The sequence below is a fragment of the Acidimicrobiia bacterium genome (assembly GCA_036271555.1).
GTDB lineage: Bacteria > Actinomycetota > Acidimicrobiia > IMCC26256 > PALSA-610 > DATBAK01.
Window position 1 is genome coordinate 1 of the sequence record DATBAK010000030.1, and the last position, 49,931, is coordinate 49,931.

The following is a 49,931-nucleotide window of genomic DNA, read 5'->3' on the forward strand; positions in this document are numbered from 1 at the left end:
AGGCCCGCGTCGCCGGCCGCCGCCGCGACGAACTCGCGCACCTGCTTCGTCTCCTCGGGCGAGCTCGTGATCATCAAGGACGCGAGCCGCGTCTTGCCGATCTCCGAGTAGTCGCGGCCAACTGCATCGCAGTGCGAACGCAACACGTCGAGCTTGTGCGCGATGCCGGCCGCGTCGCCCGTGATGTTGCAGAGATCCGCGTACTGCGCGACGAGCTTCAGTGTGCGCTTCTCGCCACTCCCGCCGATCATGATCTTCGGCCCGCCGGGCTGAATCGGTCGGGGCACGTTTCGCACGTCATGCACGCGGTAGTAGCGACCGTCGAACGACGGCGTCTCCTCGGTGAACATCAAGCGGCAGATCTGCACGGCTTCTTCGAGTCGATCCATCCGCTCGCGCACCGGCGGGAAGGCGAAGCCCATCGCCTCGTGCTCGATGTCGTGCCACGCGGCGCCGATGCCGAGGATCGCGCGCCCACCGCTGATCACGTCGAGCGTCGTCACCTGTTTCGCGAGCATCGCGGGATTGCGGTACGTGACGCCGGTGACGAGCGTGCCGAGCTTGATCGTCGAGGTGACCGCCGCGAGCGCGCCGAGCAGCGTGTAGCTCTCGAGCATCGGCTGCTCACCGCCGCCGAGCGCGGGCAGTTGGTAGAAGTGGTCCATCACCCACAGCGACTCGAAGCCGACGTCCTCGGCGGTGTCGACGAGATCGACCACGTTGGCGAACAGCTGATCGTCGCCGTCGCCGTCGCCGTCGCCGTCGCCGTCGCCGAAGGTGAAGTTGGGGAGCTGGAAGCCGAATGTGGTCATGCGCCCACTCTCGCACGCGCCGCCGATTCCTTCAGCGAGCGCGCGGCCTGCCGATCGGTTCCCCCATACGGGGAACACGGCCGAGGGCGCCGTGTCCACGCTCGGGGGAGGCAACGGTGCTGCACGCGTTCCTGAACTATCTCGAGGAGTTCCCGGCGACCCGGCGGTGGGCCGATGTGCTCACGCAGGCCCTGGTCGAGCAGGGCGACCTGAAGGCCGCCGAGGAAGCCGTCGCCTGAGAGGCCGCGCGGTCAGGCCGCTCTTGATCTATCGAACATACGTTCGATACCGTGGCATCCCCGAGCGGAGCCAGGGGCTGCCATGGTCGGCGGCGCGTATGCCGAGCTGCACTGTCACACGAACTTCTCCTTCCTCGACGGAGCGAGTCATCCGGAGGAGCTGGTCGAAGAAGCGGCCCGACTGGGCCTGAGCGCGCTCGCGGTCACCGACCACGACGGCTTCTACGGCGTCGTCCGCTTCGCGGAGGCGGCGCGCCCATTGCAACTGCCGACGGTGTTCGGCACCGAGCTCACGCTCGGTCTCGGCGCGCAGCCGCGCACGCCGCCCGGCCGCGCCGATCCGCCGGGGGAGCACCTGCTCGTCCTCGCGGCAGGGCCGACGGGCTACGCGCACCTCGCCCGTGCGATCAGCGAAGCCCAGATGCGCGGCGCGAAGGGCGCGCCCCGGCTGAACCTCGAGCAGCTGAGTGAAGCCGCGGGTGACTGGTTCGTGCTCACCGGCTGTCGCAAGGGAACGGTGCCGGCCGCGCTCACCCGCGACGGTCCGAGAGCAGGGAGAAAAGCGCTCGACCGGTTGATCGACGCCTTCGGACGCGACCGCGTGCTCGTCGAGCTGTGGGATCACGGCGATCCACTCGACCGGCATCGCAACGACGCGCTCGCGGAGCTCGCGCTCACGACCGGAGTCGAAGTCGTCGCGACGAACAACGTCCACTACGCGACGACCGCGCAGCGACCGCTCGCGACTGCGCTCGCCGCGGTGCGCGCACGACGTTCGCTCGACGAGCTCGACGGTTGGCTCCCCGCGTCACCGCACGCGCAGTTGCGCGCGCCCGCGGAGCAAGCGCGCCGCTTCGCGCGCTGGCCCGGCGCGGTGGAACGGACCGTCGAGATCGCACATGCGTGCGCGTTCGACCTGCGGCTCGCGGCACCGAACCTTCCCGACGCCGAAGTGCCCGAGGGTCACACCGAGATGACATGGCTGCGCGAGCTCGTCCGCAAGGGCGCGGCGATCGCGTACCCGCCGTCGCACAAGTTCTACGAACAGGCGCAGCGACAACTCGAGTACGAGCTCGGCGTGATCGAGCAACTCGGCTTCCCCGGCTACTTCTTGTTGCTGCACGACATCGTCGACTTCTGCAAACGCTCCGACATCTTCTGCCAGGGCCGCGGCAGCTCCGCGAACAGCGCGGTCTGCTACGCGCTCGGTGTCACGAAGGCCGACGCCGTCGACCTCGGTCTGCTGTTCGAGCGCTTCCTCTCTCCTGAACGCGACGGTCCGCCCGACATCGACCTCGACATCGAGCACCAACGACGCGAAGAAGTGATCCAGTACGTGTACGACAAGTACGGGCGCGACCGCTGCGCGCAGGTTGCGAACGTCATCACCTACCGCCCGAAGTCGGCGTTGCGCGAGATGGCGAAGGCGACGGGCATCGCGCCCGGGCAGGCCGACGCACTCTCGAAGTGGGTCGACCGCTGGAGCGCGGGAACCGAAGCGTTCTCGGATCTCGTCGAGACGAGCGCCGATGTGAACACCGAAGAGCACGAGCTCGCGGCGGGGATCCACCGCGCCGATCCCGCGTTTCGGCGCTCGACCGCGCGGCGCGTGCGCGAGTTCCAACGAAACCGTCGCGAAGGAGTGCCGATCGACACGCTGCCCGCGTCGGCGTCGACCCGTCCGCCCGCGATCCCGCCGCTCGCGCTCGAGCTCGCGGGGCAGGTGCTCGACTTCCCGCGCCATCTCGGCATCCACTCGGGTGGGATGGTGATGGCCGACCGTCCGTTGGTCGAGTTCTGCCCCGTCGAATGGGCGCGCATGGAAGGCCGGTCGGTGCTCCAGTGGGACAAGGACGACTGCGCGGCCGCGGGCCTCGTGAAGTTCGACCTACTCGGCCTCGGGATGCTCACGATGCTGCACCTCGCGGTCGACCTCGTGCGCGAGTCGGAAGGCGTGATCATCGATCTCGCGACGATCCCGCAGGAACCCGCGGTGTACGACCTGCTGTGCGCGGCCGACACCGTCGGCGTGTTCCAGGTCGAGAGTCGCGCGCAGATGGCGACGTTGCCGCGCCTGCGACCGCGTGAGTTCTACGACCTCGTCGTCGAGGTCGCGCTCATCCGACCGGGCCCGATCCAGGGCGGATCGGTGCACCCGTATCTGCGCCGGCGCAACGGCGAAGAGGAGGTGACGTATCCGCATCCGCTGCTCGAACGGTGTCTGAAGAAGACGCTCGGCGTGCCGCTGTTCCAGGAGCAGCTCATGCAGATGGCGATCGACGTCGCCGGCTTCTCACCCGCCGAGTCGGATCAACTGCGGCAGGCGATGAGCTCGAAGCGCTCGCACGCGCGCATGGCGCGCCTCCGCGCGCGGCTCATGGAGGGCATGGCCGAGCGGGGGATCACCGGCGCGGTCGCCGACGACATCGCGCACAAGCTCGAGGCCTTCGCCGACTTCGGCTTCCCCGAGAGCCACTCGGTGAGCTTCGCCTACCTCGTGTATTCGAGCTCGTGGATCAAGTACCACTACCCGGCCGAGTTCGCGGCCGCGCTGCTGAACGCGCAGCCGATGGGCTTCTACTCGCCCCACACGATCGTGCGCGACGCGCGCCGGCACGGTGTGGAGGTGCTCGGCCCCGACGTGAACGAGTCGCGGCGCGACGCGACGATCGAAGCGCGCCCTGCCGGTGTCGAGCCGATCGGGCGGCCGAAGCCCGGTTACCACGCGGACCCGTCGCACTCCGCGGTGCGGCTCGGACTGCGGTCGGTGCGCGGGCTGCACGACGCGTTCTGCGATCACGTCGACGACGAGCGCGCGCTCGCTGCGTTCCGCGACATGGAGGACTTCGTGCGCCGGACCGGCGCGACCGTCGACGCGGTCGAAGCGCTCGCGGCGGCGGGTGCTTTCGAGCAGTCGTTCGGGTTGTCGCGGCGCGCCGCGATGTGGGCCGCAGGCGCGCTGCGCGACGCGCGGCCCCACGTGACGTCGACCGGCGCGGTCGTCGAGACGTTGCCGGGACTGTTGACCGGCCTCGACGCGCCGCCGCTGCCGGGGATGACCGATTCCGAGGCCGTCGCGTCGGACCTCTGGTCGATGGGACTGTCGCCGGGCCGGCACCCGACCGAGTTCGTGCGCGACGAGCTCGTGCGGCAGGGCGTGGTGACCGCGGCCGATCTGCGGGTGCTGCCCGACCGGTCGGTCGTCGAGGTCGCGGGCGTCGTCACGCACCGCCAGCAACCCGCGACCGCGAAGGGCACGGTGTTCCTGAACCTCGAGGACGAGACCGGGCTCGTGAACGTGATCTGCACGCGCGGGATCTGGAAGCGATTCCGCTTGGTCGCGCGCGGTGCGCCCGCGTTGCGCGTCCGCGGCGTGCTCGAACGACATCAGGGCGTGACGAACCTCGTCGCCGGACGCATCACGCGCCTGCCGATCCGCCTCGCGGACTCGATGCACTCACGCGACTTCCGGTAGCGGTTGAAACCCGCGCCCGATGGGGTAGCGCGAGGCCCATGGTCGAACCCACCGACGAACACACCACCACGATCGACGAGCGGCCGAGCGGAGGGTTCGGACACGACGTGCGCGTGGTGCTCGGGACCGCCCTCCTCGTGTTGCTCGTCGTGTTCGCGATCGACAACCGCCGGCAGATCCACGTCAGCTACATCGTCGGCAGCACGGACGCGCCGCTCTGGTTGGTGCTCGCCGCGACCGCCGTTGTCGGCGCGCTGATCGGCTGGCTCATCCTCCATCGCCCGCACCGGAATCGCAGCCACGTCGGCTCCGCGCGCAAGACCGCGTGACCCGACCGGCTACGGAGCGCCGAGGCGCGCGGCGCGCGGCGCGATCTCGAGCAGCAGCGCGCGCAGCCTCGCCACATTCGCCTCGAAGAGCGCGAAGACGGCTTCCTGGCTGACCGGGTCGTGGTCGTGGCCCTCGATCCCCGCGTCGTAGTCGGTGACGAGTGCGATCCCGGCGACCGGGATGCCGGCCTCGCACGCGAGCGCGACCTCCGGATACTGGGTCATGTTCACGAGCTGCCAGCCCGCGGCGCGGAACCACTGCGACTCCGCCCGCGTGGAGAACCGCGGGCCGTTCACGACCACGACGGTGCCGCCGTCGTGCACGGTCTGCCCCAGCTCGCGCGCGACGCCGACCACGAGGGCACGGAGCCGCAGGTCGTACGGGTCGGCGAGGGACGCGTGCTTGGGGCCGTCGTCGAACGAGTCGTGGAAGGTGTCGGCGCGCCCGGACGTCCGGTCGACGAACTGGTCGACGACGACGAGGTCGCCGGGACGGATCTCCGGCTGCAGCGAACCGGCTGCGAAGGGCGAGAGGATCGCGCGCACCCCGAGCCGGCGCATCACGTCGACATTGGCGCGGTAGTTCACGCGATGCGGCGGGAGCCGGTGCTCCGGGCCGTGCCGGGGGAGGAACGCGACGCGAGTTGTGCCGACCGTCGCGATCGTGACGCGCGCGGAAGCCTCGCCCCACGGGGAGTCGACCTCCACCTCCTCGGATCCGGCGAGCAGCTCGTACAGCCCCGAGCCGCCGAAGATGCCGACGTCGGCGGCGGGCCGGGTCACGGCCGGAGCGCCTGGCGCGCGAAGTCGGCGAGACCGTCGCGGCGTTCGACCGCGGCCGTGTAGCCGAGGAGCCGGCGCGCCCGCTCGGTGCCGCCGAACACGTGACGCACGTCGCCCAGCCGGTAGCCCCCGACGACCGCGGGCGCGGGCGCGGCCGAACCGAACGCGCCCGCGAGATCGCACGCCATCTCGTACAGCGTGCAGGGAGCGCCGGTCGCGACGTTGAACGGGCCGCACACGTCCGCGTCCGCCGAGAGCGCGAGCAGGTTGGCCGCCGCGACGTCGGACACGTGCACGAAGTCGCGTCGCTGGCGACCATCCTCGAACACCGCGGGTGCGTCGCCGCGCTGGAGCGCGCTGCGGAAGATGCTCGCCACACCGGCGTACGGCGTGTCGCGCGGCATTCGCGGCCCGTACACGTTGTGGTACCGGAGCGCGACGAACGGCGACGCGTGCTCGCGTGCGTACGCGGCCGTGAGGTGCTCCTGATGGAGCTTCGTCGCGGCGTACACGTTGCGAGGCGAGGTGGGAGCGTCCTCGGTGACGGTTTCGGGGGCGAGCGCAGCCCCGCACTCGGGGCAACGGGGGTCCCAGAAGCCGCGCTCGAGGTCGTCGAGACGCCGCGCGTCCGGTGCGACGGCGCCGTGCCGCGCGCACCGATAGCGGCCGTCGCCGTACACGACCATGCTGCTCGCGAGGACGAAGCGGCCGGTGAAGTCGCGGTCGTGCAGCGCGTGCAGCAGCTCGGCCGTCGCCCCGTCGTTGTGGGCGACGTAACCGGTCACGTCGGCGAAGTCGACGCCGAGCCCGACCATCGATGCTTGGTGGCAGACCGCGGCGACCCCCGCGGTGGCACGGCACGCGACCTCGGGGTCGCGGAGGTCGCCCCAGAGGTACTCGGCTCCGGGATTGAGATAGTCCGGACGCTGCCGGTGCGCGGCCGGATGCAGGCAGTCGACGACGCGCACGTCGTCACCGCGGGCGACCAGCGCGTCGACGACGAACGATCCGACGAAACCGGCGCCGCCGGTGACGAGGACGTGGCTCACGGACGCGATGGCACCGGGAGCAGAACCGTGAAACGACACCCGCCGTTCTCGTTGCGCACGGTGATGTCGCCGCGATGTGCCTCGACGAGCGCACGCGCGATCGCGAGACCGAGGCCTGCACCGTCGCCGGTTCGCGCGGGATCGCCGCGGAACGCGACGTCGAAGACGCGGTCGAGATCGTGCTCGGCGATGCCGCCGCCGTCGTCGAGCACGGACACGAACGCGCGGTCGGCTTCGAGGCCGGCTTCCACGACCACCGTGCCGTCGCTCGGTGTGTGACGGATCGCGTTCTCGATGATGTTGCGGAGAGCACGCAGCAACTCGGGTGCCGCCGCGTCGAGCTCGGGCGCGTGACCGCGCATCACGCCCCGGAGCTCGACCCGCTTCGCCGCCGCGATCGGCGCGGAGCCGGCGAGCACGTCGGAGACGAGGTCGGAGAGCGACACCCGCTCGAGGTGGAGGTTCAGGACGCCCGCCTGCGTACGGCTGAGCTCGAAGAGGTCGTCGATGAGATGCGCGAGCCGGTCGGCTTCCTCGCGCAGCGTGCGGTGGTAGCGAGCGACGGTCGCGTCGTCGGTGACGACGCCGTCCTCGAGCGCCTCGACCATCGCGCGGATCCCTGCGAGAGGGGTGCGGAGGTCGTGCGAGACCCACGCGATCAGCTCGCGGCGGGAGTGCTCGAGGGCGCGCTCGCGCGTGCGCGCCGCGTCGAGGCGTGCCGAGGTCGCTTCGAGCTCCGCCGCGATCCGAGTGAGCTCTGCGGGCCCGGTGCGCGATGCTCCGTTACGGCCGATCGGACCGTCGCCGAGCGCGCGCGTCGCCGCGACGACTTCGGTGCTCGCCTGTACCACGTGCCCCGCGAAGATCGAGGCCGCGGTGACTCCGACTGTGCCCGCCGCGATCAGCACGACCACGAGCGCGGCGAGCCCGTGGCCGGTGAGCAACATCGCGCGTGCCGCGGCCCAGACCCCGAGCGCGACCGCGGTGACGGTCGTGAGCGCGACCGTCACCAACTGCGCGCCGACGGAGCGGCGCCGCGGCACGAAGAGCGCAAGGCCGCCGACGAGTGATCCCGCGATCGCCGTGCCCGCCGCGAGCGCGACGAGCTCGATCGCGTCGTGTGCCGTCATCGCCTCCAGAACGCTGGTCACGGCGACGAGCACGGCGCCGGTGACGACGATCGCGACGATCGGGGCGCGCTTCATCCGTCGAACCGGTACCCGACACCCCACACCGTCACGATGACGCTCGGCTCGGACGGGTCGCGCTCGATCTTCTCGCGCAGCCGCCGGATGTGCACCGTGACCGTGGCCGTGTCGCCGTAGGTGAAGCCCCACACGTGCTCCAGCAACTCTTCGCGCCGCAACACCCGACCGGGTCGCGTCGCGAGGAACACGAGCAGATCGAACTCGCGTGCCGTGAGCGACACGTCCTCGCCGTCGCGACGTACGACGTGTGCGGCGACGTCGATCGTGATCCCGGCCGCGGTGATCACGGGTACGTTCGGCTCGCCGTGCGGGGCGCCGGCCGCGCGCCGCAACACGGCCTTCACGCGCGCGACGAGCTCGCGCGGTGAGAAGGGCTTCGTGATGTAGTCGTCGGCCCCGAGCTCGAGCCCCATGATCCGGTCGTCCTCGTCGCCGCGTGCGGTCAGCATGACGACCGGCACCGGCATCTCGGCGCGCAGGCGCCGGCACACCTCGAGGCCGTCGAGGCCCGGCAGCATCAGGTCGAGCACGACGAGGTCGGGCGGCGTCGCGCGCGCGACGTCGACTGCGGTGTGGCCGTCGGAGACGGCGATCGCCTCGAAGCCCGCGTGCTCGAGGTAGCGGACGACCACCTCCGCGACCGTCGCGTCGTCCTCGACCACGAGCACGCGCTCGGCGCGTTGCCGGAGAATCGCCGCCGCACTCACGCCGTGATCGTACGGCGCGACGGCGGACGGCCCCGAAGCGCCGCGCGTGAGTTTCGTGAATCGTAAGCGGCTCGGCTGCTTGGACGCGAACGAGCCTGGATACGTTCGTCTGCATGCCTGATGTCGTTCTCCCGGTGCTCGACGAAGCCGGTGCGATCCCGGTCGTGCTGGCCTCGATGCCGGTGGGTTACGTGCCGATCGTCGTCGACAACGGATCGACCGACGGCTCCGGCGACATCGCGCGTGCGCTCGGCGCCCGCGTCGTCGTCGAGCCGACGCGTGGCTTCGGCGCCGCGTGTCACGCCGGGTTGCGCGCGGCGACCGACGACATCGTGTGCTTCATGGACTGCGACGGTTCGCTCGATGCACGGGACCTCCCGCGCGTCGTCGCACCGATCGAGGCGCGCGTCGCCGACCTCGTGCTCGGTGCGCGCGTCCCGGAGCCGGGCGCGTGGCCCTGGCACGCGCGACACGCGAACGCGCTGCTCGCAATGGGGCTCCGGCGCCGCAGCGGACTCCGCGTCTCCGATCTCGGTCCGATGCGCGCGGCGCGGCGTCGCGATCTGCTCGCGCTCGGTCTCGTCGACCGACGCTTCGGCTATCCGTTGGAGATGATCCTCGCGGCGGTCGCCGCCGGTTGGTGTGTGTGCGAGGTTCCCGTGCCGTACGCGCCGCGCGTCGGCCGGTCGAAGGTGACGGGAACGATTCGCGGCAGCGCGCGCGCCGCTCGGGACATGCGCGCGGTCTGGAGCCGGATCGGCGCCGACGGGTCGACCGCGGTCGCGCGGTGACGGCGTGATGACGACGGACCTCGCGGCGATCGTCGTGCTCGCGAAAGCACCGGTGCCCGGGCGCGTGAAGACGCGGCTCTGCCCGCCGTGCACCCCGGACGACGCGGCGGCGCTCGCGCGCGCCGCACTGGTCGACACCCTCGCCGCCGTCGCCGCGACGCCGGCGAGCCGGCATGTGCTGGTGCTCGACGGAGCGCCCGGCGACTGGACCCCACGCGGCTTCGAAGTCGTTCCGCAGGCGTGTGGCGATCTCGCCGCGCGGCTGGCCGCGGCGTTCGTGTACGTCGCCGGTCCCGCACTCCTCGTCGGGATGGACACCCCGCAGGTCACGCCCGCGCTGCTCGCGGACGCGCGCGGGCGGCTCGAGGTCGGAACCGCGGACGCGGTGTTGGGCCCGGCCGACGACGGTGGCTACTGGGCGATCGGGCTCGTCGAGCCCACGCCATCGGTGTTCTCGGGCGTCCCGATGAGCGTCGCGACCACCGGCGCGCTGCAGCTCGAGCGGCTGCACGAGCACGGATGCCGCGTCGACCTGTTGCCGCAACTGCGCGACGTCGACCGGTACGCCGATGCCGCGGCGGCCGCCCACGCCGCGCCGGCGACCCGGTTCGCCGCCGCGTTCCGCGCGATCGACCGGAAGTTCCAGCGCGCGTGACCGCGGCGATGCAGATCGTCATGCGCGACGATCGCGGCGCGCGGCTCCCCGTGCGCGCGGAGCGCTGGCTCTCCGACGCCGAGCCGGCCGACCTCGACGCGCTCGACCATGCGCGCGCGCCGGTGCTCGATATCGGATGCGGACCCGGCCGCCACGTCGCCGAGCTCGCGAGCCGGGGCATCCCCGCGCTCGGGATCGACATCACCGAGGCGATGCTGCGCGTCGCGCGTGAACGAGGAGCGACCGTGCTGCGGCGATCGGTGTTCGCGCGCGTTCCCGGCGCCGGGCGTTGGGGGAGCGCGCTGCTCCTCGACGGGAACGTCGGCATCGGCGGGGACCCGCGCACGCTCCTCGCGCGCACCGGCGCGCTGCTCGACAGCGACGGCATCGTGCTCGTGGAGCTCGATCCGCCGGGCCGCAACCGGCCGCCCACGCGCGTCCACCTCGAGCTCGACGGTCGGCCGGGTCCCGCGTTCCCGTGGGCGAGCGTTGCGGTCGACGACCTCGACGCGGTCGCGCGCGCCGCCGGGTTCGTCGTGGCGGCATCGTGGAAACGCAACGCGCGGTTCTTCGCACGCCTCGAACGGAGTCGGCCCGCGTGACGGTCTTCTCGAGCGGCGCGCACGACGAGCGCAACGCGTCGGTCCTCGGCGTCGCGCTCGGAATCTCCTTCGGCGTCTGCTTCGCCACCGGCCTCTACTCACACCTCGCGCAGCATCCGACGCTCGGGTTCGCCCTGCCGAGCCGGCCCGCCGGGCTCTACCGCGTCACGCAGGGCGTGCACGTGGCGACGGGTATCGCGAGCGTGCCGCTGCTGCTCGCGAAGCTCTGGACCGTCTACCCGAAGCTGTTCCGCTGGCCGCCGTTCGACGATCTCGCCGACATCGTGGAGCGCGTGTCGCTGCTGCCGCTCATCGGCGGGTCGCTGCTGCTCCTCTTCACGGGCATCTTCAACATCGACGGCTGGTACCCGTTCCCCTTCAACTTCCCCGTGACCCACTTCTGGACCGCGTGGATCGTGATCGGCGCGCTCATCGTGCACGGAGGTGCGAAGTGGACCGTCATGCGGCGCGCGCTCGCGCGTCCCGGTCCGGTGGCGCGCGCCGAATCCGCACCCGCCGACGGCGAGCGGCGCGCGCTCCTCGTCAGCGCGTTCGGCGGCGCGGTCGCGGCGACCCTGTTCACCGTGGGTCAGACGGTGCGGCCGCTGCAGCGGCTCGCGCTGCTCGCGCCCCGGCGCCCCGAGTCCGGTCCCCAGGGGTTCCCCGTCAACCGCAGCGCCGCCGAGGCCGGCGTCACCGAGACGGCGCGCGCGTCGAGCTACCGGTTGCAGGTCGTCGGGGCGGTGCAACGGCGCATGGAGCTGCGGCTCGACGAGCTCGCGGCGATGCCGCAGGCCAGCGCGACACTGCCGATCGCGTGCGTCGACGGGTGGAGCACGTCCCAACGCTGGACCGGCGTGCGCGTGCGCGACCTCCTCGCGGCCGCCGGCGCGTCTCCGGACGCGCGCGTGACGGTCGAGTCGCTCCAGAAGCGTCGGAGCTATCGCACCTCCGAGCTCGATCGCTGGCAGGCGCACGACCCCGACACGTTGCTCGCGACCACGGTGAACGGCGACCCGCTCGACCTCGACCATGGGTACCCGCTGCGGCTCATCGGTCCGGACCGACCCGGCGTCATGCAGACGAAATGGGTGACCCGGCTCGTGGTCCGATGACGCGCCCGCAGGGTCGAGCGCGGTGGGTCGGTCTCGCGCTCGGCCTCCCGGTCATGCTCTTCGGCATCGGCGGCGCGCTCGCGCATGCGGACGCGACCCGGCCCGTCGGGTTCGCCACCTGGCTCGTCGGCGCCGACGTCCTGCACGACGCGCTCGTCGCGCCCGCGGTCGGCCTCGGAGGCTGGCTGCTCACGCGGTACACGCCGCGGTTCGCGCGGGCGCCGCTCGGCGTGGCGCTCGCCACGAGTCTCGTGCTCGTCGCGATCGCGTGGGCACCGCTGCACGGCGACGGCCGGCTCCCCGACAACGGCTCGCTCCAGCCACTCGACTACTCCACCTCGGTGGCGACGGCGCTCGCGATCGTGTGGGTCGCGTGCGCGCTGTGGGCCGGGCAACGGGCCGTGTCGTCGCGCCGCCGGCGCGCGCGGACGCCGACGGCGACGGGCGAGTCACCGTGACGAGCGACGTCGCGATCGCCGAGCACGCGCCGGCCGGGCCGCGGGAGCACGCGCGTCGCCCGGTCGACCGCCGGACGGTCGTCGCGCTCGCGAGCTGGTCCGCGCTCGTCGCGGTCGCGGCCGGGGTCGGCGCGGTGCTGCTCCACCTCGGTGTGCGGATGCAGATCGGCGCGCCGCCGTTGACCGGCCGCGTCGGCTTCCGTCTCGACGCTCGTGTGCTCCCCGCGATCGCGCTCGGCGGGCTCGGCGTGCGCGCGCTGCCCGTGCTCGCGCAGCAGTTGCGATGGCGTGCACTGCTCGCCGTCACGGTCGCGGCCACGGGGCTCTGGACGCTCGCGATCAATCTGGTCGACGGCCGGCGCATGTTCACCTGGCCCGTTCACCACGAGTACAGCGCGACCGCGGCCCACATCGTCTCGCCGCACGCGTTCTTGTCGACGTTCCCCGCGCACATCCTCCGGTACAACGTGCACACGCAGGGCCATCCGCCCGCGATGGAGTTGATCCTCTGGTGCGTCGACCGGCTCGGGTGGCACGGGGCCGGCGCGGCGGCGACGCTGTACATCGCGGCCGGCGTGGCGGCCGGCGCGGCGGCGCTCGTCGCGCTGCGCGAGGTGGCGGGCGAAGCGCGCGCCCGCGCCGCGGCTCCGTTCCTCGCGATGTTTCCCGCCGCGATCTGGATGGCCACGAGCGGCGACGCGTTCTTCGCCGGGGTCTCCGCCTGGGCGGTCGCGCTGCTCGTGCTCGCGACCGGTCGCACGGGGCGCCGGTCGGACCTCCTCGCGTTCGCGGGCGGCCTGCTCCTCGGTGTCACCGCGTTCCTCTCCTACGGGCTGGTGCTGATCGCGATCGTTCCCACGGTCGTCGGGTCTCGGCGCCGCCGCGTGCGCCCGTTGCTCGTCGGCGCGCTGGGCGCGGCGGTCGTCTTCGGCGCGTTCGCAGTCGCGGGCTTCTCGTGGATCACCGGCCTCCGCCTCACGCACGCGCGCTACGAGGCCGGCGTCGCGAGTCGTCGCCCGTACGCCTATTTCCTCGTCGCCGATCTTGCTGCGTTCGCGATCGCGGTGGGGCCGGCCGCGGCCGCCGGGCTCGCGGTGCTGCGCGATCGCGCGACCTGGCTGTTGGTCGGCGCGACGCTCGCCGTGGTCGCGCTCGCGGATCTCAGCGGCATGTCGAAGGGCGAGGTGGAGCGCATCTGGCTGCCGTTCGTGCCGTGGGTGCTGCTCTCGACGACGGCGCTGGCTGCGACGAACGCGGGCGACCGCGCTCAGGCGCGCATTCGATGGCTGTTGGGAGCCCAGGTCGCGACGGCGATCGTGCTCCAAGTCGGGATCCGCTCACCGTGGTGACGGGCGCGGGTCCGCCGGGGGCATCAGAGTCTCACCGCCGCGGCCGACAAGAAGGGGTACCCTGGCACGCCGCTTCGCGGCCTTTTGCCTGATCAAGAACGACGAGAGATGTCAGAACCACCGAGTCCGAGATGCTGCGTTACCCCCGCCGTCTTGCGGCGCGATTCGGCGCGGTCATCCGTGCCGACGCGGCCGGCGTCCGCGCGGGCTTCGGCGCGCTCTTCATCTCCTCGGCCGGGGATCTCGTCGCCGGTCTGACGCTCGCGTCGATCAACAACACGCTCCACCTCCTCCCGGCGCTCATCGTTCTCATCCCGGCCGCGATCGGCATGCGGGGCAACGTGTTCGGCGCCCTCGGCAGCCGCCTCGGCACGCTGATCCACACGGGGGAGTTCCGCGTCTCGCGGCGGCTCGACACGCCCGTCGGTCAGAACGTCGCCGCCGCGCTCGCGCTGTCGTTGTCGACGTCGTTCGCGCTCGCGGTGCTGGCCAAGGGCGTCGCCGTCGCGTTCAACGTGACGTCGATCTCGATCATCGACTTCATGGTGGTCGCGGTGATCGGCGCGGTGCTGTCGTCGCTCGTGGTCCTCGCGATCACGATCGCGGTCGCGTCACAGTGCGCGGAGCGCCGCTGGGACCTCGACAACGTGGCCGCGCCGATCGTCACCGCGGCCGGCGACGTCGCGACCCTGCCGAGCCTCTTCGCCGCGACCTACCTGCTCGGCATGCGCACGCATCACGGGCAGCGGATCGCCGAGGTGCACCACGGCATCTTCCACATCGTGACGCCGCTGATCGCGGTCCTCTGCGCGATCGCGTGCATCGTCGCGCTCGTCGTCTGCGTGCGGAGCCGGCTCCCGATCCTGCGGCGCATCGTCATCGAGTCGGCGCCGATCCTCGTGATCGCCGGACTGATCGACGTGCTCGCGGGCGTGACGATCGAGAAGCGGCTCGACGCGTTCCTCGCGTTCCCGGCGCTGTCGGTGTTGATCCCGCCGTTCCTCGAGGACTCCGGCGCGCTCGGCGGCATCCTCGCGGCGCGCGTCTCGACCCGGCTCCACCTCGGCTCGCTCCGGCCCGGCCGCTCGCCCCTCGCCGCGCTCGACGACATCCTCCTCGTGCTCCTCTACGCGACCCCTGTGTTCGTGCTGCTCGGCCTCTCGGCCGACGTCGCCGCCAACATCGCCCACCAGCACGGTCCGGGGCTGTTCAAGATGGTGGAGGTGTCGGTCGTGGGCGGCGTCATGGCGACCGCCTTCGCCGTCATCGTCGGTTATTACGCCGCGGTCATGACCCACCGGCTGCGCCTCGACCCCGACAATCACGGCATCCCGATCGTCACCTCGAGCCTGGACCTCTTCGGCGCGTTCTCGCTTATCCTGGCGATCGTGCTCGTCGGACTCCGTTAGCCCACAGCACAAGGCCTTTTCGAACCGATGGACGATCAACCTCGAAATCTCAAAGCCATGCTCTCGGAGGCGAAGGACACCTCCGAGCTCATGGTCGACCTCGGCTACGCGGCTCTCTTCTTCGGCGACGAGGACATGGCCGACGAGGTGAACGAGCTCGAGGAGCGCCTCAACGAGCTCGTGCACGAGATGCGTTCCGTGTGCGTGCTCGCGGCGCGCTCGCCGCGCGAAGCCGACGAGATGTCGGGTGTGCTGCACCTCATCTCGGCGATCGAGCGCATGGGCAACGCCGCGGTCGACATCGCCAAGATCGTGACGCACCACCTCGGCATCCCGGCCGCGCTGGTCGCCGACCTCGCGGCGGCGCAGGAGATCTCGCACCGCGTGCGCGTGCGCGAAGACTCCGCGCTCGCGCACCGCTCGCTCGACGACGCCGAGCTCCCGACCGAGACCGGCCTGCGCGTCGTCGCGATCCGCCGCGCGAAGGAGTGGCTGATCGACCCCGACGACGACGAGATGCTGCGACCGAGCGACGTGCTCATCGTGCGCGGCACCGCCGAGGGGATCCCCGAGCTGCGCACGCTCGCCGGCGCGCCCGAGTGGCGCGAAGCGACGCTCGAGGAGGACGCCGCGATGAGCGACCTCGACCGCGCGGTCGACGTGCTCGTCGAGATGAAGGACGTGTCGGAGGCCGCCATCGGTCTCGCGTATTCGGCGCTGCTCTTCAACGACCAGGGCCTGGCGTCCGAGGTGAGCAGCCTCGAGAACCGGCTCGACGAGATGCGCGAGCGGCTCGAGCTCTGGGTGTTACGGGGCGCGGCCGAGACCGTCGACCCGTCGCCGTTGCGCGGCCTGCTCCACCTGGGCGGCGCGGCGGAGGAGATCGGCGACGCCGCGCAACAGATGGTGTGGCTCGTCGAGGAGAACGAGGAGCTGCATCCCGTTCTCGCCGCCGCGCTCGGCGACACCGACGACGTGATCATGCGCGTTCCGGTCGCGGCCGGCTCGGAGCTCGACGGTCAGGCGGCCACCTCGGGGGAGCTCGGCGACGACACCGGCTTCCATCTGCTCGCGCTGCGCCGCAACGGCCGCTACTTCTACCGCCCGCGCGCGGGCATGAAGCTCGAGCCCGGCGACGAGCTCGTCGCGTCCGGTCCGTGGGAGGGCCGCGAGGATCTCGCGAACCAGGCCGGGTTCCGGCTCATCTCCGACGACGAGACCGGCGAGATCGAATTGGTACGCGTCGGCGCGGAGTAGGAGCGTGCGGGGTCAGGTCGCGGGCACGTGCGCGTGCGCGTACGCGATCGACACCGCGAACGACACGACCGCGACCACGACCGCCGCGGCGTAGCCGACCCACTTCCCGTAGCGCTTGCCCGCGGTCTCGACCATCACCCAGCCGATGATCCCGCCGCCGATCGCGCCGCCGATGTGCGCGCCGATCGAGATCCCGGCGAGGAAGAGGTCGCCGACGAGATTGATGAGCAATAACGGGCCGAAACCCGTGTCCCAGAACCGGATGCCGCGCCGCGCCATGATCACGGTGGCCGCCGCGCCCACGCCGAACACCGCGCCCGACGCGCCGCCGCCGAGGGTGACGATCGACATCGACACCATCGCGCCGAGCGACCCGGCGAGCAGCGACGCGCCGTAGATCGCGCAGAACCGCCACGGTCCGATCGCGGGTTCGAGCACGATCCCGATGAAGTACAGCGCGAGCATGTTGAACAGGATGTGGAACACGCCGAAGTGGATGAAGCCGGACGTGACCAGCCGCCACCACTCGCCGTTGCCGCCGATCTTGTAGGTCAGCTCGCCCCAGCGCACCAGTTGCGGGTTCGAGGTGCTGTCGTTCACGCCGTTCGTGAGCAGGAAGACGACGACGTTCGCGGCGATCAGGATCTGCGTCGCGATCATCGGCCGGCCGGCCAGCGAGCGGCGCACCCGCTCGGTCGTCGGCGGCCGCTCGGCGCGGATGCACTCCCAGCACTGCGACCCGACCGAAGCCTGGTGCAGGCACTCGCCGCACGCGGGCCGTCCGCAGCGCGTGCAGTGCCGGCCGGTCTCCCGGTCGTGGTGGTGGAAGCAGGTTTCGGGTGCGCCCGGAGGCGGCGGTGCAGGAGGGGGAGGGCCCGGGGGGTCAGGCATCATCGAGGAGACGACGGTACTCCTCGGGCAGGTTCTCCAGAATGTCGGGCGGGATCTGGCCGAGCCGGTACGCATCGCGGAACAGGTCCTGCTGCGTCGGCGGCCACCACGGCGGCGAGACCTTGTCGTCGATGGTCCGCGGGTCGACGGGACCGCGCGTGTTCGACGCCTCGTAGACCGCGAAGCAGAGCTGCAGCACGCGCGTCGCGAGCTCGCCGCTGAGGCTCGGCTGGGTGCCGTCGAGGAGGCAGTCGACGAAGTTCGCCGACATGTCGGTGAAGCTCCGCATGTAGCCGTCGTCGAGCCCGGCGAACGAGGTGCGCGTGCCGTCGGCCTCGTAGAGCATCACCGACGGGAGGTCGTGCAACTTGCCGCAGAACTGCGTCACCCACAGGAAGCCGTCGGTGCCCTGGATCTCGAAGAACTCGTCGGCGCCCCAGTAGTCGGAGCGGATGTGCATGCGCGGCGCGTAGGTGACTTCCATCATGCCGAGCAGGTCGTCGCGGTCGTACTCCCAGATCGCGGCGGTCGGCGTCTCGAAGAACAGCGGGCCGCGGCGCACGATCGCCTGCACGCTGCGCACCTGCTCCTCGAACAGCCAGCACGCGACCGCGTACTTGTGCACGATGTCGTCGAAGAGGTGACCGCCGGGGCTGTGCGCGTCGAAGCGCCACGTGTAGCCCTCGGGGTCGAGGTTCGCCTGGAACTCGTTGTCGGACTTCCCGACGACGGTCTTGATCCGCACCATCGTCGGCGTGCCGATCGCGCCGGCGGCGATGAGCTCGCGCGCCTTCACGAGCGGCGGATAGTGCACCGCGTTCTCGGTGACGCGGAACGTGACGCCCGCCTTCGCGACCGCGTCGGTCATCTCGCGCGCGTCGGCGACGGAGTTCGCGATCGGCTTCTGCGCGGAGATGTGCTTGCCCGCGCGCGCGGCTGCGATCACGTGGTCCTTGTGCATGAACGTGGGCGTGAGGATCTCGACCGCGTCGATCTCGTCGTCGGCGAGGATCGCGTCGATCGAGTCGTACACCTTCGGAACGCCCCACTGCTCGGCCAGGCGTGTGGCCTTCTCGCGGCGAGGGTCGCACACCGCGACCACGTCGCAGCGCGGGTGCGCGAGATACCCGGCGACGTTCAACGGCGCGATGTTGCCGGTTCCGATGATTCCGAGACGTACGCGATCCACGTGCAGGCCCTCCCGTCGGCTGAGGAAACCTAGTACCGCGACCGCCGGGAGCCGGCGCTGCCCGGGGCTACCGTCGCTGCATGCCCGAGGCTCCCGCGACGCCCGACGCGAGCGCGGCGCCCGGCAGCGCGCCGGCCTTCGATCTCTCCGACGACCGGCCGCCGACACCGCCCGAGGGGCTCGACGCGGCTGCGGTCGCCGCGCGCGTCGCGCGTGGGGAGACCAACGCGGCCGAAGAGCGCACGAGTCGCACGCTCGGCGAGATCGCGCGGGCGAACATCTTCACGCGCTTCAACGCGATCCTCGGCTCGATGCTCGTCGTGATCATCGTCGTCGGCCCGTTCCAGGACGGCCTGTTCGGCATCGTGCTCGTCACGAACACGTTCATCGGCATCATCCAGGAGTGGCGGGCCAAGCGCGCGCTCGACCGCCTCGCGGTGCTCAACATCCCGCGCGCGTGCGTGGTGCGCGAAGGCGAACACCGCGAGATCCCGACCTCCGAGGTCGTGCTCGACGACCTCGTGGAACTGCGCGCCGGCGATCAGGTCGCGGCCGACGGCATCGTCCGGCGCGCCGAGGGTCTCGAGGTCGACGAGTCGATGCTGACGGGGGAGTCCGAGCCCGTCGCCAAGCGCGAGAGCGAGCCCGTGCTGTCGGGCAGCGTCGTGGTCGCGGGATCGGGACTCGCGCAGGCCGTGCGTGTCGGCAACGACTCCTACGCGCGTCGCATCGCGACGGAGGCCCGTCGCTTCACGCTCGTCCGCTCGGAGCTCTCCGCAGGCATCGACACGATCCTGCGGTTCGTCACCTGGGCGCTGCCGATCACCGCGTTGCTGCTCGCGTTCAGCCAGTTCCAGGGCCACCGCAGCGTGCGTGCCTCGTTGTCGGGCATCGTCGCGGGGATCGTGGCGATCGTGCCCGAGGGCCTCGTGCTCCTGACGAGCATCGCGCTCGCGGTCGCGACCCTGTCGCTCGCGCGGCGCCGTGTGCTCGTGCAGGAGCTGCCCGCGGTCGAAGGGCTCGCGCGCGTCGACGTCGTGTGCCTCGACAAGACGGGCACGCTCACCGAAGGCGTCATCACGTTCCGCGAGCTGCACGCGTTGGGCGATCACGACGAGTCGCGCGTGTCGAGCGCGCTCGCATCGCTCGCGTCCGACGAGCATCCGAACGCGACGCTCGCCGCGATCGGCGAGCGCTTCGGCGGCGAGGCCACCTGGAAGCGCGTGGACGCGACGCCGTTCTCGTCGGCGCGCAAGTGGAGCGCGGCCGCCTTCGACGGCCACGGCGTGTGGGTGCTCGGCGCGCCCGAGATGGTCGTGCCCGATTCGGACGCACCGGCACGCGGCCGCGCCGACGAGCTTGCCGAAGCCGGCAACCGCGTGCTCGTGCTCGCGAGCGCGTCCGGCGCAACCGGACCGCTCACGACCGATCTCCCCGCCGGTCTCGAGCCCGCCGCGCTCGTGACGTTCGAGGAGAAGGTGCGCGACGACGCCACCGAGACCTTGCAGTACTTCACCGATCAGGGCGTGCAGCTGAAGGTCATCTCGGGCGACAGCCCGCGCACCGTCGGCGCGGTCGCACGCCGCGTCGGACTACCCGGCGCCGACAAGCTCGTCGACGCGCGCGAGCTGCCCGACGACGACGCCGCGTTCGCGGACGCGATCGAGCACCACGCGGTGTTCGGCCGGGTGACACCGCAGCAGAAGCGCCGCATCGTCGGCGCGCTCCAGGCGAACGGGCACACGGTCGCGATGACGGGCGACGGTGTGAACGACGCGCTCGCGCTGAAGGACGCCGACATCGGCGTCGCGATGGGGAACGGCGCCGCCGCGACGCGCGCGGTCGCGCAGCTCGTGCTCCTCGACAGCAGCTTCGCGTCGCTTCCCGGCATCGTCGCCGAAGGCCGGCGCGTGATCGCGAACATCGAACGGGTCGCGAACCTGTTCGTGACGAAGACCGTCTACGCGATCCTCCTCGCGGTCGCCGTCGGCGTCGCGCGCTGGCCCTACCCGTTCCTTCCCCGGCACCTCACGGTCGTGAGCAGTGTCACGATCGGCATCCCCGCGTTCCTGCTCGCGCTCGCGCCGAACGCGGCGCGGTCACGCCCGGGCTTCATCCGGCGGGTGATCCGCTTCGCGCTCCCGGCCGGCGCGATCGTCGCGACCTCGACGTTCCTCGTGTACTGGATCGCGCGCGACCGCAACCACCTCTCGCTCACACCGGCGCGCACGACCGCGACGATCGTGCTGCTGTTCGTCGGCCTGATCGTGTTGCAACTGCTCGCGCGCCCGCTGACCCGCGCGGGCGTCGCACTCGTCGTCGCGATGACGATCGGTGTCGTGCTGCTGTTCGCGCTCCCGTCGACGCGCGACTTCTACGCGCTCGGCCTGCCGCCGGGGCGCGCGCTCGTGTGGTGCGCAGTCGTCGGCGCGATCGCGTTCGTCGCGCTCGAGGGCTGGTGGACCGTCGACCAGCGCGCGCTGCCGGAGCAGGAGCGCACGCCGCGGTTCGCGCCGCACGGTCAGGGAATGGTGGTTGGGGGCCCACCCGATGCCGGTGGTGTCGACCCCGGGTGACGATTTCTTCCGGTCGGGCTCGCAAGCGTCGCCCTGCTGACGCCTCAGCCTCCGGGTCGGCCGGGCCGCACGGGCGATCCGGCCGTCGTGGTGGGAGCGCCGACCTTCGTCGTCGTCGTGACGCCCGGCGGTGTCGCGCCGACGAGCACGATGTCGGGCGTCATCGTGTACGACCACGTGATCCGCTCGCGGATCTCGGGATGGCCGGGCTGGTCGATCACGCGGAAGAGCTGCGTCTGGTACGCGGTGTGACCCGACGCGGTGTCGTCGGTCTGTCCCGGCTGCAGTGACGGGCACTCGTTCGCCGGATCGAGCTTCGGATCCTTGGGCGGGCACTGCACGACCTGCGTGGTGAACGGCGTCTGCTTCAGGATGTCGACGCAGCGCGTGTACGGATCCGTCGAGCGGCAGTTCGCGCTCTCCTCGGCGACGACCTTGCCTTCCTTGTTGCCGTAGAGCGTGACCGTGACCGACGAGCTCGAGTACGACGCGCGCACGAGCACACCGTGTTGCGAGTTGTTCTGCCACTTGAGGTCGAGGATCGGGTAGTTCACCGTCGCCTCGCGCCCGAGGGGATAGCGGCTGTAGTACACGCTGTGCGGCTTGTGGAAGATCACGTGATAGCCGCCCCAGAACGCGGCGTTGTAGGTGGTCGTCGCGATCTGGCTGACGCCGCCGCCGTAGTCCTCGGCTTCGCCTTCGTAGTACACGGGTGCCTTCACGAAGCCGCGCTCGGGTGTGCGCGCGCCGAGCACACCGTTGAGTGAGAACACGCCGCCCGGTGGCACGACCGTGTTGCTCATGATGTCGGCCGCGCGATGGATGTTCGTGACGCGTGTCTGCCCCGGGATGTAGTGCGTGGTGAAGCTCGACACCTCCTCGGTGATGCCGAGCTTGTTCGCCCACGTGGTGTCGTGCGCGGGGTGACGCGTCGCGAGGCTCGTGCTCACCGTCGAGCGATTGGCGACGATCGCGTGCGCGATCGCGTCGAGGTCCGGTTCGAGCCCGTTCTGCGACGGCACGACGACGACGTGATTGTCGCTCGTGACTTCGAAGCGCGCGTCGACGGGCGGGGTGCCGATCGTGTCGAGTTGCGGTTGCAGCGCGGTGGCGAGACGCGCTCGGTCGACGTCGAGCACGACGTCGCCGCCGTCGACGTGGGTGACGAGCGCGGTCGCGATCTGCGCCGGTGTCACCGCGAACGTGTGACCACTCGACGACACCGTCAGCGGGTGACTCAGGATGGCGCGCGCCTTGGTCGCGGCCGCCGCGACCTGCGCAGGGGTCGTGCGGGCGGGGATGCGCCCGTACGCGAGGTGGAAGGGCGCGCGATCGCCGTCGAGGAGCTCGGTGACGAGCGCGAGGCGCGCGTCGTCGCGGTCGATCCCCATGCCCGATCGTGGCTCGACCGGGACGACGGTCGTGCCGGTGAACTCGAGTCCGCCCTCCTGCACGCCGCTGTCGACCTGCGCGCTCCAGCGGTCGACGATCGCGTCGGCCGCGTGCGTGTCGAACGACACGACGGGGTCGATGTGGTCGGGTCGGATGTGACGCAGGATCGTGCCGGAGACCTGCGCGATGGGATTGCGACTGCGGCCGTCCTCACGCGCGCGCCGCACCGTCGCGCGGGCGTCGATGTGGAGGTGCAACGACGTCGGATCGGCGACGAGCGTGTGCCCGTCCGCGACACCGCGGATCGGCTTGCGCGCGAGGTTCTTCTCGAAGTGCTGGATCGACGCGTAGGCGGGGAGCTCGCGCTGTCCGGAGATGTCGAGTGAGTCGATCTTCACGCCCGGCATGACGCGACCGCGGTACGCGATGCGCTCGGCGACGCCCAGGAACAGCAGGACGACCACGAACACCGCCGCGACCCAGGCGACGTCCTGCCACTGCAGCATCTTGGCGCGCGCCGCCGGCTCGGGGGGATCGACGAGGGCGGTCATCGGCGCGGTGAGCCTACTTTTATGGTCGCACTCGCTTCGCTCGCCGCTCCTGACGCCTCAGTCACCGAGCCGGGTGGGTCGCGCAGCGACCGCCCGTTGCCCGCGCGTTTGCGCGACGATTCGCGCGATGAGCGGTGATCTGCGTGCGTTCCTGCTCGAATCGGGCGCGACCGAGGACGACATCGCGCGCGCGACGGAGGAAGGCTGGCTACCGCTCCTCGCGTTCGACCGCATGCTCATGCCGGGCCAGGCACGTTTCGACGTCGCCGGCGTCGCGTCCGCGGCGGGCACCGACTCCGAGCTCGCGGGACGGATCTGGCGCGCGCTCGGCTTCCCCGATGTTCCGGACGACGTCACCGTCTTCACCGACCGCGATGTCGGCGCGCTGCGGTTCGCGGTCGAGCGGCTCCAGGGCGACAGCGGCTTCACCGACCTCGAGCATCAGGTGCGGATCGTCGCCGCGAGCCTCGCGCGGCTCACGTCGTTCGAAGCCGACGTCGTCGCGCAACGCCTCGACTCGATTCGCGCCACCGGTGTCGACGAGGAGACCGCGGCGCGCGAGCTGCTCGAAGAGACCGACTGGGAAGGGCTCAGCTCGCTCATCGACTACACGCACCGGCTCCTGTTGCGCGCCGCGGTCTGGCGGCGACTGGCGCGTCCCGCGAGCGGCCCGAGCGTCGATCTCGCGGTCGGCTTCGCCGACATCGCGGGCTATACGGAGTTGTCGGAAGGGCTCGACGAGCACGAGCTTTCCGACCTGCTCGCGGCGTTCGAGGTGCTCGCGTACGACACCGCGGCCGAGCTCAACGGCCGCATCGTGAAGACCATCGGCGACGAGGTGATGTTCGTCGGCTTCCCGAACGACGTCGCGCGCATCGCGCTCGCGCTCGCCGAACGCGCCGCGATCGATCCGGTCGTGCCGGACGTTCGCGTCGGTGTCGCGTCGGGCATGGTGCTCGCGCGCGACGGCGACTACTACGGACCGGTCGTCAACCTCGCGAGCCGCATCACGGCTCGCGCGCGGCTCGGGACCGTGCTCACGTCGTCGGGCTTCCACGCCGCGCTCGCCGAGGATCCGCAGTTCGCGTGGCGCCGGCTCGGACCCAAACGGGTGCGTGGGATCGGCGTCGTCGAGCTCTACGTCCTCCGTCGAGCGCCCTCGTAACCGCGCGGTACCGTGGCCGGATGGCTGACGGGCTCTGTCTGCTCCAGATCCACGCGCATCCCGACGACGAAGCGTCGAAGGGCGCGGGCACGAGCGCGAAGTACGCCGCGGAGGGTGTCCGCAACGTGCTGGTGTGCTGCACCGGCGGTGAAGAGGGCGACATCCTCAACAAAGCGATGGAACGTCCCGAGATCCGCGCCGATCTTCCCGCGGTGCGGATGGCCGAGCTCGAGGCGAGCGCGCGGGCGATCGGGTACGCGCAGGTGGATCTGCTCGGATACCGCGATTCGGGCATGCCCGACACCGAAGCGAACCAGCGGCCCGACAACTTCGCGAACGCGCCCCTCGACGAGGCGGTCGAGCGGTTCGTGAAGATCATCCGCGCCGAACGGCCGCAGGTGATCATCACGTACCACGAGGACCGGCAGTGGTACCCACACCCCGACCACATCCGCGTGTGGGAGATCTCGGGTCCGGCGTTCGAAGCGGCGGGCGATCCCGACCGCTTCCCCGACGCGGGCGAGCCGTGGCAGCCGAGCAAGCTCTACTACGTCGCCTGGTCGATGCAACGGGTGAAGGCGCTGCACGCGGTCTATGTGGAGCGCGGTGAGGAGAGCCCGTTCGCTCGTTGGTTCGACGAAGAGAACGGCATGCCCGACCGCGACGAGCGCTTCACGACGCGCGTCGACGTGAGCGAGCACCTCGGTGCGCGCCGCGCGGCGCTGCTCGCGCACGCGACGCAGGTCGACCCCGACGGCCACTGGATGGCGATCCCGGACGAGCTCGTCCGCGACGTCTACCCGTGGGAGGACTACATCCTCGCCCGCTCGCTCGTTCCCGGCACCGTGCCCGAAGGCGGCTTCGAAGAGGATCTCTTCGCCGGTCTGCGCGAGCCGGCGCGGCGCTCGTCGTGAGCGACCAGAAATGATCGTCGACTTCGTCGTCGCCGAGCGCAAGAAGGAGCTCGAGCGTCAGCGCGTGCTCGTCGCGGGCGATGAGGTCGAGGCGGCCGCGGTCGACGACACGCCGGCCGAGGTCACGTTCACGCTCACGCCGGCCGACGCCGCGCTGGTGAAGAACGGCGAGCTGAACCTGTCGGTCGCGTTCATGCGCGGCACGATGAAGATGGCCGGCGACTCCGGCGTGCTGTTCCACGCGCTGCCCGTCCTGACGCGCCACGCGTCGGTGCTCGCGGGCGCGTGAGCGAGCACGACGCTCACCGCGCAGCACCGTTCGACATTCAGTAGCCCTCCAGGGCACTGAACGTCGCAAAGTGGGCGGGACGGTTACGCGGCGGCGCGGCGGGAGCGCTGGAGGTCACGCAGCTCGCGGTAGCCGACGAGGTGCGCGCCGGCGCGCTCGACGAGCGCTCGGAACGACGGGTCGGTCGTGAGGAACGCGTGGTCTTCCACGCGCTGCGCCCAGTCGGGATGCGAGCTGCGCAGCTCGTCGCTGTCGACCGCGGGGTGCAGGAAGATCTCGGTGACGCCCGGGCGCAGGTCGAACAGGGTCCGCTCGATGCGCCGCCGGGCGCCGACCGGACAGTTCACGAAGTGGTCGGTGAACAGGACCCCCTCCTCGGCCGCGAGCCGGCGGAACGGGAAGCCGATCTGGCGCTGCGAGCTCTCGCCGGCCATGCGCAGTGGAAGGTCGAACTCGATCGCCATCTCGAGGTAGACGTCGAAGAAGTCGGCGCGCAGCTGCAGCGTGCCCATGTGGCTGTCGAGGTGACTGACGTCGAAGCCCCAGAGAATCGAGCGCTCGATCTGCGTGCGGCACTCCTTGCGCACCTCGTCGATGTCGGCGTGGTCCCACGCGTCGCTCACGGTGCGCGGGAAGCCGCCGTCGCCGTCGAGCAGGCTGGGGGAGTGGGTGATCGGACCCCAGCGGTAGGTCTCCCACTCGGAGTTCAGCGTGAGGTGCACGCCGACGTCCTCGCCGCGGTACATCGACGCGGCGTCGCGCGACCACGGGCACGGCACCATCAACGTCGCGCTGGTCGCGAGCCCGCGCCGTAACGCGTCGTAGACCGCGACGTTCGCGGCCCGGCTCGACCCGAGGTCGTCGCAGTTGACGATGAGCAGCTTGGCGTCGGGCGCGTATCCGAGCGCTTCCGCGAGGATCGTCACGCGCGCAGGCTACAAGCCCTTGAAGTCGTTGAAAGAGGGGATCGTCGACGCGAACTCCCGCAGGCGCTTGCCGTGCAGCGTCTCGAGCCCGACGATCGCGCCGTCCGCGAGCAGCAGCGTGAGCACGGTCGCGAACACGCGCCGGTGCACACCCGCGCTCTGGATGCTCGACAGCGGGATCGCGCCCGCGAACCGACGCGGCCGGGCGCGGATGAGCGCGGTGCGCCACACGACGAGCCGCTCGCTCGTGACACCGACGACCATCTCCGGTCCCGCGATCGGGAAGTTCGCCCGCTTCGCGATGCGCACCCAGCGTGCGTACGACCGCCGCTGCGAGATCGACGGCCGGTACATCGTGTTCGCGGGTGTCTCGGTGACCGACGCCTGCATGCCCGCGCTGAACCGCAGGGCCAGCATGTCGATCAGCGTCTCATCCTCGTGGAGCCCGTCCGGACGATCCATTGGCGCGGTGAATCGTCGCGATCAGATCCGTTCGATGAGCGTGCCCGTACCGAGCCCTCCGCCACAGCACATCGTCACCAACGCCAGATTCGTGTCGCTCCGCTCGAGCTCGTGCAGCGCGGTCGTCACCAGGCGCGCGCCGGTCGCGCCGACGGGATGCCCGAGCGCGATCGCGCCGCCGTTCACGTTCACGCGGTCCATGTCGGCGCCGACTTCGCGCTGCCACGCGAGCACGACCGACGCGAACGCCTCGTTGATCTCCACGAGATCGATGTCGGCGAGCTTCATGCGGTTGCGATCGAGGATGCGCTGCGTCGCGTCGATCGGACCGGTGAGCATCAGCACCGGGTCGACGCCGACGAGACACTGGTCGACGATGCGGCCGCGCGGCTTCAGGCCGAGCTCCTTGGCGCGCGCCGCGGTCGTGATGAGCACTGCGGCGGCGCCGTCGGTGATCTGCGACGACGAGCCCGCGGTGTGCACGCCGTTCTCGCGTGCGACGGGCTTGAGCGCGGCGAGCTTCTCGAGCGACGTCTCGCGCAGGCCTTCGTCGCGCGCGACGTGACGGGTCTCGCCGGTCGGCGTGCCGTCGTCCGCGAGTGTGGGCGCGTCGATCGGCAGGACCTCGCGCTCGAAGCGGCCTTCGGCCCAGGCCCGCTGCGCGCGCTCCTGCGATTGCAGACCGAAACGGTCGCAGTCGTCGCGCGTGACGCCCCACTTGTCGGCGATGCGCTCCGCGCCTTCGAACTGTGACGTGAGCTCATAGTGCTCCGCGTACGACTTCGTGATCGGACGGCCGAACTCGCCGCGTGTCGCCGCGCCGAGCGGCACACGCGACATCGACTCGACACCGCACGACAGCGCCACATCGATCACGCCGCTCTTCACGAGGCTGGCCGCGAGGTTCGTCGCCTGCTGCGACGATCCGCACTGCGAGTCGACGGTGGTGCCCGCGACGCTCATCGGCAGGCCCGCGGCGAGCCACGCGTTGCGTGCGATGTTGAACGTCTGCTCGCCGACCTGGCTGACGCAGCCGCCGACGACCTGGCCCACCTGCTCCGGGTCGATGCCCGAGCGCTCGATCGCGGCGCGCTGCACGGCGCCGAGCAGATCGACGGGGTGCACGGTCGCGAGTCCGCCGTTGCGCTTGCCCAACGGTGCGCGGACGGCCTCGACGATCACGACGTCGGTGTCGGCGAGCTGAGCCATGGAACCTCCCGGAGCCTTGTCGGGCGGATCGTATCCGCCGCCCGGAGCGGCCCGATCCGCGGGTCAGTCGGCCGCGAGGATGATCTTCCCGATCGTCGCGTCGGTCGCGAGCCGGTCGTACGCGGCGGTCGCGTCGGCGAGGGGCATCACCGCTTCGACGACCGGCGCGACCGTCTTCGCCGCGAGCAGCGGCACGACGTCGCGTACGAACGCGTCGGTCGCCGCGGCCTTCTCTGCGCGCGGCCGCGGTCGCAGCACCGTGCCGAAGAGCCGCAGTCGGCGCTGCATCACGGTGAGGATCGAGAGGTTCGCGTTGCCGCCCGCGAGCGTGCCGATGAGCACGATGCGCCCGCCGGCCGCAGCCGCGCCGACGTTCGCTTCGGCGTACGCACCCGCGACGAGATCGAGCGTGACGTCGACGCCGTCGGGTGCGACTGCGCGGATCGCGTCGACGAGCGCGACGACGTCGAGCGCGCCGTCGGCGGTGCTCGGCGCGACGATGCCGTGATCGAGACCGAGCGGTCGGCACGCCTCGATCTTGTCGGCGGTGCGCGAAGTTCCGATCACGCGCGCGCCGAACGCCTTCGCGAGCTGGAGCGCCGACGTGCCGACCCCCGAGCCGACCGCGTGCACGAGCATCCACTCGTGCCGCGCGATCGCGGCCTGCGTGCACATCGCGTCGTGCGCGGTGACGAACGTCTCGGGGACGCCGCCCATCGCGACGAGGTCGAGACCATCGGGCACGAGCGCGCACTGACCCGCGGGCACGACCGCGAGCTCGGCCTGACCGCCGCCGCCGGTGACCCCGAAGACGCGGGTGCCGACCGCGGGCCCGTCGACGTCGGCGCCGAGCGCCTCCACCGTGCCCGAGAATTCGAGGCCGGGGATGTCGGGGGGCGAGCCTGGCGGCGCGGGGTAGAAGCCGGCCCGCTGCATGAGGTCGGCGCGGTTGAGGCCCGCCCCGGCCACCCGGACCAGCACCTCCCCGGGGCCGGGCTCGGGATCGGGGTGCTCACGGACCTCGATCCGGTTCTCGCCGACCGTCGTCACCGCTCGCATCGGCCGACCGTATCCCGCTATCGAGACCGACAGCTCGCCGGCGTTGCCGCGCCGCTCGTGATCGCGGTCGTCGTGAAGAAGTGGCACGAGAAGTAGCCGATGAGGCTGCCGCCGGCGTTATGGACCTCGTACAACGGCGGGTTCCATCGCGAGTCGGGCAACGGCTTCGAGCGGTCGATGTAGCCGACGGTCTTACCGGGCCCGATCACGGCGACGATCTGGCTCTCGGGTGTCGCGGCAGTCACGGTCGGAGCGTGGTCGACGCCGGCGTCGCCTTCCGTCCTGACGGGAAGCGATGGCGAGTAGAGGACGCCCGACCCGGACACGATTTGCGGCGGATCTCGCGTGAGTCCGCCCCACACCACGAGCCGGCCTGCGACCCACGCCACGGCTGGGTCACCGCGGACGTAGGTGTGGACCGCCGGCAACCGCAGCCATGAATTGGTCGCGGGGTCGTACGCGAGGCTCGTCGTGGTGCCGGGGAGCAGCGCGATCGAGCCCGTCCACGTCGCCGTCGTGCCGAGCTGAGAGTCGATGACCTTGGGCGCGTCCGCGAGTTGCCGCCACGCGTCCTGGCCGGGAATCAGTGCCAGCGAGTGGACGACGTGGGTCGCCGAGCCTGGGGTCGTGTTCGCGCGCTCGAACTCGTTCAACAGCAGGAGCGCGTGGCCGGTCCACGCGAGCTGGCCCCCGTTCGGCGCGGTCGGAAGCTTGGTCCACGAGCTCGTCGCGGGCCGGTACGCGGCGACGGGGACCGCGGCGCCCGGCACGCCCGCACCGGAGACGACGATGACCTCGCTCCCGGTCCACACAAGACCCGCCGCCTCGGGAAGCGGGATCGGCGCGGGTGGGAGTTCGTGCCACGTGTTCGTCGCCGGATCGAAACGCGCGCCGTCGCCGATGTCGGTCCCTGCTCCTCGAGAACCCGCGCTCACCGTGCCGCCGAACACGACCACCTCGCGTCCGGTCCAGACCGCGCTCGCGAGCTCTCGACCGGCGATGGGTGCCGCGGCGATCTTCGTCCACCGATCGGTCGCGGGGTCGTACAGCGCGCCGTCGCGGAACCAGCGGTCGTGCACGGGATCGAGCCCGCCCCATACGAACATCGCGTGCCCGGTCCACACCGCGGTTGCGCCCTGGCGCGCCGCGAGCGGGCTGCGCGCCATCGGGTGCCAGCGGTTCGTCACCGGGTCGTAGAGCGCGCCGTCGCCGAACGGGTGGTTCTTCAGCGTGGCGCCGCCCCACACGATCAACTTCGTTCCCGTCGACACGCTCGTGAACGAGCCGCGCCCGGCGAGCGGACCATTCGCCATCGGTTGCGTCGCACGGTGCGTGCGCGCGGAGTTCGTTCCCGATCCGCGCGCCACCAAGACCGCGGCCGACGCGCCGATCACGACGACCATCGCGATCGCGGCCGAGACGAGCGCGCGTCCACGTCGCGCGCGCACCGCCCGAACCGGCCGCGGCACGACGACCTCGTCGAGCGACACGGGCGTCGTCGCGGCCGCGAGTCGGCGCGCGTGCGCGCGTACGCGGTGAGCAAGTGCGTCATCGATCGTCACGGACGACTCCCAACTGCACGCGCAGGTGCCGCAACGCGCGGTCGACGTGGTTGCGCAGCGACGACACCGAGCATCCGAGCTGCTCCGCCGCCTCGCGCTGCGACAGGTCGTGCCCGATCACCAAGATGACCGCGGCGCGCTGGCGCGGCGAGAGCTGGGAGAGCGCACGTTCGAGCTCCGGGTCGCCGAGCATGTCCTCGTAGGGCCGCTCGTTCGCGAGGGTCGACCTCGGCTCCTCGCGGCTCGCCCGGCGTAGGGCCCGGCGCGCCTGGGTCTGGCCGACCCGGTAGAGGTAGCCGGCGGGGTTGCGCATCGGTCCGACTCGTTCCCAGTGCTCCCACCCCCAGGCCAGGGCGTCGACGGTGGCCTCGCGCCCGATGTCGGGCCCGAACCCGGCGACCAGTGCGCGGAGGAGGGCGGGCGAGCTGCGGTCCACGAAGGCCGCAAACGAACCGTCGATCTCCGGCTCGGGTCCGGGCCCCACCGCGTCCACGCGTCCCATAGAGCCCCCGACGCCCGCCGATGTGTCACACCCAGTCAACCGCCCGGCGGGTCGGAGCCGGCGGGTCCGAGCCGCTACGGTCCCGGGCGTGTCCGAGCCGGCGCTGCGCATCGTCGACGAGGAGCAGAACGAGGTCGGCCTCGACGCGGCCGACGCCGCGGCCCTGCTCGCGGCGACCGCGGGCCTCGAGGCCGCAACCGTCTCGGCCTGCCCCGACTGTCACAGCCGCGTGATCGCCGCGGTCGCGCTCGTCGACCTCGTCGACGTGTCGCCGCCGTTTCCCCGGGCGCGCGACGTCGTCGAGCTCGCCGACGAGGCGCCGACGCTGCACCTCTATGTGATCGACGACGCGAGCGACTGCCGCCATCGGTCGTGGCTCGACCCGCTCTACGCCGAGTGGATCGACGTCGTCGACGACGGCGCCGGCCCGCCCGTCCGCTGAGCTTTCTGGTCGCACTCGCTGCGCTCGCCGCTCCTGACGCCTCAGGTTGCGGGTCGGACGGGCCGCGCGGCGACCCGTCCGTTCTGGTGAGTCCGCCCGTCCGCGCTTCTGGTCGCACTCGCTGCGCTCGCCGCTCCTGACGCCTCAGGTTCCGGGTCGGACGGGCCGCGCGGCGACCCGTCCGTTCTGGTGGGTGCGCCCGTCCGCGCTTCTGGTCGCACTCGCGGCGCTCGCCGCTCCTGACGCCTCAGGTTGCGGGTCGGACGGGCCGCGTGGCGACCCGTCCGTTCTGGTGAGTCCGCCCGGCAGGGTCGTCTGGATTGCGGGACCCCCACCTGGGTAGAAGGTGCGCTTCAGGTCGGCTCCGGGGGGAGGGACGTGTTCGGGCGGAGCGCTGCCGGCGCGCCGAGGCGGGGGCTGCTCGCGACCATCGCTGTCGTCGGCGCGGCCGCGGTCATCACTGGCGCCGCGATCGCCGGGTACGCGCGCTGGTCGACCGGCGCGCCGACCGCGCTGCCCTCGCACTCGCTGCGCGCGACGTCGAGGGCCGTCTTCGATGATGCGACCGCGCAGCTCGATGCCGTGCTCGCGCACTCGCCGATGCCGGCCCCGACGACCGTCGCCGCACCCCATCCGACTCCGTTGATCCGTCCGGGCGTCGGGAGCCGGCCGCTGCGCATCCTGGTGGTCGGCGACTCCGTCGGCGTGAGCTTCGGCAAGGGCCTTCAACAGTGGGCCGCGCAGAACGGACACGCGCAAGTGCTCGACCTCGCGCGCTTCTACTGCCCGCTGGGCCGGAGACTTCCGATCGTGCAGGGCCTGTTCACGCACGCGGCCAGCGAGGGTTGCGACTGGACGCAACGCTGGAAGGACGCGGTGCGCGACTTCGACCCCGACGTCACGTTCGTGCTCTTCTCGATCTGGGAGGTCTCGCCCCGCCAACTTCCCGGCCGCGCCGACTTCCTCGCGCCGGGCGCGCAGGCGCTCGACGCGTGGCAGCTCTCGGAGTACCGCGCCGCGGCCGACGAGCTCAGCGCGCGCGATGCGCCGATCGTGTGGTTCACGATCCCGTGCGAGCGCGTCGAGAACCGGCCGGGCATGGCGCTCTGGGACGTCGACCATCACACGATCCCCGCGCTCGCGGCATCCAACCCCGCCGTGAAGGTCGTCGATCTCGATCGCGCGATCTGCGCGAACGGACCGATGAGCAGCTTCGGCGGCGTGGCGACGCCGCGTCCCGACGGCGCGCACTTCTCGCTCGCGGGCGCGCTCGCCGTGTCGAACTGGGTGATGCCGATCGTGCTCGGCCAGGCACCCAACCCGCGTTGATTCGCTCGCTCCATCGGACACCCTCGTTCCGCGCGGCCGAAGGCGCGAGCGAGATCTAACCGAACAGCAGGCTGATGCTCTCGCGGTTCGAGATACGGCGGATCGCCTCGCCGAACAGGCCCGCGACCGAGACCACCTCGACGTGGTCGGGGAGCGTGACCGGCTGCGTCTCGACCGTGTCGGTGATGAACAACCGCTCGATCGGACTGCGCGCGAGCCGCTCGACCGCGGTCTCCGTGAGCAGCCCGTGCGTGACCGCCGCGTACACCGAAGCCGCACCCCGTTCCGCGAGCACGCGTGCGGCGTCGGCGAGCGATCCCGCAGAGATCGTGAAATCGTCGACGATGAGGGCGGTGCGACCCGCGACGTCACCGATGAGCTCGGTCACCTCGGCGGTCTCGCTGTGGTCGACGCGGCGCTTCTCCGCGATCGCGTACGACGTCCCGAGCCGGTCGGCGAAGGCGATCGCCTTCTTCGCGAAGCCCGCGTCGGGCGCGACGACGACGAGATCGGGAAGGTCCTTGGCGCTGATCGCTTCGCACAGGATCGGCATCGCGTAGAGGTCGTCGACGGGCACATGGAAGAAGCCTTGGAGCTGCGGCGCGTGCAGATCCATCGTGACGACGCGATCGACGCCCGCGCTCTCGATCGCGTCGGCGCACACGCGCGCGCGGATCGACACGCGGGGCTCGTCCTTCTTGTCACCCTTCGCGTAGCTGAAGTACGGGAGGACCGCGGTGACGGATGCCGCGCTCGCGCGCTTCAGCGCGTCGATCCAGAACAACAGCTCCATGAAGTTGTCGTTCGCGGGGAACGCGGTGCCCTGCACGATGAACGTGTGCCGCCCGCGCACGTTCTCGAGCACGCGCACGAAGAGATTGCCCTCGGAGAAGCGCAGGGTCTCGCTCGCGCCGAGCGGGTGGTCGAGGTAGGCCGCGATCGACGCGCCGAGCTGCCGGCTTGCGGAGCCTGCGAACAGCAGGAAGTCGTCGGCCACGCGGCCAGCCTAGAGGCGGAACCGCCTCGTCGGCTCGGCCCGGTTCCGCGCCATACTGCTCGTCGTGACGGGCGCGGGGGCCGGAATCACCAACGTTGCCGCACCGCGACTCGGTAGGGCCCTCGTGCCCACACGACCCGACGGCATCGACCCCGACGCCGAATGGATCGCGCAGTCGATCGAAGCGCTCGACTTCGCCGGAGTCGAGGCCGATCACGTCTCGCTGAACGAATGTCGCCTGCGCGGGGTGAGCCTCACCGGCGCCCGACTCGAGCAGTTGCGGCTCACCGATGTCGAGCTCGTCGACTGCGAGCTCTCGGGACTCATCGCGACGGAGTGCTCGATGCTGCGCGTCGCGATGCGCGGGTGCCGCATGACCGGCGTCGTGTTGTCGGACAGCACCTTGCGCGACGTCGGCATGACCGGATGCAAGCTCGACGACGCCAACCTGCGCTTCACGAATTGCGAGCGCGTGCGTCTCGAAGACTGCTCGCTCGCACGCGCCGACCTCACGGGCATGACGATGAAGGCGGGCGCGGTCGTCGACTGCGACCTGCGCGCCGGCGACGTCACGAAGGCAAAGCTCACCGGCACGCGCCTCACGGGCTCGAAGATCGAAGGGCTGCAGGGCGCGGGCGCGCTGCGCGGCGTGGTGATCGGAACCGAGCAGGTGCTGCCGCTCGCGCTCGCGATCTTCGCCGATCACCACATCACGATCGACGACGACGGGTGACGATCTCGGCGCGGTCGATCTCGATGGTCGTGATCGCGGGGCTGCTCGCGGGCGCGTGCGGGAAGGGCAGCAGCTCGTCGGCGTCGAGCGCGACGACCACGACGGTTGCGCCGTCGCCCGCCGCGAACCCCGCGTACGCGAAGGCGGGTCCGTACCCGGCCTCGTTCCACACGCTGCGCGCCGGCACGCGACCCGTCGACGTGTTCCTGCCGGGTCAGCCGGGCAGCGAGAAGGACCACAAGCAGGCCTGGTACGACATCCGCGCGCCCGAGCGTCCGCCGTCGGCGCCGGCGGAGCCCACTCCGGTCGCGGAGCAGGTGACGATCCCCGCGTATCGCGACCTCCCGCCTGCGCTCGGGCCGTTCCCCGTCGTCCTGTTCAGTCACGGCTACGGCGCGCAGCCGCTCGTGAACGCGACGCTGGAGGCGGATCTCGCGTCGTGGGGTTTCGTCGTGATCGCGCCGGATCACGTCGAGCGCGACACGTACGCGTTGATCACGAACCACGCGACCTCGAACAACACGCGCGATGCAGCCGTGCTGCACACGGCGATGCTCGCGGCGGCGCGCGATCCCGCGGTCGGTCCGTACATGAAGCTCTCGCAGGTCGCCGCGGTCGGGCACTCGCAGGGGGGCGGCACCGCGCTCGCCGCGCTCTCGCGGCGCGACGTGAAGGCCGCGGTTGCGTGGGCGTCGACCGTGCCGAGCACGCCGCTGCCCTCGAAGCCGGTCATGCTCATCGGCGCGCAGCACGATCTCGAGTTCGGCGCGAGTGTCCAGCAGAGCATCTACGCGCGGCTGACGGGACGGCGCGCGCTCGTGCTGCTCGGCGGCGGCGCGGGCCACGCGACCTTCGTCGACGAGTGCGAAGGGCTGCGCGCGAGCGGTCAGCTGACGCCGGGCGGCGACGAGCGCGATCCACAGAATCCGGGCGGTCTGCTCGAGCTCGCGCAGAACGGCTGCTATCCCGACGAGGTCGATCCCTTGGTCGCGTGGCCGGTGATCACGCATTTCACGGTCGCGTTCCTCCGCTCCGCCTTTGGCATCGACAAGCAACCGGTCGGGCTCGGAGACGGCATCGCCCGCGCGTTCCCGATGCTGCCGCTCACCTACGAGCACCACCCTTGATGGTCGGGCTCGCGGAGCTCGTCCTCCGTGACGCGGGGCGGGAGCGGTCGAGGTCGCATGCTCGCGGCGCGCCCGCTTCGGTCAGCGCGGCTCGAGCAGCTCCGTGAACGACTCGTCGATGCAATCCATGAGCAGCGGCACGTCGGTGACGGCCGCGGGGTCGATGTTCAGCCCCATGTGCAGCTCGTCGCAGTAGGAGAGCAACGTGACGTTGAGCGCGCAGCCGGTACGGGGCCCGAACGGGTAGTTGGCGAGGATGCGCGCACCCGCGAGGTAGAGCGGGACCGGGCTGCCGCGCAGGTTCGACGTCGCAAAGTCGATCGTGCGCGTCTGTGAGTGCGTCGCCGCGACCAGCATCGACGTCGGCAAACCCGACGCGAACCCCGCGAGGAGCTCGGCCGCCGAGAGCGCGGGTTCTTCGCGCGTGTCGCGCAGTCGCTCGGAGATCGTCGCGAATCGAGTCGCGACGTCGTCGGGATCGGTCGGTACCAGGAGCCGCGTCGGCACGAACCGGTTGGCCGCCTGCTCGCCGCGCTCGCGCGTGCTCACCGGCATCGCCATGCGCAGCTCGTCGGCGATGCCGCCGAGCTTGTGCGCGTAGCGGCCGAGCCCGCCCGTCACCCCGGTCACGAACACGTCGTTCAGCGTCCCGCCGAAGCGCTTCGCGGCCGCGCGCGCGACCGGCAGCGCGACCGTGAACACCTCGAGATGACGGCGCAGCGATCGTCCGGTGAGCACGCTCGAGCGCGCCGACCCCGTGACGAGCACCTGCCGGCGCAGCGAGCCCGCGAACCGGAGTGCGCCGCGCGCGTTCGCCGGCGCCTCGGTCGGGTGGGTGACGACGTGCCCCGCGGTCGCGGCGACCGATCGTCCCGTCGCGACGTGGCGGCCGACCGCGTCGCCGACTGCATCGCGGAGCACTCCGAGCGGCGACGGTCGCGACACGTCGCGGGCCGCGCCGTCGTCGTGAAGCTCGTCGGTCGGTCGGGCCGGTTTTGCCTCGAAGTCGACGAGCGCGAGCGACAGCTTCAGACCACCGACTCCGTCGGTGATCGTGTGGTGCATCTTCTGGAGCATCGCGGTGCGGCCGCCGCTCAGGCCGTCGACGACCGTGAACTCCCACAGCGGACGCGAACGGTCGAACGGTGCCTCCGCGAGCGCGGCGCACACTTCGAGCAGCTCGCGCATGCCGCCGGGCTCGGGCGCAGCGACGCGGCGGACGTGGTAGTCGAGATCCAGATCGGGATCGTCGACCCACATCGGCGGCACGATGCGCAGCGGCGCGGAGACGACGCGCTGGCCCAGCTTCGGGATCGCACGCAGCGCGTCGTCGAGCTTGGCGCGCAGGCGATCCGGATCGGGTGACGACTCGAGCACCGTGAGATTGCAGAAGTCCGAGCGGAGCGCGGGGTCCTTCTCGACCGCCCACATGATCGCTTCGGAGTCGGACATCCGCAGGCTCATGGTGCGGACAGTCTTAGCGCCTGGGCGCTAGCGAGGCACGCGTGTGCGCTTGAACTCGTTGAAGCGGCTCCAGTCGAGCAGCTCGACCGCCCGCGCGAGGTCGTCGGCGCGGCCCCGCTCCATGAAGCGGATGAACGTGGCCTCTTCGCCCTCGCAGAAGGTCGGCACGCCGAACACCGCCCAGCGATCGACCGCCTCGGTGTGCTCGGCGGCGAGCGCCTTCAGCGGCCGGCCGGTCGCGACCTCGGCTGCAACCGCGTCGACGTCGATCCCGACGCCGGCGGCCGCGTCGCGCAGCACCGCTTCGTCCTTGAGCTGGAGGCCCTTGTCGTGGCGGGCCGCGAAGAGCGCGACGTGCGCGTCGAGGAACTGCTCGGGAAACTGGTCGCGGATCGCGATCCCCCACTCGAGCGCGAGCACGCCGCCGCCGCGCTCGTCGGCGGGACGGTCCCACACCGCGGGGCTGCCTTCCTCGACGTGCACCTGGTCGAGCGAGTACGCCTGGAACCGGTAGTCGATGTCGGTGCCTTCGCGGAGCGCGTTCACGACCGCTTCGTGTGCGTTGCGGGCGAAGGGGCAGCGGTAGTCGAAGGTGACAGCGATCTGGCGGCTCATGGCACGCGCCTCCCGGGGGGTGGGTAGCGAACGGTGGCGTCCTACCCGCCGAGTCTTCCACGCCCGGCAGGGCCCAGAATCCGGTGCAGGGTCTTGCCGATCGCGAGGCCGAGCGCGGCGCCCGCGACGACGTCGGAGGCGTGGTGCATGCGCACGTAGACGCGGCTGAACGCGACCACGCCCGCGACCGTGAACCACAGCGGCGCGAGCTGCGCGCCGTCGTCGGAGAGGAACACCGCGGCCGTGAACGCCGCGGTCGCGTGGCCGGACGGGAACGAGCTCGTGATGGGGACACGCATGTTGTAGGGGAGCGGACCCTCGGTCGCGGGCCGTTCGGGCCGCACGCGTCCCACGACGCTCTTGATCACCACGTTCGTGAGGAACGACTCGATTCCGAGCGCGCTCGACATACGACGGGCCTCCGCGCGCCGCCCGGTCGCGACACCGCGTACCCAACCGATCCCGTGCCAGAGCTTGCTGTGATCGGCCGCGGCCGAGAGCGCGTAGAAGACGTGGTCGAGCGCGGGGTTTCGGATCGCCTCGACCGCGTCCTCGACGGCAGCGTCGAAGCGGGCGGTCGCGCCCGGCATCAGACCGCGAGCGGAAGCGGCGGCCGGCCGGCCGCGGTCTCGGCGCGCTCCTTCATGACGACCGCGGCCTGCTCGGGGTTCCCACCGAACGCGGGGCAGAACTCACGGAAGTTGCAGAAGTTGCAGAGCGCGCTCTCCTTGGGGCGGAAGTCGTCGCGCGCGCACGCACGACGCACCGCTTCCATCACCGCGCCCGAGCGCTGGTTGACGCCCCGCATGAAGACGTCGGACGGCTCGGCGATGATCGCCTCGGGCTTCGACAGGTAGAGCAGCTGTACGCGCGCGGGGCGCCGGCCGAAGACCTGCTCGCACAGCACCGAGTAGACGTGCACGCCCGCGAGGCTCTTCTGCTCCCACCGCTCCGACGGCGTCGAGCCGGTCTTGTAGTCGGTGATGACGAGGTCGCCGTTCTCGTCGAGCTCGAGCCGGTCGATGATGCCGCGCAACGTGACCTTCTCGAGCTGCGCCATGAGCTTGAGCTCGACGCCGATCGTGCGGACGCTCGTGGGGTCCTCGAGCTCGAAGTAGCGGCGCACGAGCACCTCCGCGTCGGCGCGGAAGGTGTCGAGCTCCTCGGCCGTGAGCTCGAGGCCGGTGAACTCGCTGTCGTTCTCGAGATCGCGACAGGCGCGACCGAGGTCGTCGAGCGCGGCGGCCAGGGTGCGCTGCTCGGGCGGCCGCCAGTGCAGGTGCTGGAGCGCGAGGTGCACGAGCGTGCCCTTGCTCGCGGGTGCGGACGGGGGCTCGGGAAGACGCTGGACGTACGAGAACTTGAAGGCCAGCGGGCAGCTCGTATAGCAGCCCATCGAGCTCGGTGACAGCGTCTGTGGGATCGGCAGGCCCATGAGCGGACGATACAACGGGCCTACGACATCGACGTGCCAATCGCGGCGGGCGCGTAGCCTGATTTTCCATGGCTGACCAGGACATCGGGTACTTCGGCGGCGGTTCCGCGGGGCACCAGCTCGCGGTGCCCACGACCACCGCGTTCGAGATCCCGGGCGCGCGGATCACCAAGTCGCTCGGTACGTGCTTCGGGCTCGTCGTCCGCAGCATGGGGATGGGCAAGGGCATCGCGGCCGGGTTCCGCTCGCTCGTCGGCGGCGAGGTGAAGCAGTACACGCAGTTGCTCGAGGACAGCCGGCGTCACGCCATGGACCGCATGGTCGAGAACGCGATGCTGGTCGGCGCCAACGCGGTGATCGGCGTGCGCTTCGACTCGTCGGAGATCGGCCAGACGATGACCGAGATCGTGGCCTACGGCACCGCGGTCGTCATCGAAGCCGGGTCGTGATCGGGCTGATCGTGATCGCGATCCTCGCGGTCATCCTGGTCGTGAGCCTGTTCGTGAAGCGGCACGGCGAGTCGGACGCGCCGCACTCGAGCTGGTCGCCGACCGAGGAGCGCTTCCGCGACCCGTCGACCGGCCGGCTCATGCGGGTGTGGCTCGACACCGCCGGCGCCCGCCACTACGTGCCCGAGTGAGGCGCCCCTACTCGGGACGGACGTCGACGATCTCCTCGCCGCGGCCCGGAACGTCGACCGTGTACAGCGCGACCCGCTGACCGACTGCGAGCCCGTCGTCGTGCACGCGGGGCGCGAACGCGAAGCCGTTGCCGGCCCCGTGCGCGCCGGACGCGATGTCGAGCGCGATCGCGTTGTGGTCGGCCGACACGATCGTGATCGTGCCCGTGTACACGCGGGTCGTGAGTCCGTGGTGATGGTCACCGCGTGCGGCGAAGCCGAGCACGACACACACCGCGGCGACGCACACCGCGGCGACAGCGGGTCCCCGCGTCGGCGTCCGGGCGCCGACCTGATCGGTCGTCGTGATCGTCGAGGTCATGGACGCCCACCCGTCTGCGATCGCTCCGGTCGCTGGTCGCCGGCCGCGTCCGCTCGGCGGCGTCGACCGACGCCACGAGTGTCGTGCCCGCCGTCACGCGCCGCAAGCACCTCGCGTTTTCGGCGCTGGCTAGCCTGCGGCGCGCTCGATCGAGGGCAGCCGACGAGGGGAGTGCGCCGTGCGGGTCGACGGAGGAATCGGAGGGGATTCGATCCCGGAGCTCGCGACGCGGGCGAAGGAGCTCGAGGACATCGGCTACGACGGGATCGTCACCGCGGAGACCGCGCACGATCCGTTCCTGCAGCTCCTGATCGCGGCCGAGCACACCGAGCGCGTCGAGCTCGCGACCGGAATCGCGGTGGCGTTCGCGCGCAACCCGATGACGCTGGCAAACCTCGGTCACGACCTCCAGACCTATTCGAAGGGCCGCGCGATCGTGGGTCTCGGGTCGCAGATCAAGCCGCACATCGAGAAGCGGTTCTCGATGCCGTGGTCGCAGCCCGCGAAGCGCATGCGGGAGATGATCCTCGCGATGCGAGCGATCTGGGCGTGCTGGAACGACGGCGAGAAGCTCGACTTCCGCGGCGAGTTCTACCGCCACACGTTGATGACGCCGTTCTTCAATCCCGGCCCGACGGGCTACGGCCCGCCGAAGGTGTTCCTCGCCGCGGTCGGCGAGCACATGACCGAGGTCGCGGGCGAGGTCGCCGACGGAATCCTCATCCACGGCTTCACGACCGAGCGCTACGTGCGTGAGGTCACGCTCCCGGCAATCGGGCGCGGGCTCGCGAAGGCGGGTCGGTCGCGCGATGGGTTCGAGGTGTCGGGGCCGTTGTTCGTCGTCACCGGTCGCACGGAGGAAGAGATCGAGAAGGCGAAGACGGGAACCCGTCAGCAGATCGCGTTCTACGGCTCGACGCCGAACTACAAGCCGGTGCTCGACCTCCACGGTTGGGGTGACCTGCAGCCGGAGCTCAACGCGCTGTCGAAGCAGGGAAAGTGGGTCGAGATGGGCGAGCTCATCGACGACGACATCCTGTCGACGTTCGCGGTCGTCGCCGAGCCCGCGCAGGTCGGTCCCGAGCTCAAGGCGCGCTACGGCGGGCTCGTCGACCGGCTGTCGTTCTACGCGCCCTACCGCAACGACCCCGCGCAGTGGCGCGCGGTGATCGACGACCTCAAGTCCGCGTAGTGGTACTGCGTTGTTCGGCTATACGCCGACAACGCAGTACCACTAACGCGTGGGGGCGAAGCGGAGCATCGATTCGACCGCGGCGTCGGGGTTCTCCTGCGGGCCGAAGTGGCCGACGCCGGGCATCACCTCGACGCTGCCGTGCGCCATGCGCTCCGCGATCTGACGGGCGAGGTCGGGCGGGATGCTCTGCGTCGTCTCGCCCGCGACGACGAGCGCCGGCGGCTGTAGATCGGGCAGGTGCACGAAGGCGCCGTGGTTCGGGCCCATCGTGTACACCTGCGCCTCGACGTCGGGCCGGCACTTCAGCTCGAACACACCGTCGCCACGATCGCGCAACCCGTAGTCGACGTACGCGTGCAACGACTCGGGCGTCATCACGTCGAGCGGCGGCTTCGCCGCGTACGCCTCGTACGCGGCTTCCTTCGACGGCCACTCGTTCCGACGCTTCCGCGCCGCGCGCGCGAGGAAGAAGTCCTCGTGCGGCGGCAGCACCTCCAACGATGGGAACATGATCGGCTCGTAGAGCCACAGGCGCGCGTACGTGCCCGGTTCCTTGAGCTCACCGAGCACGAGCGCGGCGCCGCCCTTCGAATGACCGGCCGCGAGCAGCGACGGCTCGCCGCGCAGGCCGAAGTGATCGGTGACCGCGAGCACGTCGTCGCCGAAGCCGTGCCACGAGTAGTCGGAGTCGGGCGCGTCGCTGTCGCCGTGACCCCGGAAGTCGAACGAGAACACCGTGCGACCACGCGCGATCAACCGCTCCGCGACCGGCGCCCACACCACGCCGTGGAAACCGGTCGGGTGCGCGAGCAGCACCGGCGGCCCGTCGCCGCCCCACTCGTGCACCGCGAGCTGCACCGGACCCGCGGCGATTCGTGAGCTGACCGGCTCGAGCACCCGGCGATCCTTCCGCCCCGACGCGTGCAGGTGCCAGTCGGGCCGTGCGACCATGACCGGCACATGGGCCGCAACATCGTCTTCGTCACCACCGATCAGCAGCGCTACGACTCGCTCGGCTGCAACGGCGGCACGGTCGCGCGCACGCCGACGATCGACGGGCTCGCGGCGCGCGGCATCGTGTACGACCGCGCGCATCCGCAGAACGTCGTCTGCATGCCGTCGCGCTCGACGATGCTCACGGGTCAATACGTGCGCACGCACGGAGTCTGGATGAACGGCGTACCGTTGCCCGACGACGCGCCGAGCGTCGCGGAAGTGCTGCACGGCGCGGGCTACAACACCGCGCTGATCGGCAAGGCGCACTTCGAGCCGTTCCTCGATCCGACCCTGCAGTTCGCGGAGAACCGCATGGGCGTGCAGGGCACGTTCGGTCCGCACCGCGGCTTCGATCACATGGAGACCGCAACCCACACCGCGATGGGCATGACGCACTACGCGCAGATGATGATGCGCGGCCATTCGGAGTACGTGAACGACTGGTACCGCGTGCTCGACGCCGACTTCGACGTGAACGCCGCGGGCGGCGGCGACACCGGCGCGTGTCAGGTGTGGCGCAACGCGGTGCCGCGCGACCTGTACCACACCGATTGGGTCGCGCAACGCACGATCGCATGGCTCGATTCGCTGCCCGCCGACGCCGACTTCTTCGTGTGGGTGTCGTTCCCCGATCCGCACCATCCGTGGGATCCGCCCGCGTCGGAGACGAGGCGTGTCGACTGGCGCGACCTCGACCTTCCCACGAACTACCCGACGACGGCCGCGGAACGCGACGCGATCCTCGACGCGAAACCGCGTCACTGGCGCGGCTACTACGACGGCGCCCTCGCCGCGAACTACGAAGCGCCTCGCAAGTTCGTGCCCGCGCAGCTCACCGCGGATCAGATCCGCGAGGTCAACGCGATGACGCACGTCGAGAACGAGCTCATCGACGAGGCGTGCGCCGACATCCTCGGCGCCGTCGCGCGGCGCGGCTGGCAGGACCGGACCGACGTGTTCTTCACCACCGATCACGGTGAGCTCCAGGGCGACTTCGGGCTGCTGTTCAAAGGTGCGTACCACTGCGACGCGCTGATGCGGCTGCCGCTGATCTGGCGGCCCGCGGCCTCGGCCGACGTCGCGGCATCTCGCGTCGGGCGGCCCGTCGGTCTGCTCGACCTCGCGCCGACGTGGTGCGCGATCGCGGGTGTCGACGCGCCGGACTGGATGGAAGGGCGCGCGCTGCCCGTCGACGACGCCGACGCCGACGCGCGCGGTTTCGAGCACGTCGTCACCGAGTGGGACAGCGTGTACGAGGACATCGCGATGCACCTCCAAACCGTCGCGACCGAGCGTTGGGTGTGCACGCAGTACGAGCCCGGCACCGTGCACGACGGCACCGAAGGCGAGCTCTACGACCTCGTCGACGATCCGTTGCAGCGCGTGAACCGTTGGGACGATCCCGCGTGCCGCGCGACGCGCGACGAGCTGCTCGAACGGTTGCGCGCGACGTTGCCCGAGCGGCGCGGCGAGCCCGCACCCGTGGTCGCGAACGTCTGATGGCCGAGTGGAATTACGCCGACGTGTGGGAGGCGATCGCGGAGACGGTTCCGGACGCGGTCGCGCAGGTGCACGGAACGCGCCGCTTCACGTGGGGTGAGCTCGACCGGCGCGCCGACGGCATCGCGACGGCCTTGCTCGAAGCCGCGGGCGCGCAGCACGGCGACAAGGTTGCCAACTACCTCTTCAACGCGCCCGAGTACCTGGAGACGATGTTCGGCGCGCTGAAGGCCGGGCTCGTGCCCGTCAACACGAACTACCGCTACGGGCCCGAGGAGCTCGCGTATCTCTGGAACGACTCCGACGCGATCGCGATCGCCTTCCACGGTTGCTTCGCGGAGCGGGTCGACGCGGTGCGGGTGCGTACGCCGAACGTACGCATGTGGCTGCACGTCGACGACGGCAGCGGTCCGTGTCCCGATTGGGCGACGCCGTACGAGGACGCGGCCGGCGCGGCACGCACCCGTACGCGCGCGCCGTGGGACCGCAGCGCCGACGACCTCGTGTTCCTCTACACCGGCGGCACGACCGGGATGCCGAAGGGCGTGATGTGGCGGCAGGGCGACCTGTACGCGCACGCGAACGCCGGCACTCCGCTCGATCCCGAGGAGCAGGACCTCGCCCATGTTCGCCGGCGCGCGGCACGGGGCGGCGTCGCACTCATGCCCGCGAGCCCGTTGATGCACGGCACCGGGATGACGATGGGCATGGCCGGTCTGCGCGTCGCGGGCACGGTCGTGCTGCTCGAGACGCGGTCGTTCGACGCGCGTGAATGTCTCGACACGATCGAACGCGAACGCGTGTACGGCGTCGCGATCGTCGGCGACGCGTTCGCGCGCCCGATGCTCGACGCGCTGCGCGCCGAGCCGGGGCGTTGGGATCTCACCCACGTCCACCTCGTCACCTCCGCGGGCGTGATGTGGAGTGAGCCCGTGAAGCAGGGCCTGCTCGAGCACCTCGCGAACGCGTCGTTGAGCGACGGGTTCGCGTCGTCGGAGGCCTTCGGCATGGGCGGCTCGGTGTCGAGCCGCAACGACGGCGTGCGCGCGACCGGCCAGTTCACGCTCGGCGACGCGGCGCGCGTCGTCGACGAGGACGGCAACGACGTCGAGCCCGGCTCGGGTGTCGCGGGCCTCGTCGCGGTCGGCGGTCCACAGCCACTCGGCTACTACAAGGATCCCGAGAAGTCGGGCAAGACGTTCCGCGTGATCGACGGGAAGCGCTATTCGATTCCGGGTGACTGGGCGACCGTCGACGCCGACGGCACGCTGCGACTCCTCGGCCGCGGGTCGGTGTGCATCAACACGGGTGGCGAGAAGGTCTTTCCCGAAGAGGTCGAGGAAGCGTTGAAGACGCATCCCGCGGTGCGGGACGCGATCGTCGTCGGTGTTCCCGACGAGCGCTTCGGCGAGGCGATCTGCGCGGTCGCCGAATTGAACGGTACGGACGACGATGTCGAACCCGGCGCACTCATCGCCCACGTGAAGACGCGGCTCGCGAGCTTCAAGGCTCCGCGTCACGTGCTGATCGTCGACAGTGTGGGCCGCGCGCCGAACGGCAAGGCCGACTACCCGCGCGTGAAGCGCGACGCGTCGGCGGCCATCATCGGCGTGAAAAACCTCGGAAAACATTGACGGATCGGGACCGATAACTGTCACACCCTCGTCGTACGATCCGTTCGATGTTTGCGACGGTCGTGACGACGAGGAGCGCGTTGGAGGAGCTCGCCGCGAGCTTCGAGCCGACGACGTTGACGCACGATCAGGCAGCGCGGTTGGTCGACGAGCTCGGTGTGATCCGTCGATTGAGTGAGGGGATGCTCGCGAAGGCGGCGAAGCGCGTGGCCGACACCGCTTCGTGCCGAAAGGGTGCGGGACGTGATGCAGCCCAGGCGTACGCGCGTGCGGCCGGCGTGGAGGCGAGCGAAGCGCGTCGGGCGATGACGATGGCGCGGCAGCTCGAAGAGCTGCCGGAGACTGCCGCGGCGGTACGCGAGGGCAGGCTGTCGACGCGGGAAGCGGCGATGATCGCCGAAGCCGCGACCGCGGACCCTTCCGTCGAGGGGGAACTGCTCGACGCAGCCACGCAGGGGATCGTGCCGTTGAAGGACGCGTGCATCGCGGCGCGGGCGTGTGCCGACGATCCGGCCGAACGTTCGCAGCGGCAGCACGCGGCGCGCGGCCTGCGGATGTGGACGGCGGGCGATGGCATGGTGGAAGGGCACTTCCGGCTCACGCCCGAGGTCGGTGGGCCGTTCAAGAGCGTGATCGACCAGCGGGTACAGCACATCTTCCGGTCCCGTCGGAAGTCGGGTCCGCACGAATCACACGAGGCCTACGGCGCCGACGCGCTCGCCGACCTCGTTCGGGCCGAACCGACGGAGGGAAAGCCGGCGTCGATCGCGGCCCATGTCGTGATCGACCACGCGGCGCTCGTGCGCGGCAACGTGCTGCCTGGTGAGCGGTGCGAGATCGCCGGGGTCGGGCCCGTGAACGTGGAGTGGGTCAGGAGCCTGCTCGGGGAGGCGTTCGTCACGGCGGTGGTGAAGAAGGGGCGCGACATCACGACGGTCGCGCACTTCGGACGGCACATTCCCGCGCACCTGCGCACCGCGATGATCGTCGGCGGCCGGGAGTGCGACGCCGAGGGCTGTCACAACCGCGGGTATCTCGAGCTCGATCACTGCGAGGTCGACTTCGCGAAGGGCGGGCCCGCCGCGTGGTGGAACCTCGACTGGTTCTGCTCGCTCGACCACGACCGCAAGACGCGCGGTTGGACCCTCGGGCCGCGCGATCCCCGCACCGGCAAACGCCAGCTGAGTCCGCCGCCCCGCAGCCGCGGCGACCCGTGACGGCGACCGCCCTTGCCGCGCGCGAAGAGAGCCGCGCGATGAGTTCGCGGCGCGTGCGGAGTCTGCATCGTCGGACCGAGCGTCGACGAGAGGCGAACCGATGGACGACGAGACCGCGATCCGGCACCTGATCGAGCGTTGGGTCACTGCGGTGCACGCCGGCGACCTCGCGACCGTGCTCGAGGACCACGCCGACGACATCGTCATGTACGACGTGCCGCCGCCGTTCGGCGGTGTGCTGGGCATCGATGCCTACCGCGCGAGCTGGCCGCCGTTCTTCGAGTGGCAGGCCGCGGGTGCCGCGTACGAGCTCGAGTCGCTCGACGTGGTCGCCGGTGCCGACACCGCGTTCGCCTACGGACTCCTGCGCTGCGGCATGGCCGACGACTTCGCGCGCAATTCCGACATCCGACTTCGGCTCACCGTCGGGCTCCGCAAGCGCGACGGTCGGTGGAGCGTCGCGCACGAGCACCACTCGTTCCCGCACACCGACGGCGGCACCGTCGCCGACAGCTGACCCCTGACGCGCGCCGCGTCAGCAGGCGAGCCGGCAGACGGGGACGACCGGTTGGATCACCACGAGGTCGAGGAGCAGATAGCCACCTTGCGTGCCGCCGAAGCAGACGGTGCCGCTCGTCGCGCCGTTCGCCTTTCCGAGCTTCACGCGGTGGCGGGTCCACGTCGTCCCGTTGCCGACGACGCTCACGGGGTCGTCGATCGCCGCGACCGATGAACCCTGCCAGGAGACCGTGAGCGTTGCGGCCGCGACGATGTCGGCCGACGAGAACGCCAGCGCGTAGCGGTCGGCCGGGTCGAGCGGCACGGTCTGGCACACCGTTCCCGTCGGCGGCAGCGGCTGGCTCGGCTCGTTGAGCGAGAGGAACTGCATTCCTTGCGTCCCCGTGCCGTCGACGACGTCGGGCACGACGACCGCGACCTGCTGGCCCGACACCTGCCAGCGGCCGATGTGCTGACCGGGCTGGAACACCTGTTCGTCGCCGCTCGGAACCGGCATCTCGAAGCTCGACTGCTTCAGCAGGTTGTTTCCGCTCGGCGGTGGTGTCGCGCCGGCCGGTGTCGCCGACAGCGCTCCGGCACCGACGAGCGCGACCGCGGTCGCGATCCACGACGCGCGCGCGAGCAAGGTTCGATTCACGATTTCCGCCCTCTCCCCGTCAGGTCTTCGCAGAGCGTTCGTCTGCGTAGTCGCCGATCGCCTTCATGATCGCGTTGGCCGCGCGGTTCACGAACTCGCCACCGCTGCCCGTCACCCACTCGCACGACGCCGCCGGCGCCGAGAGCTGGTTCTGGAAGTGCGGCATCACATACTGCGCGAACAGCTCGAGGCTGTCGAGCGTGGCGCGCGGCGTGGCCCAGTCGTGCCCGAACAGCAGGAAGGTGCCGAAGCCGCCCGACTCGTCGACGAGCGACTGGATCTTCGCGATCGCGTCGTCGGGCGTGCCGATCACCGCGAAGCCGTCTTCGTCGACGTTGGCGACGATCTCCTCGGCGGTGTCGCCGCGCACCGGCCCTGCGGGCAGCACGTGCGTGAAGTAGCGCGAGAACTCGAGGATGCCGTACGCGACCTCTTCGCGCGCCTGCTCCTTCGTGCGTGCGAGATGCATCGGCCCGACGAGGCGCCAGCGATCGCGATCGGCGGCGTGTCCGTGCTCGGCCGCGACCTCGTTCCACGTTCCCCAGTGAGTGCCGAGCGCGTCGAAGCCCTGCTTGCTCGTCGCCGCGATCGACAGCAGTCCGGTGTCGTGACGGCCCGCCGCGGCCGCGCCCGTCGGCGAGATCGAGGCCGCGACCGCGATCTCGAGGTGCGGATCCGTGTACGACTTCAACTGCAGCCGCGCGTCGTTGATCGTGAACCAGTCGGTCTCCATCGTGAGTGGCTCGTCGGAGCGCAGCAGGTGCGTGATCGCATCGAGCGCCTCGTGCATGCGCGGGCGCTGCGTGTCGGCGGGGATGCCGAGCATGTGCGCGTCCGACGTCAGCTGACCGGGCCCGCATCCGAGCATCACGCGTCCGCGCGTCAGATGGTCGAGCAACACCATGCGATCGGCGAGCATCAGCGGGTGGTGATAGGGGAGCGAGCTCACGCCGGTGCCGAGGCGGATGTGCTTCGTGCGCTCCGCGGCGACACCGAGGAACACCTCGGGCGACGCGATGATCTCGAAGCCCGCGGAGTGGTGCTCGCCGACCCACACCTCGTCGAAGCCGAAACGGTCGAGCGCGACGATCAGGTCGAGGTCGCGTTCGAGTGCGAGCGTCGGGTTCTGCCCGACCGGATGGAACGGCGCCATGAAGTAGCCGAACCGCATCGCGTCAGCCTTCCGTCGGGAGTTGTGACTGCACCCACGCGTCGAGCGCGGGCCCGCTCTCGAAGCTCGAGATCAGCGCGTAGCGCGGCGCGGTGCCCGGATGACTCACGACGTGCCACAGCCGTTGCGTGTCGACGAGGAACTGCGCGCCCCGATGCAGTGGAACGCGCGCCTCGGTCGCCGGATCGGGGAGCCCGTCGCGCTGCTCCATGAGCACCATCGAGCTGTTCGGGTTGTCGGTGAGCTCGAGCCAGCAGCGCACGACCCAACCCGTGTCGTCGGGGTTGAAGCGGTTGTTGTCGTCGCGATGCATCTGCTTGAGCGCGGTGTCGTCGTTCTGTGGCTCGAGCTTGATCACGCGCACGCGACCGAAGTTCGCGTGCACGGACTCGACCCACCGCACGATGCTCGGGCACTGCGCCGCGTTCGACGTCCACTTCCCGTTCTTGTCGGGACGCTCGTCGCCTTCCTTCCAGAAGCCGCGGCAGTCGAGCTCGCCGTCGGCCGTCGCGATCGGCGCGAAGTTCGTGTCGCCACCGCTCTTCCAATCCATGTACTCGAGCGCGAGGTACTCGGACTCGGGGATCGGCGCCGTGGCGTCGCGCAGACGCACGTAGCCGCGCGCCGCGAGCACGTCGAGTCGCGGATGCGCGGTGTCGAGCGGGATGGCGCTCGACCAGTGACCGGGAGCAATGAACTGCGTGGTCATGGCGTGAGTGTACGGACGAGGGTCGACCGGCAGGGGAACGGCGCCGACGGCTTCATCGTTGCGCCGCCGGATCCGGTCTACGGCCGGGCACCGCGCGCCTTCGGGCCCGGCTCCCACAGCCGCGCCGCCAGGTTCGCGAACTCGCACAGCAGACGGCGCGTGTCGCGCGGATCGATGATCTCCTCGACGAGGAACGCCTCCGCGGTCTTGAACGGCGACTGCCGCGCGACGAGACGCGCCTCGATCTCCGCGCGCTTCGCCTCGCGGTCGGGTGCCGCGTCGAGC

The 49,931-nt window shown here is 71.0% G+C and carries 50 protein-coding genes and 1 pseudogene; 26 read left to right on the forward strand and 25 right to left on the reverse strand.

The features are described 5' to 3' along the window. Positions 1–812, reverse strand: an 812-nt coding sequence (locus tag VH914_08765; protein HEX4491279.1) for an LLM class F420-dependent oxidoreductase, incomplete at its 3' end; no start/stop codon positions are given. Positions 813–928: 116 nt separating this feature from the next. Here VH914_08765 and VH914_08770 point away from each other — a divergent pair. The 3 genes from VH914_08770 (at position 929) to VH914_08780 (ending at position 4,855) form a co-directional block, all read left to right on the forward strand. Further along, on the forward strand, positions 929–1,051 hold the full coding sequence (locus tag VH914_08770; protein ID HEX4491280.1) for a hypothetical protein: 123 nt from the start codon (positions 929–931) through the stop codon (positions 1,049–1,051). An 82-nt stretch (positions 1,052–1,133) separates the two neighbouring features. After that, on the forward strand, positions 1,134–4,526 hold the full coding sequence (locus VH914_08775) for an error-prone DNA polymerase (protein ID HEX4491281.1): 3,393 nt from the start codon (positions 1,134–1,136) through the stop codon (positions 4,524–4,526). A gap of 38 nt (positions 4,527–4,564) precedes the next feature. Next, positions 4,565–4,855 carry a LapA family protein gene (locus VH914_08780; GenBank protein HEX4491282.1) on the forward strand — a complete coding sequence of 97 codons (291 nt, stop codon included), beginning with the start codon at positions 4,565–4,567 and terminating at the stop codon, positions 4,853–4,855. Between the two features lie 9 nt (positions 4,856–4,864). Here VH914_08780 and VH914_08785 read toward each other — a convergent pair whose 3' ends face one another. Genes VH914_08785 through VH914_08800 form a run of 4 tightly spaced genes read right to left on the reverse strand, consistent with a single transcriptional unit; the run spans position 4,865 to position 8,602 of the window. Further along, the gene (locus VH914_08785; GenBank protein ID HEX4491283.1) at positions 4,865–5,638 is read right to left on the reverse strand and encodes an MTAP family purine nucleoside phosphorylase; all 774 of its coding nucleotides are present in this window, start codon (positions 5,636–5,638) and stop codon (positions 4,865–4,867) included. Continuing rightward, on the reverse strand, positions 5,635–6,687 hold the full coding sequence (locus tag VH914_08790) for an NAD-dependent epimerase/dehydratase family protein (GenBank protein ID HEX4491284.1): 1,053 nt from the start codon (positions 6,685–6,687) through the stop codon (positions 5,635–5,637). Before VH914_08790 ends, VH914_08785 begins: the two co-directional genes overlap by 4 nt. Then, the gene (locus VH914_08795; GenBank protein ID HEX4491285.1) at positions 6,684–7,892 is read right to left on the reverse strand and encodes a HAMP domain-containing sensor histidine kinase; all 1,209 of its coding nucleotides are present in this window, start codon (positions 7,890–7,892) and stop codon (positions 6,684–6,686) included. Before VH914_08795 ends, VH914_08790 begins: the two co-directional genes overlap by 4 nt. Beyond that, on the reverse strand, positions 7,889–8,602 hold the full coding sequence (locus VH914_08800; GenBank protein HEX4491286.1) for a response regulator transcription factor: 714 nt from the start codon (positions 8,600–8,602) through the stop codon (positions 7,889–7,891). Before VH914_08800 ends, VH914_08795 begins: the two co-directional genes overlap by 4 nt. 113 nt (positions 8,603–8,715) lie before the next feature. Here VH914_08800 and VH914_08805 point away from each other — a divergent pair, with 113 nt between their 5' ends. The 8 genes from VH914_08805 to VH914_08840 all read left to right on the forward strand — a co-directional run bounded on the left by VH914_08805 (position 8,716) and on the right by VH914_08840 (position 16,238). Then, positions 8,716–9,393 (forward strand): glycosyltransferase family 2 protein, encoded by a 678-nt coding sequence (locus VH914_08805; protein ID HEX4491287.1) that lies wholly within the window; start codon positions 8,716–8,718, stop codon positions 9,391–9,393. 7 nt (positions 9,394–9,400) lie between these two features. Further along, the gene (locus tag VH914_08810; protein HEX4491288.1) at positions 9,401–10,048 is read left to right on the forward strand and encodes a TIGR04282 family arsenosugar biosynthesis glycosyltransferase; all 648 of its coding nucleotides are present in this window, start codon (positions 9,401–9,403) and stop codon (positions 10,046–10,048) included. Continuing rightward, positions 10,045–10,650, forward strand: a complete 606-nt coding sequence (locus VH914_08815) for a class I SAM-dependent methyltransferase (GenBank protein HEX4491289.1) — start codon at positions 10,045–10,047, stop codon at positions 10,648–10,650. Before VH914_08810 ends, VH914_08815 begins: the two co-directional genes overlap by 4 nt. Beyond that, complete coding sequence (locus VH914_08820) at positions 10,647–11,765, forward strand: molybdopterin-dependent oxidoreductase (protein ID HEX4491290.1); 1,119 nt, start codon at positions 10,647–10,649, stop codon at positions 11,763–11,765. Before VH914_08815 ends, VH914_08820 begins: the two co-directional genes overlap by 4 nt. Continuing rightward, a complete protein-coding gene (locus VH914_08825) occupies positions 11,762–12,223 on the forward strand; it encodes a hypothetical protein (protein ID HEX4491291.1) in 462 nt (153 codons plus the stop codon). The genes VH914_08820 and VH914_08825 overlap by 4 nt, the downstream gene beginning before the upstream one ends. Continuing rightward, positions 12,220–13,572, forward strand: coding sequence for a hypothetical protein (locus VH914_08830; protein HEX4491292.1), 1,353 nt, complete (start codon positions 12,220–12,222; stop codon positions 13,570–13,572). Before VH914_08825 ends, VH914_08830 begins: the two co-directional genes overlap by 4 nt. Before the next feature lie 131 nt (positions 13,573–13,703). Beyond that, positions 13,704–14,981 carry a magnesium transporter gene (locus VH914_08835; GenBank protein HEX4491293.1) on the forward strand — a complete coding sequence of 426 codons (1,278 nt, stop codon included), beginning with the start codon at positions 13,704–13,706 and terminating at the stop codon, positions 14,979–14,981. 57 nt (positions 14,982–15,038) lie between these two features. Next, complete coding sequence (locus VH914_08840; GenBank protein ID HEX4491294.1) at positions 15,039–16,238, forward strand: TrkA C-terminal domain-containing protein; 1,200 nt, start codon at positions 15,039–15,041, stop codon at positions 16,236–16,238. 12 nt (positions 16,239–16,250) lie between these two features. Here VH914_08840 and VH914_08845 read toward each other — a convergent pair whose 3' ends face one another. Next, positions 16,251–16,925: a rhomboid family intramembrane serine protease gene (locus VH914_08845; GenBank protein ID HEX4491295.1), complete on the reverse strand. Its 675-nt coding sequence runs from the start codon at positions 16,923–16,925 to the stop codon at positions 16,251–16,253. 196 nt (positions 16,926–17,121) lie between these two features. Beyond that, entirely contained in the window at positions 17,122–18,318 is a 1,197-nt protein-coding gene (locus tag VH914_08850; GenBank protein ID HEX4491296.1) for a Gfo/Idh/MocA family oxidoreductase, read from the reverse strand. An 80-nt stretch (positions 18,319–18,398) separates the two neighbouring features. Here VH914_08850 and VH914_08855 point away from each other — a divergent pair, with 80 nt between their 5' ends. Then, positions 18,399–20,894: an HAD-IC family P-type ATPase gene (locus tag VH914_08855; protein ID HEX4491297.1), complete on the forward strand. Its 2,496-nt coding sequence runs from the start codon at positions 18,399–18,401 to the stop codon at positions 20,892–20,894. A 44-nt stretch (positions 20,895–20,938) separates the two neighbouring features. Here VH914_08855 and VH914_08860 read toward each other — a convergent pair whose 3' ends face one another. Beyond that, positions 20,939–22,837 (reverse strand): VanW family protein, encoded by a 1,899-nt coding sequence (locus VH914_08860; protein ID HEX4491298.1) that lies wholly within the window; start codon positions 22,835–22,837, stop codon positions 20,939–20,941. Between the two features lie 127 nt (positions 22,838–22,964). On the opposite strand from VH914_08860, the gene VH914_08865 reads away from it, so the two are divergent. The 3 genes from VH914_08865 to VH914_08875 are packed head-to-tail and all read left to right on the forward strand — an operon-like array spanning position 22,965 to position 25,205. Further along, a complete protein-coding gene (locus VH914_08865) occupies positions 22,965–24,002 on the forward strand; it encodes an adenylate/guanylate cyclase domain-containing protein (protein HEX4491299.1) in 1,038 nt (345 codons plus the stop codon). Between the two features lie 20 nt (positions 24,003–24,022). Continuing rightward, a complete protein-coding gene (mca, locus tag VH914_08870; GenBank protein ID HEX4491300.1) occupies positions 24,023–24,916 on the forward strand; it encodes a mycothiol conjugate amidase Mca in 894 nt (297 codons plus the stop codon). Between the two features lie 10 nt (positions 24,917–24,926). Further along, positions 24,927–25,205 carry an SCP2 sterol-binding domain-containing protein gene (locus tag VH914_08875; protein HEX4491301.1) on the forward strand — a complete coding sequence of 93 codons (279 nt, stop codon included), beginning with the start codon at positions 24,927–24,929 and terminating at the stop codon, positions 25,203–25,205. A gap of 83 nt (positions 25,206–25,288) precedes the next feature. On the opposite strand, the gene VH914_08880 is transcribed toward VH914_08875, so the two are convergent. From VH914_08880 to VH914_08905, 6 genes are all read right to left on the reverse strand, one after another. Then, positions 25,289–26,131, reverse strand: coding sequence for a polysaccharide deacetylase family protein (locus VH914_08880; GenBank protein HEX4491302.1), 843 nt, complete (start codon positions 26,129–26,131; stop codon positions 25,289–25,291). A 9-nt stretch (positions 26,132–26,140) separates the two neighbouring features. Next, on the reverse strand, positions 26,141–26,548 hold the full coding sequence (locus VH914_08885; protein ID HEX4491303.1) for a hypothetical protein: 408 nt from the start codon (positions 26,546–26,548) through the stop codon (positions 26,141–26,143). Between the two features lie 66 nt (positions 26,549–26,614). Continuing rightward, on the reverse strand, positions 26,615–27,802 hold the full coding sequence (locus VH914_08890) for a steroid 3-ketoacyl-CoA thiolase (protein HEX4491304.1): 1,188 nt from the start codon (positions 27,800–27,802) through the stop codon (positions 26,615–26,617). Between the two features lie 63 nt (positions 27,803–27,865). Next, positions 27,866–28,861, reverse strand: a complete 996-nt coding sequence (locus VH914_08895) for an NAD(P)H-quinone oxidoreductase (protein ID HEX4491305.1) — start codon at positions 28,859–28,861, stop codon at positions 27,866–27,868. Positions 28,862–28,878: 17 nt separating this feature from the next. Further along, the gene (locus VH914_08900) at positions 28,879–30,423 is read right to left on the reverse strand and encodes a kelch repeat-containing protein (GenBank protein ID HEX4491306.1); all 1,545 of its coding nucleotides are present in this window, start codon (positions 30,421–30,423) and stop codon (positions 28,879–28,881) included. Continuing rightward, on the reverse strand, positions 30,410–30,925 hold the full coding sequence (locus tag VH914_08905) for a sigma-70 family RNA polymerase sigma factor (GenBank protein HEX4491307.1): 516 nt from the start codon (positions 30,923–30,925) through the stop codon (positions 30,410–30,412). The genes VH914_08900 and VH914_08905 overlap by 14 nt, the downstream gene beginning before the upstream one ends. An 88-nt stretch (positions 30,926–31,013) precedes the next feature. Here VH914_08905 and VH914_08910 point away from each other — a divergent pair, with 88 nt between their 5' ends. Both VH914_08910 and VH914_08915 read left to right on the forward strand, forming a co-directional pair. Next, positions 31,014–31,367, forward strand: coding sequence for a hypothetical protein (locus tag VH914_08910; protein ID HEX4491308.1), 354 nt, complete (start codon positions 31,014–31,016; stop codon positions 31,365–31,367). A gap of 378 nt (positions 31,368–31,745) precedes the next feature. Then, positions 31,746–32,696 (forward strand): SGNH hydrolase domain-containing protein, encoded by a 951-nt coding sequence (locus VH914_08915; protein HEX4491309.1) that lies wholly within the window; start codon positions 31,746–31,748, stop codon positions 32,694–32,696. Between the two features lie 55 nt (positions 32,697–32,751). Here the strand turns inward: VH914_08915 and VH914_08920 are convergent, their stop codons facing one another. Continuing rightward, positions 32,752–33,693: a ribose-phosphate pyrophosphokinase gene (locus VH914_08920; GenBank protein ID HEX4491310.1), complete on the reverse strand. Its 942-nt coding sequence runs from the start codon at positions 33,691–33,693 to the stop codon at positions 32,752–32,754. 124 nt (positions 33,694–33,817) lie between these two features. Between VH914_08920 and VH914_08925 the strand changes: the two genes are divergently transcribed. Together VH914_08925 and VH914_08930 are read left to right on the forward strand one after the other, a co-directional pair. After that, positions 33,818–34,426, forward strand: a complete 609-nt coding sequence (locus VH914_08925; protein ID HEX4491311.1) for a pentapeptide repeat-containing protein — start codon at positions 33,818–33,820, stop codon at positions 34,424–34,426. Next, positions 34,423–35,553, forward strand: coding sequence for a dienelactone hydrolase family protein (locus VH914_08930; GenBank protein HEX4491312.1), 1,131 nt, complete (start codon positions 34,423–34,425; stop codon positions 35,551–35,553). The genes VH914_08925 and VH914_08930 overlap by 4 nt, the downstream gene beginning before the upstream one ends. 81 nt (positions 35,554–35,634) lie before the next feature. Here VH914_08930 and VH914_08935 read toward each other — a convergent pair whose 3' ends face one another. Genes VH914_08935 through VH914_08950 form a run of 4 tightly spaced genes read right to left on the reverse strand, consistent with a single transcriptional unit; the run spans position 35,635 to position 39,067 of the window. Continuing rightward, positions 35,635–37,017 (reverse strand): wax ester/triacylglycerol synthase family O-acyltransferase, encoded by a 1,383-nt coding sequence (locus VH914_08935; GenBank protein ID HEX4491313.1) that lies wholly within the window; start codon positions 37,015–37,017, stop codon positions 35,635–35,637. Positions 37,018–37,044: 27 nt separating this feature from the next. After that, the gene (locus tag VH914_08940) at positions 37,045–37,632 is read right to left on the reverse strand and encodes a DsbA family protein (protein ID HEX4491314.1); all 588 of its coding nucleotides are present in this window, start codon (positions 37,630–37,632) and stop codon (positions 37,045–37,047) included. 41 nt (positions 37,633–37,673) lie between these two features. Then, on the reverse strand, positions 37,674–38,222 hold the full coding sequence (locus VH914_08945) for a phosphatase PAP2 family protein (GenBank protein HEX4491315.1): 549 nt from the start codon (positions 38,220–38,222) through the stop codon (positions 37,674–37,676). Next, entirely contained in the window at positions 38,222–39,067 is an 846-nt protein-coding gene (locus tag VH914_08950) for a PD-(D/E)XK nuclease family protein (GenBank protein ID HEX4491316.1), read from the reverse strand. Before VH914_08950 ends, VH914_08945 begins: the two co-directional genes overlap by 1 nt. A 68-nt stretch (positions 39,068–39,135) precedes the next feature. On the opposite strand from VH914_08950, the gene VH914_08955 reads away from it, so the two are divergent. Further along, positions 39,136–39,516 carry a heavy metal-binding domain-containing protein gene (locus VH914_08955; GenBank protein HEX4491317.1) on the forward strand — a complete coding sequence of 127 codons (381 nt, stop codon included), beginning with the start codon at positions 39,136–39,138 and terminating at the stop codon, positions 39,514–39,516. Further along, entirely contained in the window at positions 39,513–39,707 is a 195-nt protein-coding gene (locus VH914_08960; protein HEX4491318.1) for a hypothetical protein, read from the forward strand. Before VH914_08955 ends, VH914_08960 begins: the two co-directional genes overlap by 4 nt. A 7-nt stretch (positions 39,708–39,714) precedes the next feature. Here the strand turns inward: VH914_08960 and VH914_08965 are convergent, their stop codons facing one another. Beyond that, complete coding sequence (locus VH914_08965) at positions 39,715–40,068, reverse strand: hypothetical protein (protein HEX4491319.1); 354 nt, start codon at positions 40,066–40,068, stop codon at positions 39,715–39,717. 178 nt (positions 40,069–40,246) lie between these two features. On the opposite strand from VH914_08965, the gene VH914_08970 reads away from it, so the two are divergent. Further along, complete coding sequence (locus VH914_08970) at positions 40,247–41,260, forward strand: LLM class F420-dependent oxidoreductase (GenBank protein HEX4491320.1); 1,014 nt, start codon at positions 40,247–40,249, stop codon at positions 41,258–41,260. Positions 41,261–41,302: 42 nt separating this feature from the next. On the opposite strand, the gene VH914_08975 is transcribed toward VH914_08970, so the two are convergent. Further along, entirely contained in the window at positions 41,303–42,214 is a 912-nt protein-coding gene (locus VH914_08975; protein HEX4491321.1) for an alpha/beta hydrolase, read from the reverse strand. 9 nt (positions 42,215–42,223) lie between these two features. Between VH914_08975 and VH914_08980 the strand changes: the two genes are divergently transcribed. The 4 genes and pseudogenes from VH914_08980 (at position 42,224) to VH914_08995 (ending at position 47,121) form a co-directional block, all read left to right on the forward strand. Beyond that, entirely contained in the window at positions 42,224–43,759 is a 1,536-nt protein-coding gene (locus VH914_08980; GenBank protein HEX4491322.1) for a sulfatase-like hydrolase/transferase, read from the forward strand. Then, on the forward strand, positions 43,759–45,393 hold the full coding sequence (locus VH914_08985) for an acyl-CoA synthetase (protein ID HEX4491323.1): 1,635 nt from the start codon (positions 43,759–43,761) through the stop codon (positions 45,391–45,393). The genes VH914_08980 and VH914_08985 overlap by 1 nt, the downstream gene beginning before the upstream one ends. Positions 45,394–45,440: 47 nt before the next feature. Beyond that, positions 45,441–46,610, forward strand: coding sequence for a DUF222 domain-containing protein (locus VH914_08990; protein ID HEX4491324.1), 1,170 nt, complete (start codon positions 45,441–45,443; stop codon positions 46,608–46,610). 100 nt (positions 46,611–46,710) lie between these two features. Beyond that, positions 46,711–47,121, forward strand: a pseudogene (locus VH914_08995) (SgcJ/EcaC family oxidoreductase). Positions 47,122–47,145: 24 nt separating this feature from the next. On the opposite strand, the gene VH914_09000 reads toward VH914_08995, so the two are convergent. The 4 genes from VH914_09000 to VH914_09015 form a co-directional block, all read right to left on the reverse strand. Next, complete coding sequence (locus tag VH914_09000; GenBank protein ID HEX4491325.1) at positions 47,146–47,766, reverse strand: hypothetical protein; 621 nt, start codon at positions 47,764–47,766, stop codon at positions 47,146–47,148. 19 nt (positions 47,767–47,785) lie between these two features. Next, entirely contained in the window at positions 47,786–48,937 is a 1,152-nt protein-coding gene (locus VH914_09005; GenBank protein ID HEX4491326.1) for an LLM class flavin-dependent oxidoreductase, read from the reverse strand. A gap of 4 nt (positions 48,938–48,941) precedes the next feature. Continuing rightward, entirely contained in the window at positions 48,942–49,646 is a 705-nt protein-coding gene (locus VH914_09010) for a hypothetical protein (protein HEX4491327.1), read from the reverse strand. A 77-nt stretch (positions 49,647–49,723) separates the two neighbouring features. Further along, positions 49,724–49,931 (reverse strand): methylmalonyl-CoA carboxyltransferase (locus tag VH914_09015; protein HEX4491328.1); only part of this gene is annotated, 208 nt, incomplete at its 5' end.

What these genes read in the sequence shown, in the direction of transcription:
- VH914_08805 (HEX4491287.1), top strand. Translation starts at nt 8,716, where the DNA reads ATGCCTGATGTCGTTCTCCCGGTGCTCGACGAAGCCGGTGCGATCCCG.
- VH914_08860 (HEX4491298.1), bottom strand. Translation starts at nt 22,837, where the DNA reads ATGACCGCCCTCGTCGATCCCCCCGAGCCGGCGGCGCGCGCCAAGATG.
- VH914_08855 (HEX4491297.1), top strand. Translation starts at nt 18,399, where the DNA reads ATGCCCGAGGCTCCCGCGACGCCCGACGCGAGCGCGGCGCCCGGCAGC.
- VH914_08840 (HEX4491294.1), top strand. Translation starts at nt 15,039, where the DNA reads ATGCTCTCGGAGGCGAAGGACACCTCCGAGCTCATGGTCGACCTCGGC.
- VH914_08980 (HEX4491322.1), top strand. Translation starts at nt 42,224, where the DNA reads ATGGGCCGCAACATCGTCTTCGTCACCACCGATCAGCAGCGCTACGAC.
- mca (HEX4491300.1), top strand. Translation starts at nt 24,023, where the DNA reads ATGGCTGACGGGCTCTGTCTGCTCCAGATCCACGCGCATCCCGACGAC.
- VH914_08965 (HEX4491319.1), bottom strand. Translation starts at nt 40,068, where the DNA reads ATGACCTCGACGATCACGACGACCGATCAGGTCGGCGCCCGGACGCCG.
- VH914_08825 (HEX4491291.1), top strand. Translation starts at nt 11,762, where the DNA reads ATGACGCGCCCGCAGGGTCGAGCGCGGTGGGTCGGTCTCGCGCTCGGC.
- VH914_08940 (HEX4491314.1), bottom strand. Translation starts at nt 37,632, where the DNA reads ATGAGCCGCCAGATCGCTGTCACCTTCGACTACCGCTGCCCCTTCGCC.
- VH914_08945 (HEX4491315.1), bottom strand. Translation starts at nt 38,222, where the DNA reads ATGCCGGGCGCGACCGCCCGCTTCGACGCTGCCGTCGAGGACGCGGTC.
- VH914_09010 (HEX4491327.1), bottom strand. Translation starts at nt 49,646, where the DNA reads ATGACCACGCAGTTCATTGCTCCCGGTCACTGGTCGAGCGCCATCCCG.
- VH914_08875 (HEX4491301.1), top strand. Translation starts at nt 24,927, where the DNA reads ATGATCGTCGACTTCGTCGTCGCCGAGCGCAAGAAGGAGCTCGAGCGT.
- VH914_08835 (HEX4491293.1), top strand. Translation starts at nt 13,704, where the DNA reads ATGCTGCGTTACCCCCGCCGTCTTGCGGCGCGATTCGGCGCGGTCATC.
- VH914_08975 (HEX4491321.1), bottom strand. Translation starts at nt 42,214, where the DNA reads ATGGTCGCACGGCCCGACTGGCACCTGCACGCGTCGGGGCGGAAGGAT.
- VH914_08905 (HEX4491307.1), bottom strand. Translation starts at nt 30,925, where the DNA reads ATGGGACGCGTGGACGCGGTGGGGCCCGGACCCGAGCCGGAGATCGAC.
- VH914_08990 (HEX4491324.1), top strand. Translation starts at nt 45,441, where the DNA reads ATGTTTGCGACGGTCGTGACGACGAGGAGCGCGTTGGAGGAGCTCGCC.
- VH914_09005 (HEX4491326.1), bottom strand. Translation starts at nt 48,937, where the DNA reads ATGCGGTTCGGCTACTTCATGGCGCCGTTCCATCCGGTCGGGCAGAAC.
- VH914_08890 (HEX4491304.1), bottom strand. Translation starts at nt 27,802, where the DNA reads ATGGCTCAGCTCGCCGACACCGACGTCGTGATCGTCGAGGCCGTCCGC.
- VH914_08895 (HEX4491305.1), bottom strand. Translation starts at nt 28,861, where the DNA reads ATGCGAGCGGTGACGACGGTCGGCGAGAACCGGATCGAGGTCCGTGAG.
- VH914_08810 (HEX4491288.1), top strand. Translation starts at nt 9,401, where the DNA reads ATGACGACGGACCTCGCGGCGATCGTCGTGCTCGCGAAAGCACCGGTG.
- VH914_08955 (HEX4491317.1), top strand. Translation starts at nt 39,136, where the DNA reads ATGGCTGACCAGGACATCGGGTACTTCGGCGGCGGTTCCGCGGGGCAC.
- VH914_08985 (HEX4491323.1), top strand. Translation starts at nt 43,759, where the DNA reads ATGGCCGAGTGGAATTACGCCGACGTGTGGGAGGCGATCGCGGAGACG.
- VH914_08865 (HEX4491299.1), top strand. Translation starts at nt 22,965, where the DNA reads ATGAGCGGTGATCTGCGTGCGTTCCTGCTCGAATCGGGCGCGACCGAG.
- VH914_08885 (HEX4491303.1), bottom strand. Translation starts at nt 26,548, where the DNA reads ATGCTGGCCCTGCGGTTCAGCGCGGGCATGCAGGCGTCGGTCACCGAG.
- VH914_08935 (HEX4491313.1), bottom strand. Translation starts at nt 37,017, where the DNA reads ATGAGCCTGCGGATGTCCGACTCCGAAGCGATCATGTGGGCGGTCGAG.
- VH914_08780 (HEX4491282.1), top strand. Translation starts at nt 4,565, where the DNA reads ATGGTCGAACCCACCGACGAACACACCACCACGATCGACGAGCGGCCG.
- VH914_08795 (HEX4491285.1), bottom strand. Translation starts at nt 7,892, where the DNA reads ATGAAGCGCGCCCCGATCGTCGCGATCGTCGTCACCGGCGCCGTGCTC.
- VH914_08775 (HEX4491281.1), top strand. Translation starts at nt 1,134, where the DNA reads ATGGTCGGCGGCGCGTATGCCGAGCTGCACTGTCACACGAACTTCTCC.
- VH914_08950 (HEX4491316.1), bottom strand. Translation starts at nt 39,067, where the DNA reads ATGGGCCTGCCGATCCCACAGACGCTGTCACCGAGCTCGATGGGCTGC.